Origin of the sequence: Variovorax sp. ZS18.2.2, from assembly GCF_024701975.1 — a bacterium.
Classification (GTDB): Bacteria; Pseudomonadota; Gammaproteobacteria; order Burkholderiales; family Burkholderiaceae_C; genus Variovorax.
In genome coordinates this window covers 57004-111874 of sequence record NZ_JANLNM010000005.1, presented here as the reverse complement: position 1 = coordinate 111874, position 54871 = coordinate 57004, and the positions used below count along the sequence as shown (strand labels likewise).

General features: G+C 62.9%; 60 protein-coding genes and 1 pseudogene (2 of these 61 running past the window's edge). 31 read left to right on the top strand and 30 right to left on the bottom strand.

The window, feature by feature from the left end; genetic code table 11:
* The 5 genes from NU688_RS19875 to NU688_RS19855 all read right to left on the bottom strand — a co-directional run.
* On the bottom strand, positions 1-1070 hold the 5' portion of the coding sequence (locus tag NU688_RS19875; RefSeq protein WP_257862526.1) for an efflux RND transporter periplasmic adaptor subunit. 148 nt of this gene lie to the left of the window's left edge; the window shows 1070 of its 1218 coding nt (coding positions 1-1070); it begins with the start codon at positions 1068-1070; its stop codon lies beyond the left edge, outside the window.
* Positions 1067-2386, bottom strand: a complete 1320-nt coding sequence (locus NU688_RS19870; RefSeq protein ID WP_257862525.1) for a TolC family protein — start codon at positions 2384-2386, stop codon at positions 1067-1069. The genes NU688_RS19875 and NU688_RS19870 overlap by 4 nt, the downstream gene beginning before the upstream one ends.
* 89 nt (positions 2387-2475) lie before the next feature.
* Positions 2476-2829, bottom strand: coding sequence for a hypothetical protein (locus tag NU688_RS19865; RefSeq protein WP_257862524.1), 354 nt, complete (start codon positions 2827-2829; stop codon positions 2476-2478).
* Positions 2830-2920: 91 nt separating this feature from the next.
* Positions 2921-3220: a zinc ribbon domain-containing protein gene (locus tag NU688_RS19860; RefSeq protein ID WP_257862523.1), complete on the bottom strand. Its 300-nt coding sequence runs from the start codon at positions 3218-3220 to the stop codon at positions 2921-2923.
* Positions 3221-3283: 63 nt separating this feature from the next.
* The gene (locus NU688_RS19855; protein ID WP_257862522.1) at positions 3284-4996 is read right to left on the bottom strand and encodes a phosphoethanolamine transferase; all 1713 of its coding nucleotides are present in this window, start codon (positions 4994-4996) and stop codon (positions 3284-3286) included.
* A gap of 215 nt (positions 4997-5211) precedes the next feature.
* Between NU688_RS19855 and NU688_RS19850 the strand changes: the two genes are divergently transcribed.
* Positions 5212-5895, top strand: coding sequence for a heavy metal response regulator transcription factor (locus NU688_RS19850; protein WP_257862521.1), 684 nt, complete (start codon positions 5212-5214; stop codon positions 5893-5895).
* Positions 5892-7220, top strand: coding sequence for a heavy metal sensor histidine kinase (locus tag NU688_RS19845; protein WP_257862520.1), 1329 nt, complete (start codon positions 5892-5894; stop codon positions 7218-7220). The genes NU688_RS19850 and NU688_RS19845 overlap by 4 nt, the downstream gene beginning before the upstream one ends.
* 198 nt (positions 7221-7418) lie before the next feature.
* Here NU688_RS19845 and NU688_RS19840 read toward each other — a convergent pair whose 3' ends face one another.
* Entirely contained in the window at positions 7419-7790 is a 372-nt protein-coding gene (locus NU688_RS19840; protein ID WP_257862519.1) for a GAF domain-containing protein, read from the bottom strand.
* A 79-nt stretch (positions 7791-7869) separates the two neighbouring features.
* Between NU688_RS19840 and NU688_RS19835 the strand changes: the two genes are divergently transcribed.
* The 3 genes from NU688_RS19835 (at position 7870) to NU688_RS19825 (ending at position 10281) form a co-directional block, all read left to right on the top strand.
* Positions 7870-8265, top strand: a complete 396-nt coding sequence (locus NU688_RS19835; RefSeq protein WP_257862518.1) for a transposase — start codon at positions 7870-7872, stop codon at positions 8263-8265.
* The gene (tnpB, locus tag NU688_RS19830) at positions 8262-8600 is read left to right on the top strand and encodes an IS66 family insertion sequence element accessory protein TnpB (RefSeq protein ID WP_257862517.1); all 339 of its coding nucleotides are present in this window, start codon (positions 8262-8264) and stop codon (positions 8598-8600) included. Before NU688_RS19835 ends, tnpB begins: the two co-directional genes overlap by 4 nt.
* A gap of 76 nt (positions 8601-8676) precedes the next feature.
* Positions 8677-10281 (top strand): IS66 family transposase, encoded by a 1605-nt coding sequence (locus NU688_RS19825; protein WP_257862516.1) that lies wholly within the window; start codon positions 8677-8679, stop codon positions 10279-10281.
* A 9-nt stretch (positions 10282-10290) separates the two neighbouring features.
* Here the strand turns inward: NU688_RS19825 and NU688_RS19820 are convergent, their stop codons facing one another.
* The 3 genes from NU688_RS19820 to NU688_RS19810 are packed head-to-tail and all read right to left on the bottom strand — an operon-like array spanning position 10291 to position 13456.
* Complete coding sequence (locus NU688_RS19820) at positions 10291-11292, bottom strand: site-specific integrase (RefSeq protein WP_257862515.1); 1002 nt, start codon at positions 11290-11292, stop codon at positions 10291-10293.
* Positions 11289-12215 (bottom strand): tyrosine-type recombinase/integrase, encoded by a 927-nt coding sequence (locus NU688_RS19815; RefSeq protein WP_257862514.1) that lies wholly within the window; start codon positions 12213-12215, stop codon positions 11289-11291. Before NU688_RS19815 ends, NU688_RS19820 begins: the two co-directional genes overlap by 4 nt.
* Positions 12212-13456, bottom strand: a complete 1245-nt coding sequence (locus tag NU688_RS19810) for a site-specific integrase (protein WP_257862513.1) — start codon at positions 13454-13456, stop codon at positions 12212-12214. Before NU688_RS19810 ends, NU688_RS19815 begins: the two co-directional genes overlap by 4 nt.
* A gap of 118 nt (positions 13457-13574) precedes the next feature.
* On the opposite strand from NU688_RS19810, the pseudogene NU688_RS19805 reads away from it, so the two are divergent.
* Positions 13575-13694 (top strand): annotated as a pseudogene (locus NU688_RS19805) (transposase domain-containing protein); the annotation flags it as partial.
* A gap of 505 nt (positions 13695-14199) precedes the next feature.
* Here NU688_RS19805 and NU688_RS19800 read toward each other — a convergent pair.
* From NU688_RS19800 to NU688_RS19775, 6 genes are all read right to left on the bottom strand, one after another.
* Complete coding sequence (locus NU688_RS19800) at positions 14200-14565, bottom strand: DUF4148 domain-containing protein (RefSeq protein WP_257862512.1); 366 nt, start codon at positions 14563-14565, stop codon at positions 14200-14202.
* 276 nt (positions 14566-14841) lie between these two features.
* On the bottom strand, positions 14842-15267 hold the full coding sequence (locus NU688_RS19795) for a hypothetical protein (protein WP_257862511.1): 426 nt from the start codon (positions 15265-15267) through the stop codon (positions 14842-14844).
* Between the two features lie 117 nt (positions 15268-15384).
* The gene (locus NU688_RS19790; RefSeq protein ID WP_257862510.1) at positions 15385-15804 is read right to left on the bottom strand and encodes a hypothetical protein; all 420 of its coding nucleotides are present in this window, start codon (positions 15802-15804) and stop codon (positions 15385-15387) included.
* 66 nt (positions 15805-15870) lie between these two features.
* Positions 15871-19119, bottom strand: coding sequence for a CusA/CzcA family heavy metal efflux RND transporter (locus NU688_RS19785; RefSeq protein WP_257862509.1), 3249 nt, complete (start codon positions 19117-19119; stop codon positions 15871-15873).
* A gap of 12 nt (positions 19120-19131) precedes the next feature.
* Complete coding sequence (locus tag NU688_RS19780; RefSeq protein WP_257862508.1) at positions 19132-20727, bottom strand: efflux RND transporter periplasmic adaptor subunit; 1596 nt, start codon at positions 20725-20727, stop codon at positions 19132-19134.
* Positions 20728-20736: 9 nt separating this feature from the next.
* Complete coding sequence (locus NU688_RS19775) at positions 20737-22026, bottom strand: TolC family protein (protein ID WP_257862507.1); 1290 nt, start codon at positions 22024-22026, stop codon at positions 20737-20739.
* Positions 22027-22102: 76 nt separating this feature from the next.
* Here NU688_RS19775 and NU688_RS19770 point away from each other — a divergent pair, with 76 nt between their 5' ends.
* Both NU688_RS19770 and NU688_RS19765 read left to right on the top strand, forming a co-directional pair.
* Entirely contained in the window at positions 22103-22618 is a 516-nt protein-coding gene (locus NU688_RS19770; protein ID WP_257862506.1) for a hypothetical protein, read from the top strand.
* Between the two features lie 682 nt (positions 22619-23300).
* Positions 23301-23762 carry an MgtC/SapB family protein gene (locus NU688_RS19765; protein ID WP_257862505.1) on the top strand — a complete coding sequence of 154 codons (462 nt, stop codon included), beginning with the start codon at positions 23301-23303 and terminating at the stop codon, positions 23760-23762.
* Between the two features lie 14 nt (positions 23763-23776).
* On the opposite strand, the gene NU688_RS19760 is transcribed toward NU688_RS19765, so the two are convergent.
* Both NU688_RS19760 and NU688_RS19755 read right to left on the bottom strand, forming a co-directional pair.
* A complete protein-coding gene (locus NU688_RS19760; RefSeq protein ID WP_257862504.1) occupies positions 23777-24832 on the bottom strand; it encodes a DMT family transporter in 1056 nt (351 codons plus the stop codon).
* A 7-nt stretch (positions 24833-24839) separates the two neighbouring features.
* Complete coding sequence (locus NU688_RS19755; RefSeq protein WP_257862503.1) at positions 24840-25088, bottom strand: hypothetical protein; 249 nt, start codon at positions 25086-25088, stop codon at positions 24840-24842.
* Between NU688_RS19755 and NU688_RS19750 the strand changes: the two genes are divergently transcribed.
* Positions 25087-25287, top strand: a complete 201-nt coding sequence (locus NU688_RS19750; RefSeq protein ID WP_257862502.1) for a hypothetical protein — start codon at positions 25087-25089, stop codon at positions 25285-25287. The genes NU688_RS19755 and NU688_RS19750 overlap by 2 nt on opposite strands.
* A 24-nt stretch (positions 25288-25311) precedes the next feature.
* Here the strand turns inward: NU688_RS19750 and NU688_RS19745 are convergent, their stop codons facing one another.
* A complete protein-coding gene (locus NU688_RS19745; RefSeq protein ID WP_257862501.1) occupies positions 25312-26250 on the bottom strand; it encodes a LysR substrate-binding domain-containing protein in 939 nt (312 codons plus the stop codon).
* 96 nt (positions 26251-26346) lie between these two features.
* On the opposite strand from NU688_RS19745, the gene NU688_RS19740 reads away from it, so the two are divergent.
* From NU688_RS19740 to NU688_RS19710, 7 genes are all read left to right on the top strand, one after another.
* A complete protein-coding gene (locus NU688_RS19740; RefSeq protein ID WP_257862499.1) occupies positions 26347-26799 on the top strand; it encodes a hypothetical protein in 453 nt (150 codons plus the stop codon).
* A gap of 33 nt (positions 26800-26832) precedes the next feature.
* A complete protein-coding gene (gene metC / locus NU688_RS19735; protein ID WP_257862498.1) occupies positions 26833-28002 on the top strand; it encodes a cystathionine beta-lyase in 1170 nt (389 codons plus the stop codon).
* Positions 28003-28024: 22 nt separating this feature from the next.
* Complete coding sequence (locus NU688_RS19730) at positions 28025-28951, top strand: transporter substrate-binding domain-containing protein (protein WP_257862497.1); 927 nt, start codon at positions 28025-28027, stop codon at positions 28949-28951.
* 57 nt (positions 28952-29008) lie between these two features.
* The gene (locus tag NU688_RS19725; RefSeq protein WP_257862496.1) at positions 29009-29746 is read left to right on the top strand and encodes an amino acid ABC transporter permease; all 738 of its coding nucleotides are present in this window, start codon (positions 29009-29011) and stop codon (positions 29744-29746) included.
* Positions 29746-30435 carry an amino acid ABC transporter permease gene (locus NU688_RS19720; RefSeq protein WP_257862495.1) on the top strand — a complete coding sequence of 230 codons (690 nt, stop codon included), beginning with the start codon at positions 29746-29748 and terminating at the stop codon, positions 30433-30435. Before NU688_RS19725 ends, NU688_RS19720 begins: the two co-directional genes overlap by 1 nt.
* A 9-nt stretch (positions 30436-30444) precedes the next feature.
* Entirely contained in the window at positions 30445-31179 is a 735-nt protein-coding gene (locus NU688_RS19715) for an amino acid ABC transporter ATP-binding protein (RefSeq protein ID WP_257862494.1), read from the top strand.
* Positions 31180-31241: 62 nt separating this feature from the next.
* The gene (locus tag NU688_RS19710) at positions 31242-31742 is read left to right on the top strand and encodes a cupredoxin family protein (protein ID WP_257862493.1); all 501 of its coding nucleotides are present in this window, start codon (positions 31242-31244) and stop codon (positions 31740-31742) included.
* A gap of 39 nt (positions 31743-31781) precedes the next feature.
* On the opposite strand, the gene NU688_RS19705 is transcribed toward NU688_RS19710, so the two are convergent.
* From NU688_RS19705 to NU688_RS19695, 3 genes are all read right to left on the bottom strand, one after another.
* Positions 31782-32084: a hypothetical protein gene (locus NU688_RS19705; protein ID WP_257862492.1), complete on the bottom strand. Its 303-nt coding sequence runs from the start codon at positions 32082-32084 to the stop codon at positions 31782-31784.
* A 111-nt stretch (positions 32085-32195) separates the two neighbouring features.
* Positions 32196-33239 (bottom strand): beta family protein, encoded by a 1044-nt coding sequence (locus tag NU688_RS19700; RefSeq protein ID WP_257862491.1) that lies wholly within the window; start codon positions 33237-33239, stop codon positions 32196-32198.
* 144 nt (positions 33240-33383) lie between these two features.
* Positions 33384-34028 carry a sce7726 family protein gene (locus NU688_RS19695; RefSeq protein ID WP_257862490.1) on the bottom strand — a complete coding sequence of 215 codons (645 nt, stop codon included), beginning with the start codon at positions 34026-34028 and terminating at the stop codon, positions 33384-33386.
* A 403-nt stretch (positions 34029-34431) separates the two neighbouring features.
* Here NU688_RS19695 and NU688_RS19690 point away from each other — a divergent pair, with 403 nt between their 5' ends.
* Positions 34432-35454 carry an ImmA/IrrE family metallo-endopeptidase gene (locus tag NU688_RS19690; protein WP_257862489.1) on the top strand — a complete coding sequence of 341 codons (1023 nt, stop codon included), beginning with the start codon at positions 34432-34434 and terminating at the stop codon, positions 35452-35454.
* A gap of 3 nt (positions 35455-35457) precedes the next feature.
* The gene (locus NU688_RS19685) at positions 35458-36084 is read left to right on the top strand and encodes a hypothetical protein (protein ID WP_257862488.1); all 627 of its coding nucleotides are present in this window, start codon (positions 35458-35460) and stop codon (positions 36082-36084) included.
* Here the strand turns inward: NU688_RS19685 and NU688_RS19680 are convergent, their stop codons facing one another.
* The 6 genes from NU688_RS19680 to NU688_RS19655 all read right to left on the bottom strand — a co-directional run bounded on the left by NU688_RS19680 (position 36085) and on the right by NU688_RS19655 (position 41935).
* Positions 36085-36525, bottom strand: a complete 441-nt coding sequence (locus NU688_RS19680; RefSeq protein WP_257862487.1) for a DNA-binding transcriptional regulator — start codon at positions 36523-36525, stop codon at positions 36085-36087.
* Positions 36526-36640: 115 nt separating this feature from the next.
* Positions 36641-37474: a metallophosphoesterase gene (locus NU688_RS19675; protein WP_257862486.1), complete on the bottom strand. Its 834-nt coding sequence runs from the start codon at positions 37472-37474 to the stop codon at positions 36641-36643.
* The gene (locus NU688_RS19670; RefSeq protein ID WP_257862485.1) at positions 37471-37923 is read right to left on the bottom strand and encodes an HAD domain-containing protein; all 453 of its coding nucleotides are present in this window, start codon (positions 37921-37923) and stop codon (positions 37471-37473) included. Before NU688_RS19670 ends, NU688_RS19675 begins: the two co-directional genes overlap by 4 nt.
* A gap of 91 nt (positions 37924-38014) precedes the next feature.
* Entirely contained in the window at positions 38015-39055 is a 1041-nt protein-coding gene (locus NU688_RS19665; protein ID WP_257862484.1) for a metallophosphoesterase, read from the bottom strand.
* Entirely contained in the window at positions 39052-40443 is a 1392-nt protein-coding gene (locus tag NU688_RS19660) for an AAA family ATPase (protein WP_257862483.1), read from the bottom strand. Before NU688_RS19660 ends, NU688_RS19665 begins: the two co-directional genes overlap by 4 nt.
* A 616-nt stretch (positions 40444-41059) precedes the next feature.
* Positions 41060-41935 carry an alpha/beta fold hydrolase gene (locus tag NU688_RS19655; protein ID WP_257862482.1) on the bottom strand — a complete coding sequence of 292 codons (876 nt, stop codon included), beginning with the start codon at positions 41933-41935 and terminating at the stop codon, positions 41060-41062.
* A gap of 223 nt (positions 41936-42158) precedes the next feature.
* Here NU688_RS19655 and pqqA point away from each other — a divergent pair, with 223 nt between their 5' ends.
* The 6 genes from pqqA to NU688_RS19630 are packed head-to-tail and all read left to right on the top strand — an operon-like array spanning position 42159 to position 46336.
* On the top strand, positions 42159-42233 hold the full coding sequence (gene pqqA, locus NU688_RS34065; RefSeq protein WP_080898329.1) for a pyrroloquinoline quinone precursor peptide PqqA: 75 nt from the start codon (positions 42159-42161) through the stop codon (positions 42231-42233).
* A gap of 52 nt (positions 42234-42285) precedes the next feature.
* On the top strand, positions 42286-43206 hold the full coding sequence (gene pqqB, locus NU688_RS19650) for a pyrroloquinoline quinone biosynthesis protein PqqB (protein WP_257862481.1): 921 nt from the start codon (positions 42286-42288) through the stop codon (positions 43204-43206).
* A 4-nt stretch (positions 43207-43210) separates the two neighbouring features.
* On the top strand, positions 43211-43945 hold the full coding sequence (pqqC, locus tag NU688_RS19645; protein WP_257862480.1) for a pyrroloquinoline-quinone synthase PqqC: 735 nt from the start codon (positions 43211-43213) through the stop codon (positions 43943-43945).
* Positions 43942-44214 (top strand): pyrroloquinoline quinone biosynthesis peptide chaperone PqqD, encoded by a 273-nt coding sequence (gene pqqD, locus NU688_RS19640; protein WP_257862479.1) that lies wholly within the window; start codon positions 43942-43944, stop codon positions 44212-44214. Before pqqC ends, pqqD begins: the two co-directional genes overlap by 4 nt.
* Entirely contained in the window at positions 44192-45358 is a 1167-nt protein-coding gene (gene pqqE / locus NU688_RS19635) for a pyrroloquinoline quinone biosynthesis protein PqqE (protein ID WP_257862478.1), read from the top strand. Before pqqD ends, pqqE begins: the two co-directional genes overlap by 23 nt.
* A gap of 12 nt (positions 45359-45370) precedes the next feature.
* Entirely contained in the window at positions 45371-46336 is a 966-nt protein-coding gene (locus NU688_RS19630) for an alpha/beta fold hydrolase (RefSeq protein WP_257862477.1), read from the top strand.
* A 4-nt stretch (positions 46337-46340) separates the two neighbouring features.
* Here the strand turns inward: NU688_RS19630 and NU688_RS19625 are convergent, their stop codons facing one another.
* Positions 46341-47138: a fumarylacetoacetate hydrolase family protein gene (locus tag NU688_RS19625; protein WP_257862476.1), complete on the bottom strand. Its 798-nt coding sequence runs from the start codon at positions 47136-47138 to the stop codon at positions 46341-46343.
* 189 nt (positions 47139-47327) lie between these two features.
* On the opposite strand from NU688_RS19625, the gene NU688_RS19620 reads away from it, so the two are divergent.
* The 5 genes from NU688_RS19620 (at position 47328) to NU688_RS19600 (ending at position 50940) form a co-directional block, all read left to right on the top strand.
* Positions 47328-48218 carry an AraC family transcriptional regulator gene (locus NU688_RS19620; protein ID WP_257862830.1) on the top strand — a complete coding sequence of 297 codons (891 nt, stop codon included), beginning with the start codon at positions 47328-47330 and terminating at the stop codon, positions 48216-48218.
* 42 nt (positions 48219-48260) lie between these two features.
* Positions 48261-48863, top strand: coding sequence for a DUF2569 family protein (locus tag NU688_RS19615; RefSeq protein WP_257862475.1), 603 nt, complete (start codon positions 48261-48263; stop codon positions 48861-48863).
* Between the two features lie 334 nt (positions 48864-49197).
* Positions 49198-49770, top strand: a complete 573-nt coding sequence (locus NU688_RS19610) for a thioredoxin family protein (RefSeq protein ID WP_257862474.1) — start codon at positions 49198-49200, stop codon at positions 49768-49770.
* Position 49771: 1 nt separating this feature from the next.
* Positions 49772-49900 (top strand): hypothetical protein, encoded by a 129-nt coding sequence (locus NU688_RS19605; RefSeq protein WP_257862473.1) that lies wholly within the window; start codon positions 49772-49774, stop codon positions 49898-49900.
* A 20-nt stretch (positions 49901-49920) separates the two neighbouring features.
* Complete coding sequence (locus NU688_RS19600) at positions 49921-50940, top strand: alpha/beta fold hydrolase (protein WP_374684664.1); 1020 nt, start codon at positions 49921-49923, stop codon at positions 50938-50940.
* An 89-nt stretch (positions 50941-51029) separates the two neighbouring features.
* On the opposite strand, the gene NU688_RS19595 is transcribed toward NU688_RS19600, so the two are convergent.
* Both NU688_RS19595 and NU688_RS19590 read right to left on the bottom strand, forming a co-directional pair.
* Positions 51030-51770, bottom strand: coding sequence for a response regulator (locus NU688_RS19595; protein WP_257862472.1), 741 nt, complete (start codon positions 51768-51770; stop codon positions 51030-51032).
* Positions 51771-51908: 138 nt separating this feature from the next.
* A complete protein-coding gene (locus NU688_RS19590) occupies positions 51909-53243 on the bottom strand; it encodes an epoxide hydrolase family protein (RefSeq protein WP_257862471.1) in 1335 nt (444 codons plus the stop codon).
* 369 nt (positions 53244-53612) lie between these two features.
* Between NU688_RS19590 and NU688_RS19585 the strand changes: the two genes are divergently transcribed.
* Together NU688_RS19585 and NU688_RS19580 are read left to right on the top strand one after the other, a co-directional pair.
* The gene (locus tag NU688_RS19585) at positions 53613-54029 is read left to right on the top strand and encodes an organic hydroperoxide resistance protein (RefSeq protein WP_093441934.1); all 417 of its coding nucleotides are present in this window, start codon (positions 53613-53615) and stop codon (positions 54027-54029) included.
* A gap of 113 nt (positions 54030-54142) precedes the next feature.
* Positions 54143-54871, top strand: partial view of an ATP-binding protein gene (locus NU688_RS19580; RefSeq protein WP_257862470.1) — the 5' portion only. It continues 645 nt past the right edge of the window; 729 of the gene's 1374 nt are visible here — the first part of the coding sequence; its start codon is at positions 54143-54145; its stop codon lies beyond the right edge, outside the window.

Genomic DNA, 54871 nt, shown 5'->3' with positions numbered 1-54871 from the left:
TAAGCGCCGTTTTCAAAGACGAAAACGTTGGGCTGGCCCTGCATGAGCACGATGGCCTGGTCCGGCACCGTCAGCACGTCCGTCTTCGGGGCCGACTTCGGCGAGGGGCTTTCAATGGTGGCGGTCGCGAACATCTCAGGCTTGAGGCGACCCTCACCGTTCTTCACCTCGATGCGCGCCGGAATCGAACGCGTCTCCTTGTCGAGGATGCTTGCAACGTAGGTCACTCGTCCTTCGAAACGCTCGTCCGGATAGGCACCGACGGTGACGGTCGCTTTCGCCCCGACGCGGACTTTCGCCAACTGGGCCTCGGCCAGGTTGGCCTCGATCCACAGCGTCGACAGGTCCGCGACGACGAACAAGGCATCGCTGGGCCCGGCCAAGCCGCCCACAACGGCCTTTTTCTCGATGATCGTGCCGGCCAACGGCGAAGTCAGCGGGAACACGGAGGCCACGCCTGCGCTCTGGCCCGATGGGACGCCCAGCAGCCGAAGGTGGTCCTCTGCGGCGCGGAGCGTCGCGCTTGCCTTTTCATGCTCCGCTTTGGCCCGCAGGTAGTCCTTCTGCGGAATGATCTCTTCTGCCTGCAAGGCAGTGGCGCGCTTGTAGTCCGCGTCAGCCACTCGCTGAGCAGACCGTGCCTGGCTCAACGCAGACGAAGCCTCGCCGACAGCCAAACTGTCCAGGGTCGCAAGCGACTGACCGGTTCGAACATTGTCACCAAGGCTTGCCGCTACGGTGGCAACGCGACCTTCGACGCGAGGCGCAATCCTGGCAATGCGATCCTGGTTCGCGCGAATCGTCGCTGTCACCGTGACGGTATCGGCCAGAGCCTGCGCCTTAAGTTCCTCCAGGACGATGCCGGCGCGATCCGCTTCCTCCTTCGAGAGCTTGAGGCCTTCTTTCTCGGCAGCCTTCTCTTCGGCAGCGGGCTTCTCGGCCGAACCGTTGCTGCCTCCGCAACCGGAAAGTGCGATCACTGCAAAGGCCGCGCAGATCGCTGCGGCAAGCTTGGTCAGAGCGGAACGTTCGGTACTGCGCTGATCGACCAGGGTGGAATTGAATTTCATGGCGTGACTCCTTCAGGAGGCCAGCCGGCGGCTAGCTCCAGTGCAAGACGGGTGGATTGATAGTCGATGAGCGCGTCGATCAGATCGCGGCGTGCGTCGAGGGCTTGCCTGTTCACCACGATCAACTCGAGAAGACCGATCTGGCCGGCGCGCTGGGACTTGACCGAAAGCTGCTGGTTATCGAGCAGCGCCGGAAGCACACGCTCCTGGAGCCTGGTGACACGATCCCTCAGGCTCTCCAGCTTGGCCCAGAGCGCTTGCACCTGCGCTTGCGCGTCTCGAACGCCCGCACTGCGCGAGTTCTCGGCTTGGGTGAGCGCGCTGCTTGCCTGTCCGATGCCGGCGGCATTGCGTTTGAACAATGGCAATGGCACTGAGACCGAAACGGTTGTGAGACGTTCGCGAGCACCGGATGCACCTTCACGTCCCACGCCGACGCCGACGGTGAGATCGGGATATCGGCTGGCGCTCTCCAACTTCAGCTTGGCCCGTGCCGACTCCTCCCGTGCACGCAGCGCCTGGAGGCGCGGCTGGTTATCGACCTGAGACAGCAGGGACTCGAGGCTGTAAGCCGCGGTTGCCGTGGGGCGGAGCTCGCCGCTCGCCTGTGGCAGGCTTTCCGCGCGGAGTTGAAGCTTCGTTGCCAGATCAGCGCGAGCGTCGAGCAATTGTTCCTTCGCGACGGCCAGTTGGTTGCGGGCACGCTCGGCCTCGACCGTGGCCACGTTGGAATCCAGCTTGGTGTCTTCACCGGCGATACGCCGCTTTTGCACAGCTGCCGCGGTGCTCTCGAAGAGGCCCAGCGCCTGCTCTTCGAGCTCGGTGCGTTGCTGCAAGGCGAGGACGCGGTAGTACAGCTGCGCCACCTCGACGCGAACCTGTCTGCGTGTCTCGGCGATCTCTTCCTGCAGGGCCGTCAGCGCCGCATCGGCAGCTTCGCGGCGAAAGCCTCGCTGGCCTGCAATCTCGAACGTCTGTTGAACGCTGCTCGACCACTCGCGACGCCGTTCAGACGACGCCCCCTCCTGGGGGACAGTCCGGCGGATGCCATCGAAAGAAACGACTGGATTGTTATAGAGGAACGCGTTGGCGTCGGTGCGCGAACCTTCCGCCGAAGCGAGTTCGGCCCGCTTGGCTCTCAAAGCCGGATTGGATTCTTCAGCCAGACGCCAGACTTCCGTCAGGCTCAATCCCTGTAGGACCGGCCGGGGTTGTGCTGGTTGCGCAGCTTGGGCGGTGGATTTCGCGACTTGCGCGAGGCTGGGCCATGCGGCCAAAGCCAATGCACTGGCAATGACCAGCGTCTTGATTCGCATCGAATTCTCCTAGCGTTGAAAAACAACCAAAGGCGAGATTCGGCGAGCTGTCGTCGTGTGAAAAGGAAAAGAAGGAACGAGCTCGCCGATCAGAGGGCGAGCGTTCGTGCTGGGCGTTCAAGCCCTATGGGGATTGGGGAACGATAGGTAGGCAGGCTGAGCGCTGGTGGCCATCCTCCGACAGGGGCCAGAAAATGAAGAGACAGAACCGGAGCGATGTAGGCAACGCTGGCATGACAACCGATGCAGTCGTCGCTGTCGGCGATCGTCTTCAACTTCAGGTCTTTGCTCTTTTCACCCGAAGATGCGTTGGCTTGGTGCTCGTGGTGACCAAAATGCGCGGCACCAGTGCCAGCCTCATGCCTGCAGTAACCCGTGGCCGCACCCCACGCGAACTGCAGCGGCAGGATCGCGAGAAGCATGGCTAAGAGAAACGTACGCATGATGGCAAGTGTATCGATGGCGCGAGATTTTTTCGATGGGCTTGTGTGTGAAACTCAGGCCAGGGACCGGGTGATCTCGCGCTATCGCGGCTTACGTCGCCGCCTGGCCGCACTTCGCGCAGAAGCGCGCTCCGGGCACCAAGGCGGTAGAGCAGCCAGAGCAGACCCGTGCAGCTGCAGGAGCGGCGCCGCACTGTGCGCAAAAATTCGCGCCAGGAAGGAACGGAGCCCCGCACGACCGGCAAGGCTGCCCGCCGCGCGCATCGGCTCCTCCATACGGATAACCACTCTCCCGCCCACCGTGATGCCCAGAACGGCTCGACTGACCATGCCCACGTCGGCCGTGGTCACCGTTTGCCAGGTTTCGAAAGATTTCGCTGAAGAAGCTCATGATGATTCCTTGGAGGGCAGGAGCGCCCATTGCTGTGGAATGAAGTGATTGGAAACCATGAAGTCACTTCAAGGTCAAGCGCAGCGGTGCATTTCCGCATGCACGGGATGCTCGCGCGATCGCCAACACGTCCAGATCGGCTCGGTACGCTGCGGTGGCAACGCCGAAAAACCCAAGCAAGGTTGAAAACAAGTTGTCGTGGGAATATTCCTGCCCTGCAACCGAGGCAAGGCACGAGATCGGCAATTTCAGGCGCTCCTGTGTCCGGGCCGGTAGCCAGGCGAGCATGGGAACGTGCGTTTGCTCGCTGGGCGCAAGCATCGGCGGCAGCCCGTGCAGATAGATGTTTCGCTCGCCAAGGCTTTCACCATGGTCCGAGATGTAGAGAACCGCGATGTCCATCGCGGGGGCGCGAGCGCGCGCTACATCCACGATTCGAGCGATGTTCTGGCTGGTGTACTCGATCGTGTTGTCATAGGTGTTGACGAGCGCCTGCCGGTCGCAAGACTGGATCCGATTCGTATCGCACGTCGGCTGGAATTTGCCAGGTGCTGGATACCGCCGGTAGTAGGCTGGCCCGTGACTGCCCATCTGGTGCAGAACGATTGCCGTGTCCTGCTTCACTTCATTCAGGCGCTCCTCCAGCGACCGGGCAAGGATTTCGTCCTGGCACGCATCCTCACCGCAAAGGCCGTCAATGCCTGACGTCGGCATCTGCTGGGTCGGCACTCGCGCGCAGACCCCCTTGCAACCGGAGTTGTTGTCGAGCCATTGCACCGAAACGCCTGTCCGCAGCAAGACGTCGAGTGCGTTCTCGCGCTCACGCGCCTTCCGCACAGAGAAATCCTCGGCCCCCAGCCCGGAGAACATGCAAGGCAACGATGTCGCGGTGTCAGTTCCACACGAAACGACATTTTGAAAGTACAGGATGTCGCGGTTGGCGAGGGCCGCATTCGTCTCGCGCGCATAGCCGCCCAGGGAAAAGTTCGCCGCTCGTGCGGTTTCACCCACGATCAGGACAAGCACCAGCGGGCGCGCTGAGAGGGACGGGGTACGCCGCGCGTCCGGTGCGATTCGAAGAATCGCCCCGGATGTAACGTCTTCGCCTTTGAGGTAGCCGTAAACCGCATTGATGTAGTTGGTAGGCACGAGTTGGAAACGGAGTTCACGGTGGTTGCGGAACGTGGATGCCAGCGTCCCATACGAAGTGGCAAGCAAGGCGCTGGCGACGCCGGCCGCCATTGCCCCCAGCAGCGCCGTGTGGATCGTCGATCGCTTCCATTCGGCTCTGCGAATGCCGACGAACCACAGCAATGCCGCGGGCAAGATGCCCCGCCAGAACACATCAACGAACGCGGGGAGCGAGAGCAGCTCGCGGACCTCGCGCGTGTCTGTTTCGACCATGTTCCGGACCAAGCCCTTGTCGAAGAGCACTCCCCATGCATCAAGGTAGTGCGAGACGCTGGCCGACACGATCAACAGGAAACACAGCAAGACGACGCCAACCCTGCCGGTGACGAACGGTCGCAGGAGCACAGCGAACAACAGCGCCAGAAAAATCCCGAGCCCGACGGTCGAAGCCAAGGCGGCGGCACTCCAGCTGTCCTGCGCAGAAGCGAAAGTCTTCCAGAAACTGAAATTGTCTACAGCAACAATCCAGCTTGCGGTACCCAAGCATGCCCAGGTTGCGGAGAGCGCCTTGTTCGTTCCCCGCGAGGGGGCAAGTGGGCTGCCTTCGGCGTCGAAAGGCAGCCGAAGGGGTTTGTGATCTGGCATGGTCTGGAGTCATTCACGCCGAACAAGGGCGGCGGCTGCCACCTCACCAGTCGCGTGGGAGGACTCTAGAAATCATGCCGAACAAAATCCGAACTGGAACATTACAAACATGTAATGCCGCGCTCCGCGTGGGTGCGAGCGATAGGCAGGCGGAGGAAAATCGCAGATGACCGAAATGTAATCACCCCCCGTAATCGCGAAGTTACGATCAAGGAATGCACTTGCTAGTAATCGAAGACGAAGTGAAGTTGGGAGACTACCTGCGCAAGGGCCTGGTGGAGAGCGGCTTCAACGTCGACCTGTCACGCGATGGTTCCGAGGGGCTGGGCATGGCGCTGACAGGCAACTACGATGCGATCGTCCTGGATGTGATGCTGCCAGGCATCGACGGCTTCAAGATCCTCGAAGCGATCCGCAAGTCTTCTTCCATTCCCGTGTTGATGCTGACCGCACGGGACGATGTGGTCGATCGCGTCAAGGGTTTGGAAAGTGGTGCAGATGACTATCTCGCAAAGCCCTTCGCTTTTTCCGAATTGCAGGCGCGCATCCGAGCGCTTCTGCGTCGCGGAACGCTGCAGGAAACGACGCGCTACGCGCTCGCGGACCTTCAGCTGGATCTCACCACGCGCAAGGCGACACGGGGTTCGAAGCGCCTGGAGCTGACGGCCAAGGAATTTGCCCTGCTTTCGCTTCTGCTGCGCCGGCAAGGTCAGATCCTTCCTCGAGCCATCCTGGCTGACCAGGTCTGGGGAATGAACTTCGACAGCGAGACGAACGTGGTCGAAGTGGCTGTGAGGCGGCTTCGGATGAAGATCGATGATCCTTTCGACGTGAAGCTGCTCCATACGGTACGAGGCATGGGGTACGTACTGGAGCTGCGAGACGCGGACTCGGCGTGAAAGAAAACTCCATCCAGACATCGCTGTCTCGCTGGTTCGCGATACAGACGTTGATTGGCTTGAGCTTCGTGTGCGTAGCCGTGTATGCCGCAACACGATGGAGCTTTCAGCTCAAGCAATCGGAAGAGTTCGTGAGGTATATCGAACTTGTGCAGCATGTGGTCGAAGAGACCAGCAATCCTCCCGATCTCAACGCCTTGCGCCACAAGCTGGGTGACTACTTCCTTTCGCACCCGGATGCAGCTGCAGCGGTGTGGGTTGGCGAGGCGCAGGTTTACCTGTCGCCGGGTCCGGCCGCCAAGGGCAACTGGGTCACGCAGGACCGCATGCTGGAGGGACTCGCAATCGATGGCAAGCCGATCAAGTTGCAACTGACACTCGATGTCTCCAAGGATGACTTGTTGCTGCGCCGGCTCGCATGGACTCTCTTTCTGGCAACCACACTGGGGTCTTTGCTGGTGGCATTCACGGGATCCTTGGTGGTTCGCCGCGGACTGAAGCAGCTCAAGCTGCTCGCGGCCAAAACCGCGGAAGCAGGACCGGAGAACGCCGGCATTCGCATTGACGCCTCGAAGTACGCAAGCGAACTCCAGCCATGGGTGGGCCAATTCAATGCCTTGCTCGAGCGCGTTGAGGGTGCGTACGAGCAACTCGAGTCATTCAACGCCGATGTCGCGCATGAACTCCGGACGCCCCTGGCAAACATGATTGCCCAAGCGGAAGTCGAACTGAGCCAGGCGCGATCCGTCGCCGCCCTTCAGGACGCGTTGAGTTCCCAACTGGAAGAGGCACACCGCCTTTCGGGCATCGTGACTGACATGCTTTTCCTGTCCAAAGCGGATCGCGGTGCGCGTGCAAGACGGACCGGGCCTGTGAGCATAGCCGAGCAGGTTGCTGCCGTGGCCGAATTCCATGAAGCCGAGCTGGAGGCCGCCGACCTCTCTTTGAAGATCGATGGGGACGCCAATCTCCTCGTAGACGTCGGCCTGCTTCGGCGCGCTGTCTCCAACCTGGTCAGCAACGCGATCCGATACGCCACGCCGCAAAGCCTTATTCGTGTGGCAATCGAGCAAGAGGCGAACGCGGTCAAGCTCTTCGTGGACAACCGCGGAGAGCCGATCGACCCATCCGCGCTGCCGCACCTGTTTGAGCGCTTTTACCGTGCGGATCGATCGCGCTCTGGCTCCTCCAGCCACCACGGGCTGGGTCTGACGATCGTGTCGGCCATCGCACGTATGCACGGCGGTTCAACATTCGCTTCTTCGGCCGGCGGAGTGACACGCATCGGGCTCGTGCTGGGCCGGCCCGAGTCGAGCGGAGACTGAGCCAGAAAAGAATACTTGAGGCCGCACAGCGTCTCTCTAGCCGCGCATCAAATCTGCGCCAACTTCGCCGGGCACAGGTCCAGGATCACTAGGCCCTGACCGAGATCGGCTGGCCGTGTCGAAGACCTCCTGCCACATCGCTGGCAGCAAAGTTGATCTCCGAGTTTGCCGTCACGGCGAGTTCGCCGGACGTTCGCATTAGACGGGCGGCTCTAGAGGCTCTGCGATCAGAACGCCGGCCCGTGCAGGCGGGACGAAATCCGGCAAGCTGCTCCCAGCCTGCGTTAGCAGGTCAAACTCGCTATCGCTGATGGAGTGACCGACCAGATCGAAGTGACACAGCGTGCCCATAAGTTCAGCACCACCGCCCATCATCGGCACGCCGTGATAGCAGATAACGATGCCTTGGTGCGGGTTGCCGTTGAGCCTGGGATCCAGCGCGGAGTTGTTGGTCTGGAAGAGCCCCTCGCGCAGCACGAATTGGCAGAAGCTGGTGTTCAGCGGAACGACCTCAAGAAAATCAGTTCTGATTTGTCCGTGCTTGTCATGCAGCAGCACGTTTCGCAGCATGGTAAGCGGCTAGGCGTCCCACCTTGAACGGAGGGGGCGACTAAACGATGCTGTCCGGTTAACTTCTAACTGGACGCTTATGGATGTGAACCCCAAGTCGCGGCGCAGGCATACCGCCGAGTTCAAGGCACAGGTCGTGGCCGCGTGCGCTGAGCCCGGCGTCAGTGTCGCCGCGGTTGCTCGAGCCTTCGGTCTAAACGACAACCTCGTTCACGACTGGCGCCGCGGTCGCAGTGGCGCAGGCAAACCGGCCGCTACCTCACTGCAGGAGTCATCGGCCGAGTTCATTGCGCTGTCGCTGCCCTCGCCACCAGCGGCATCTGTGGCGTCGACGCCGGCTCCTTCGCGCGCGCCGGCAGCCTCTGCCGAGGCGATCCGGCTGGAGTTCAAGCGTGGAGCTATCGGCGTGAGTGTGACGTGGCCAGTCTGCGCCGCTGCGGACTGCGCGGCGTGGTTGCGGGAGGTGCTGCGATGATCCGCATCGACGCGCTGTGGCTGTGCACGAAGCCGGTGGACATGCGCAGTGGTGCCGAGCGCCTTCTCGCGCACGTGGTGCACGCGCTGGGAAGCGCGAACGCCCACCACGGCTACGTGTTCGCCAATGCGCGTGCCACGCGCATCAAGATGCTTGTGCATGACGGCTTCGGCGTGTGGTGCGCCGCGCGCCGGCTGAACATCGGGCGCTTTGCCTGGCCACGCGAGATCGATGCGGCGAAGCCGATCTCTCTGACGCAGGCGCAGTTCGATGCGCTGGTGGTCGGGCTGCCCTGGCAGCGCCTGCCAGAGATGAGCGCGATCACAAGGCTGTAAACAAAGTGGGTGAGGTGGTGCGTTGACAGCGCATCTCCCAGTGGCGGCACCTCGCCGCCGCATGCATGATTCACGGATGCAAGCACTGCGCGATCTCAAGGATGAAGACCTCCAAGGTCTAACGCCTGAGATCGTCGCCGCGCTGGCCCGGCAGATGCTCCAACGCATCCGCCAGCAGGACAGCGAGATCCAGTTCAAGGACGCCAAGATCGAGAAGATTACCTTCCAGCTCGCGCAGCTGAAGGCCTGGAGGTTCGGTGCGAAGACCGAGGCGATGAACGCCGAGCAGCGGCGCCTGTTCGAGGAGACGCTGGCCGAGGACGAAGCCAGCCTGCAGGCGCAGCTGGAGCAAGCCAAGGGCGAGTCGTCGACACCGCCGGCGACCACGGGCGACAACAACGATAGCAAGCGCAAGCCCCGCCGTCGGCCATTGCCCGAGCACCTGCGCCGCGAGGAGCACCACCACGAGCCCGAGAACACCGATTGCCCGAGCCCGGATTGCGGCCGGCCGATGGTGCGCGTGGGCGAGGACGTGAGCGAACGACTGGACGTCATTCCGGCGGAGTTCTTCGTTCAGCGCCACATCTACGGCAAGTGGGCCTGCCGCTGCTGCCAGTGCCTGGTGCAGGAGGCGGCCGCGCCACAGATCATCGACGGCGGCATGCCGTCGGCCGGCCTGGTCGCGCACACGATGATCAGTCACTTCGTGGACCACCTGCCGTACTACCGGATGGAATTCATCAACGCGCGCTCGGACGTGCACACGCCGCGCTCCACGCTGGCGAGTTGGTCCGGGCGAGGTGGTGCGGCGCTCATGCCGCTGTACGACGCGCACAAGCGCTTCGTGCTCTCGGCGCCGATTCTGCACGCCGACGAGACGCCGGTGGCCATGCTGGATCCGGGCGCCGGCAAAACAAAGCGGGCCTACGTCTGGGCCTATGCGCGCGGCGCCTTCGATGCGGTGCCGGGGGTCATTTACGACTTCTGTGTCGGGCGGGGTGCGCAGTACCCCGTTGCCTTCCTCGGCCCAGAAGATGATGGACGCGGCGCATCAGCGTGGCGCGGCACGCTGGTGCGCGATGAATACGCAGCCTATGACAAGGTGCTGATCGCCCAGCCCGGACGCATCCCTGCGGGGTGTCTTGCGCACGCGAGGAGGAAGTTCGATGAGTTGCTGCGCGACGGCGGCAAGAGCGCGGTCGCGCAGGAGGCGCTGCTGCGCATCGCGCAGATCTATCGCCTCGAGCGCGAGCTGGCTGCCTTGACGTGCGAGGAACGACTGGCCAGCAGGCAAAGTAACGCGAAGCCGCTGTGGGATGACCTGCATGAGTGGTTGCGGCTGGAGCGAAGCCGCGTGCCGGACGGCAGCGCCACGGCCAAGGCTCTGAACTACAGTCTCAACGCCTGGGCGGCGTTGACGCAAAACCTGCTTGATGGCGACGTGAACGTCGACAACAACCATTGCGAGAATCAGATCCGTCCTTGGGCCCTTGGCAGAAAGGCATGGCTCTTCTGCGGCAGCGAATTGGCCGGCCAACGTGCCGCCGTCGTCATGAGCTTGGTGCAGTCAGCCCTATGCCGCGCGCGGCATAGTGTCGACTATGCCGACCGCCGAACTATGCCGAGCGGCCTCGCTTCTCCCCGGATTCACTGTAGGCTGCGGTCGATCCAATCGGCATAGTTTGACCGCTCACAGCGCCTCGAGAAAGGCGAGCACGTGATCGTCAGGACGAAATCGAAGTCGCTTGTGCTGCTTGTACGGCTCGAGCTTCGCGAGAGCTGCCTCTTTGAGGCCGAGGTGGGCATGAAGGTAGGTCTGCGTGGTCTCGATCGATTCATGGCCGAGCCACAACGCGATCACCGAACTGTCGACTCCCGCCTGTAGGAGTTCCATTGCAGCGCTGTGCCTCAGGACGTGCGGTGACACCCGCTTGGTTGCCAGCGATGGACATGTCTTGCTGGCGACGCCCACATGTTTAGCCAGCAACGATTGAACGCTGTCCGGGCTGAGATGACCGCCATGCAAGCTGGGAAATAAGGCCCTGGCATCGCGTCGCGCGGGTTCGTTGAGCCACGCCTGAAGCGCGATCCGGGCGCATCTTGCCAATGGGGTGCATCGCTCCTTGCGGCCCTTGCCCACACACCGCACATGCGCACCGGTACCGAGATGAATGGCTTCTCTTCTCAAGCCGATCAGTTCGGAGAGGCGCAAGCCGGTCTGGGTCGCGAGCAGCAGCAATGTGTGATCGCGCCGGCCGATCCACGTCGTCCGATCGGGCGCAGCGAGGACGGCTTCGATCTCGGTGCGCGTCAGGAAATCCACCTGACGTTTGTCATGTCGCTTGCTCGGTATCGCGAGCACGCGCTGGATGAGGGCGCTGTGAGCCGGCTCTTCGAAGGACACAAACCGGAAGAAGGATCGGACGGCGGTCAGGCGCAGGTTGCGTGTCGTGGCGCTGGTGCCGCGCTCCATCTCGAGATCGGTCAGGAACGCGCCGATGAAAGGCGCGTCCAGTTCATCGAGGGTCAAGGCGGACGGCGCCTTGCGAAGCTTCGCCATCGCGAACTTCAACAGCAACCTGAACGTATCCCTATAGGACGCGATCGTATGGACGCTCACGTCTTGCTGACGGACAAGCCGCTCGGTAAAAAAGCGTTCGACCAGTGAGGCGACGTTGCAACCGGGCTTCATGGTTGAGTCTCCCACCGTCGATCGAGACGCCGCGCCGCCTCTTGCATCAGTTCCGGGAACGCCGAGAGGTACCAATAGGTGTCGCGCACGCAGGTGTGGCCAAGATAGGTGGAAAGCGAAGGAAGTTTCTTCTCGACATCGATGCCTTCGCGATACCACCCCAACAGCGTGCAGATAGCGAATCGGTGCCGGAAGTCATGCACGCGCGGTCCCGCATGATCGCCAGGACGCCGCAGACCGATCTCACGCGACAAGCACCAGAAGACGCGGTGGACGTACTGATGCAGCAGTGGTCCACCGCGCTCCGCAACGAAGAAGCGTGGGGTGCGGCGCGTTGGCAGATGGGTGTCTCGCCGTTGCGCGTAATCTCGTAGCGCTGCGCTCGTCGTTGGATGCAGGGGTACGAGCCGTGACTTCCCAAACTTGGTCAATCGAATCGTCAGCACGCCGGCGTCCAGGTCAACGTCGTCACATTCAAGGCTGATCGCCTCGGACAGACGCATGCCCGTCACTGCGATCAGTCCGAACAGGCAGTGGTAGGTCCAGCGGCGAAGTGCACCTGTTGGCGGCAAGGACAGTGCGGCTGCCAGCAACGCGCTGACCTCTTCATCGCTATAGACGTAGGGCTTGGCACGCTTCAGGCCTGGCAGGAGGCCGACCGGAGGCACTTCCGTCTTTGGATCGAAGCTTGCGATATGTCGCGCAAATCCGCGAACATCCGTCAGCCGCAATGCCCAGGACGCATGCCGACCGGCAGGTAACGTCGCCCACTCCATCGCGAGCTTCGTGGTGATGGTCGCGGCCTTGCACTTGTCCATGAAGGAGACGAAGTCGGCGAGCCGTCGTGTCTGATGCTGATACTTGAATCCAAAGCCCTTGCGCATGTTCAGGTACCGCTGGAGTGCCGAATGTAGATCCGTCATTGCGCACCTCCCGGCCACGGCAGGCTCAACGTGCGGAGCGCTTCGATGTCAACCTTTGCGTAGATCCGAGTGGTGTCGTGGCTCTTGTGCCGCAGCACATGGCCGATCTCCGACAAGGTGGCGCCGGCGCGCAAGAGCTCCGTGGCCAGGCTGTGCCGGAAGATATGAGCGCCTTGGTGGGCGTAGCCCTGGATGCCGGCGCGCTCGAGCGCGGTCTTGGCGATCATCGTGATTGCGCTTGCGGACGCAAATCCGGTGTGGGGCGCAAGGCTGCGGAGAAATAGCTGACGACAGGAGGACTTGGGTCGGCCTTCCTGTAGGTAGGCAACGATCGCTGCGCCGACGTCTGATGCGATCGGCATCCTGGCGCGCTGTCGGCCCTTGGCACGAACAAGCATCTCACCGGCTCTCCAGTCGATGTCATCCAAAGTGAGTGTTGCGACCTCATCGGCCCGCAAGCCGAGCCTGGAAAGCATCATCAAAATGGCGAAGTCACGTCGTCCCACCGCCGATGCCCGGTCGCAACCATCCAGGGCCTTCTGAACCTGTGCCGCGGAGAGATAGGTCGGAAGGCCCACGAGGTTCCAGTGCCTGATCGAGGGCACGCAGCCGGCCAATGCGTGCGGGTTCAATCCCGTGTGATGAAGGTATCGGAGAAACGCGCGCAGCGACCAGCACATCAACTGGGCGGACTTCGGGCTCCAATCCTGGGCGTGGCACTCGACATAGCGAATCACCTCATCCTGCTTGATCTTGCCGAGATCGCTGGCGCCAGCGGGGCAGACTTCAGACAGGAACCTTCGGATCGCAGGCTGATGGTGCGCGATCGTCTTCGCTGTCAAACCGCGTTCAATACGCAGATAGTCGCCAAATCCCGCGAAGACCTGCTCTTGCAGAGTCTTTGTTGAGACGGGCGCCTGCGCGATTGCGCCAGCGGCGCGCAGGGTCGAAAGCCACCGCTTCAACGCGGCCCGGTCGTCGAGATGGATGGTCTGCTTCGCTCCATGGTGTCGCAGGTAGCGCTCCACCATCGGTTCATTGAGTTTGCTCAGTTTGACTCGATGGATTGCCATCCAAGCCAAGAGATTGCCGACCACATTGAGGGAGCGCCAAGTGCCGGGTCTGGCGAGCCCGATCTCGACGAGGCGCGCCGCATACAGCTCGATAAGACGCCCATGGGTACCGCTTCTCAGGCGCCGGAACAGCCGGCTCCTGCTCAAATACTCTTCCGTATTCGTCATCGAAGTCTCCGTTGTTGAGGACGGAGGCAGGATGAACTATGCCGAACCGATCACACGCGGCCTACAGTGAATCCGGGGAGAAGCGAGGCCGCTCGGCATAGTTCGGCGGTCGGCATAGTCGGCCAAGCTCCACGGACATGATCCATGGGCCTACCTCAAGGACGTGCTCGAGCGTCTGCCGACGCATCTGAACAGCCGAATCGATGAGTTGCTACCGCACAAGTGGCGTCCTGCCTGACCTGAGCCAGCCCGCCCATATCCGACATCGCGTTCGGCCGTCAACGTGGGACGGCTGGCCGCTTACGCAGCATGTCACCCTCAATCCTGTACACGGCGGTGTAGCGGTGAGCAACCCCTTCGTTCAGATACCCCAGTGACGCTTTCGCTCCTCGCGCTTTGAGCACGGAGTTGAATGCAGAAATGTTGCGTGGCTGGTTCATCGCAGGCAATTTGGCTGGATCCCTCGCTTGGAAAGCGTTCAAAGTATCAGCAACGTACGCCCACAGATGTTCGGTAGCGCACAGACGGAACCGCATGACGCCTCTTTACGGAAGCGGCGCTGGCCTCAGGCTGTTTATCGCTTGTTAAAGCTTAGAGGTGCATCAGGGAACGCTGACGGTCGTGATGTGCCGAGCACACATTACTTCACCGGACGCTCACGGAATACTCCGCCAAACCAACGGGGTGTTGACGGTTCGTCGGCGCGAAACAGGACGGCGCTCAGAAGAGAGCGCCTACGCCTTTCACTTCGGGTTGTTCAGCACCGGCGGCCAAGGTGCACCGCGGCTCACCGAGTTCCATGCGGGATGCTTCATCGCTGCGTCGAGCTCAGCGACGACTTGCTCGCGGGTTTTGGGTTCGCCCGTCTTCGCAACGGGCCACGGCGCGCCGCGGCTAGCAGCATTCCAGGCAGGTTGCTTCATTGCCGAGCTCAGGTCCGAGTCGATGTCTGCTCGGCTCCGCTTGGAGGCATGGTCCGGATGATAGGTCGCCCCGGCTTCGTTGGGTGCGGGGTGATAGGCGCCCGCGGCGGATGCGCTTACGGCTGAAAAAGCTGCAGCGACGACGGCTGCTGCGGTCGCGGCGGAACGAAAAGTGCGAATCGACATTAGGGTCTCCTTGTTGTATTCCGCCCCGAAGAGTCCGGGGCGCTCAACGACTCTAGAAAGCCTTTCGAACACTTGGCCTGCAACCGGATTACAAATGCGTCATCGAAATGTCATAAACAACAAGAACACCATCTGGGTGGACCAGCGTGGTGTTCTGATTTTTCTACCTCGCGAATACCGAGGTTAGGTGTCGGCGATTGCGCCTGAGGGCTATGTCTTGTCGGCTCGTGTTCGGTTGCCGGCAAACATGCTGCAATGGGCAAATTCCCCTCCGGATCAGCGCGTGACGGCATTTCCGTCAACTGGCGTCAGCGAAGCACTGGCCGCGTCACTCGAGCCGCGAAGCTGAGCATATGCGCGGCTTGCCTTGGCGTAGGCCGGATGGTTGCCGCTTGCATATGCGTCGCTGTAGCTGAGAGCGCCCAGGCCGGATCGGATCCAGTTCATCGTGTCGGCTTGCACCGCCGCGCGGGTCTTTTGCTGGACTTGTACGACGGCCTGCGGATTGCCCTCCGGGTAGCCGAGCGTAGGTGCGGCGGCCATCCAGGCGCGCGTCTCTGCGGCCACTGCGGGGCTGGAGACGTTGGAAGTTTGCGCAACAGGGCGCGGGTCACCTTCTGCATAGTTGCCGGCGAAAGCTGGAACCGCCGCGGCAGCGAGAAGCAAGGAGGCGAGGGGCAGTCGAAGCGAGGAGATTTGCATGAGGAAGTCCTTGGATTGGTAGGTTCATACGCAGCCGTTCTCGACTGCGTGAATGAACTTTAAAAAACCAGTCCGCCAGGCTTCTAACTGCGGGATTACAGTTTGGTTATCAGCTTTTCACTTGAGGCTGAAGCGGATGGGCTGGGGTGCTTGGCCCTTCAGGGAAACGTTGGCGACCACCTTGGTTCCCGCGCCCACGGCGAAAGTGCCTTTGGCCTGGAGAGAGTCCGCAGCCGGCACCAGCGCGGCTTCCTCCTTCTTTCCCGCCGACAGCAAGGTCACCTTGGCGGTAGCGCCTGCGAGATCCACTGGTTTTCCGTGGTCAGACACGTACAGGGAAATCAGGTCGGGCCGAGCAACGAGCTCGTAGCTCACATCCTTTGCGACAGTCACGATGCCGCCATGCGCGGGCTTGGCCTCATCCTTATGGGCTGCTGCCCCCTTGCCTTCGTGTTCGTGCCCTTTGTGATCGTCGGCAGCGAATGCGCCGCTCGAAATGCCCAGCGTCGCGGCTGCGATGAATGTTGCGAGTTTCATGATGGCTCTCTGGTATGAATGGCGCCCCCGTTGAACGGCCGTGCGGGGGCAATCACGGCACTGACCCTAGGCGGCTGGCTGTGGAGGGATCTCATGCTCCAAAGCAGCTTGCTTCTGAGCCTCGTTGAACACCGCCTCCTCCTCGTCTCGACCATGGGCCAGTCGATAGAGCACTGGCAGCACCAACAACGTCAGTGCCGTTGAGGAAAGAATCCCACCGATCACCACTGTCGCGAGCGGCTGCTGCACCTCGGCCCCTGTGCCTGTCGCGATCGCCATCGGCACAAAGCCCAAAGATGCGACGAGCGCGGTCATGAGCACTGGGCGAAGGCGGGTGAGCGCACCCTCGTGAATGGCGTGGTCCAACGACGCGCCCCCTTCGCGAAGGTTCCGGATGAAGGAAATCATCACCAGGCCGTTGAGAACGGCGACCCCCGACAGCGCGATGAACCCGACGGCCGCGGTAATCGACAACGGGATGTCACGCAGCCACAGCGCCAGAATGCCGCCGGTGAGCGCAAACGGAATGCCGGTAAATACGATCAACCCGTCTTTCATGTTGCCGAACATGGCGAACAGCAGCGTGAAGACCAGCAGCAGCGCGACAGGCACCACGATCTGCAGACGCTTGGTGGCAGACTGAAGGTTCTCGAACTGGCCGCCCCACGTGGTCCAGTAACCGGTTGGGATCTTCACCTGCGAATCGAGTGCTCCCGTCGCTTCACTGACGAAGGACCCGAGATCGCGGCCGCGTACGTTGGCGCTGACGACGATGCGACGTTTCCCATCCTCCCGGCTCACCTGGTTCGGGCCCGGCGCCAGTTCCAGTGTGGCGACCTCGCTCAACGGAATGAAGTTCACGCGGGCAGCGTTTGCTCCAGCGCCGGCAACGGACGTTGCCCCGACGACGTCGGCCGCGGCCGCGCTGGCGGGCAGCGCGATGGGAAGGCGCTTGATCGCCTCGAGGTCGCCTCTCACGTTGTCCGGCAGCCTGACAACAATGTCGAAGCGCCTATCCCCCTCGAAGAGGGTGCCTGCATTGCGACCGCCGATTGCAGTGGCGATGGTGTCCTGGACATCCGCGATGTTCAGCCCATAGCGCGTGGCCTTGTCTCGATCGATGTTGACCGTCAGCATCGGCAGACCTGTTGTCTGCTCCACGTTGACTTCGGCTGAACCAGGGATCGATTTCAGAACACCTTCGATCTCTCGCGCCGTTTTGTTCAGTACATCCATGTCGTCGCCGAAGACTTTCACGGCAACGTCGGCCCGCACGCCCGAGACCAGTTCATTGAAACGCAACTGGATAGGCTGCGAGAACTCGTAGTTGTTGCCCGGGATCTTCGCGACTTCCTTCTGCACCCCCTGAAGAACCTCTTGACGCGTGCGCCTGGGCTCCGGCCATTGATCCACCGGCTTAAGCATCACATACGCATCCGAGATGTTCGGCGGCATGGGGTCGGAGGCGATCTCCGCAGTGCCTGTTCGCGCAAAGATTCGATCGATCTCCGGAAATTTCTCCTTGAGCGTGCGTTCCAGCTGCTGCTGCATTTGAACCGACTGACTCAGGCTCGTTCCAGGGATGCGCAACGCCTGCACGGCAAAGTCACCCTCGTTCAAGTTCGGGATGAACTCGCTGCCCAGTCGGGTTGCCAGCAAGCCGGCGAGGACCACTGCAATGCCGGCCACCGTGAGAACCACCGCCTTGGCCTCGAGCACGCGTACCAGCATCGGCTCATACGCTTTCTTGGCCCAGCCCATCAGGCGGTTTTCCTTCTCCGAAACTTTCTTGCCGATGAACAATGCAACGGCCGCGGGAATGAATGTGACTGACAGAATCATCGCGCCGAGCAAGGCGATCACAACGGTGAGGGCCATCGGATGGAACATCTTCCCTTCCACGCCAGTGAGCGCGAAGATGGGCAGATAGACGATCATGATGATCAGTTGCCCGAAGAGCAGCGCGCGGCGAGCCTCCTGAGAAGCGGCGAAGACTTCGTGGAAGCGTTCCTTGCGGGTCAGTGGTCTCCCGTGCCTGTGCTGAGCATGAGCCAACCTGCGCACGCAGTTCTCCACGATCACGACCGCACCGTCGATGATGATGCCGAAGTCGAGCGCGCCCAGACTCATCAAGTTGGCGCTGACCTTCTGATTGACCATGCCGGTGAAGGTGAACAGCATCGACAGCGGAATCACCATCGCCGTGATCACTGCGGCACGCATGTTCCCCAGGAACAGGAAGAGCACCACGATCACGAGCACCGCGCCTTCGAGCAGGTTCTTTTTGACCGTGGCGATCGCCTTGTCGACGAGCACGGTCCGGTCGTAGACGGTGATAGCTTCGACGCCTTCAGGAAGCGTTCGGTTGATGTCCGCCATCTTTTTCGCGACAGCCTGCGAAACGATGCGGCTGTTTTCGCCGATCAGCATGAAAACAGTGCCCAGCACGACCTCACGACCGTTGTCGGTCGCAGCACCTGTGCGCAGTTCCTTCCCGATCCCGACCTCCGCGACGTCACGCACGCGCACCGGCGTGCTTCCGTTGCTCGAAAGAATGATGTTGCGCAGATCCTCCACGCCTCGCGCCTGGCCAGGCGCACGGATGAGGTACTGCTCGCCGCGACGTTCGATGTAGCCTGCGCCAACGTTTGTGTTGTTGCGCTCCAGAGCCTTGACCACGTCCGCCATCGACAGCCCATGCGCGGACAGCTTCTCTGGAAGAGGGGCGATCTGATACTGCTTCTCGTAGCCGCCGATGGAATTGATTTCCGTGACCCCGGCCACGTTGCGCAGCTGCGGCTTGATGATCCAGTCCTGAATTTCTCTCAGGTCCGTCGAGGTGTACGGGGTACCATCGGGCTTCTTTGCTCCGTCCTTCGCTTCCACCGTCCAAAGATAGATTTCGCCGAGACCCGTGGAGATGGGACCGACCTGCGGATGGACGCCTTCAGGCATCTCGCCGCTTGCAGATTGGAGACGTTCGTTGACGAGCTGGCGCGCAAAGTAGACGTCAGTTCCGTCCTTGAAGATCACGGTGACTTGCGAGAGACCATAGCGCGACAACGAGCGTGTCTGAAGCAGCCCAGGCAGGCCCGCCATGACAGTCTCGATCGGGAAGGTCACGCGCTGTTCCGTCTCCAGCGGTGAATAGCCAGGAGCACTGGTATTGATCTGAACCTGGACGTTGGTAATGTCCGGGACAGCGTCAATCGGCAGCTTTTGATAGCTGTATACGCCAAGGCCTGCCATGGCCACCACAGCCAGCAGAACCAGCCATCGTTGTTCGATGGCGAAGCGAATGATGCGTTCAAACATGCGTGTTCCGCCTCAATGCGTATGGGTCGCAGAGCCCTTGCCCTGCTCGGATTTCACAACGAAGCTGCCCGCGGCAGCGTACGTCGCGCCCGCCTTCAGGCCGCTGACGATTTCCACACGCTTGCCATCCGTCCGGCCGATCTGCACGGGCTGCGGCACGAATCCGCCAGGGACCTTGAGAAAGACGACAGGTTTGTCCTCGACGGTCTGCAGAGCAGAGGAAGCAACCGTCACGGGCGAGATGACTTCGTTGGCGAGTACTTCAACACTGACGAAGAGACCCGGTCGCCAGGCACCTTGCGGGTTGGGCAACACCACGCGAGCACGTGCAGTACGGGTCTGTTCGCCGATCAGAGAGCCGACGTAAGCGACGGTGCCGTTGGTCGTTGCATCGAAGGCGCCTGATCGCACGACGACACGCTCACCCACGCGCACCTGCTGGAGGTCGCGTGCTGGAACGTTCATCTCGGCCCACACATTGGACAAGTCGGAGATGGTGAACACGCTCGCGTCTTCCTTGACCGATTCACCCAGGGCGATGTGCTTCTCCACGACCATGCCGTCGAAGGGTGCGCGTAGCTCGAAGCGCCCCAGAGAACTGCTGCTGGTTGAGGCGCCGACAGTCAGCAGCTTTTGCGTCGCATTGGCCACGCTGATCTCTGCTTCACGAAGCGCTTGCTGGGCCTGGAGGACATCCTGCTCTGGCGAAATCTTCTGTTCCCAGAGCGACTTTTCGCGATCGTAGGTGGTCTTGGCGAGCTCGCGCCGCCGCTGGGCAGCCTGAAGTTCAGAACGGGTCTCGGATATCGCGGCACTGGAAACGACCGCCAGTACCTGCCCCTTCTTGACCCGTTCCCCGAGGTTCGCACTGACGCTGTCCACGACGCCGGCGACCCGCGGGACGATGTGCGCAGTGCGGTCCTCATTGAAGCGGATCTCGCCCGGGAACTGGAGTCCACTGCGAATCGATTCCGGTGTGCTGGTATCGAGCGTGATGCTCGATGCCTTGATCTGGGCGTCGGTCATGTTGACCTTGCCCTCTTGCTGATTGAACGTGAACAGGTACGGTTCTTTCGGCGTCTGCACGGCGATCGTGGCTTCGAAGATATGAGGCTCCGCCACCGTCTGCTGACTCGTCAGAACGCCTGCGACCGGCGCCAGCTTGACTTCTTGTTGGTCGCCGTTCGGGCGATTCAACGTAACCGTTACCTCGGCGTCGGTCGGCGCGATCGGCTTTTCCTTGTCATAGAGCCATGCCTTGAACCTTGGCTCGCCGTTCTCCTCGGCCAGCTTCAGCTCGATGCTGAAGTCGCCTTCCGTGAAACGCTGTCCGCCGTTGGGGCCTTTGGGTGCGGATTCCTCTTCGTGTCCGCCCTCTTCGGATTTGCCGTGCCCGTGGCCATCGTCCTCGGCGCTCTTGCCGTGACCGTGCCCATCCTCGCCTTTGGCCGTTTCCTCGGCATGGCCACCGCCCTCGACCGCTTTCTTGGATGAGCCGCCGCGCAATATGAGCGCACCTGCGGCCGCACCGACGATGAGGAGAAAAATGATGATGAAAAGCTGCTTGCGCCCGGGCTTTCCGAGCGTCGACTGCCAAGAGTTGGCCATGATCGGTCCTTAAGGATTGGAGACGGGGGAGCCGCTTGCAGCGGCGGGGCCGCCAAGCAGGCGGTCCAGATCAGTGATGGAGCGATGCAGTTCGTAGAGCGACCTCAGGTACTGCGAACGTGCCTGCAGCAAAGTACGCTGCGCGTCGAGGGCATCCAGGTAGCTGAACTTGCCCAGTTCGAAACCTTTGGCGGCTGCGTCAAATGCAGTCTGTGCACCCGGCAGGATGTCCGACTGGAGTGCCTCGACCTCGGCCAGGGTGGTGACGTATCGCTGGCGCGCGCCGCCTACGTCGGCACGCAGCCTGAGTTCGAGCGCACGAGCATCCTCTTCCGCCTTGTCCTGACGTCGAAGCGCCTCCGTGATGTTTCCCCGATTGGTGTCGAAGATGGGCAATGGCACAGAGATGCCCACGACCGCCTGGCTGCGCCCGACTTCCCTTGAACGCATCGTTCCTGCATTCAGGGTGATGTCCGGAATGCGCTTGGCCTTCTCGAGTTCCGAGAGAGCGCCGTATCGCTTTACTTCCAGACGTGCCTGCCGCATGGAGGGCGCGTTCGTGATCCGATCCTCGATGGTCTCCTGGGTCTGCGGCTTGGGAATCTGCAGCGCATTGCCGTCGACCGCGTCAAACACCGCAGTCGGTCCCGTCAACGCACGAAGCTGATAGAGGTTTGTTTGCAACTCACCACGCGCCTGGACCAATTCCAGTCGGACATTGGCTTCCGCGACTTTCGCTTTCGTCTCCTCGACCGGAGATACCTTGCCAGCAGTGACGCGCTTGCCTGCTGTCTCACTGCCGGTTCGCGCAAGTTCGAGCGATGCTTGCGCCAGTCGCACACGGTCCTGCGAGATCAGGGTGGCGAAGAATGCCGCCGTCACATTCGCCCGGATGTCTGCGTACTTTGTCTCGAGCTGTACGCGCGCGACATCGATGGCACGCTCTGCCGCCTCGATACGTGCGCCCCGCTTGCCGCCAAGCTCGAACGGCTGGCTCAGCAGTACTGTGGTCGTGCGTGTGTCGCGCCGCACATCTTCAACCTCGACGCTCAGCGTGGGATTCTGGAAGACACCGGCCTGGACGCGCGCACCCTCCATCGCTTCGACCTCGCGTCGAGAAGAAGCGATTTCGGGATTTCCATCAAGGGCGATCTGGATCGCGGCCGCCAAGGTAAGGGGCGGAGAAGTTGGAACAACAGGCAAAGGAGCCTGATTCGGCACAGGGGGCGTACCCGAGCTGCTGCCTTGAGCGAGCGCACTGCTGCCCGCGAATGCCGAAAGCGCGAGCGCGAACGGCACGATAAACCTGCACATCGAATTCTCCAGTCAAAGGAACGAGACAAGGGAATCCGGCGCGATCGTCAGAACATCGTTTGTGAGCGAAAAAGTAAGACAGATGCGCGCCGGGTCAACCGGCGCGCATCCATTTCGGGCGATCGATGTCTTCGTCGACCCTGAAGTTGTAGGGCTTGGAGGTTGCTCCTACAAAAGCGCATCCTTGGGGACCCACGAAAGACCTGTCCAAGGCCGCTCCAAACTGAGCTACACCAGTCTGGCAGTAGCTGCAGTCGTCGTGTTCAAGGAATATGGGCTTGTCCGCCAGATCGGCTTCTTGTTGCACGAGGTCCAAGGCGTCAGCCTGATGCTGATGGACATGGTGCCCGATATGAAACGAAGTTGGCTTGGTCTCGTGCTCGCAATAGGTCGCGACCGCCGCCCAGGTGAACTGGGTTGGCAGCAAAAGCATCAAGACGACAAGCAAGCAGCGGACCATCGAGGAATTTTATCTATGCGATATGAAGTCGCACATGACTCAAGATCACTCATGACCAGGAGCGTGCAGTGCGCCAATGGAGGGCGAAGGGATATGAAGGGCAAACCGCATTCGTGACTGCGATCCTATGAGCTATTTTGCCAAGAACGTGAACTTCAAGATTACATTGCTGTAATCTGACCCACCACCCCTGGCGGCGCGGCGGTGGCGTGTATGTGCTGCAAGTCGACGTCGACCGCGCGACAGGCCGGGACCAGCGATCTCCAGAAACTCCGTAAGCCAAGCAGTGATGCTCATCAGGGGGGTACGTCTGCCGCCGAGTGTATCGACATCCAACGGCAGCGACGCTGGACTGCGCAGGCGCGGTCGGATTTGCACGTCCGCGCTCCTCAGCGGCATGAAATGCTCGCTGGCTCCGTCGGGCGCCCCGGCGCGGGGCCTTGCGGCATGCTTGCCATCCCTGTTCAATGCGAAACCCTTTGCGACCTCGCACCATGAGGGGTCCGTTGAGGCAGGACGCCGCGGCGACCTGTATGCACACCGCTTCGAGGCCCGTGAACCAAGCGAGATAAGCCATCGGACCTGAACCCGCGCATTGAGCGGACGCATTCAGTGCGCCGGCAAGATTTCGACGCACGGCCCTGCAGTGAGCCCTGCGGTGAGACGCCTGCGCCTCGGCAACCGTGGTCAGATTACACATCTGTAATGCGGCAGTTCGTCGATTGTCGATGCGCATTGCTAGGATGGCGGAGCACCGGCCGGCAGTCCCCCCGGAAATACAGAAAACAAGAACACCGACATGACAAGCTCAATTTGGGGAGTATGGGGAGACGTGACGAATCACATCGTACGCATGGCCTTGGCTTTCATCTTCACCCTGCCCATTGCATGGAATCGCGAGCACGGCTCGAACAGTGCCGGGTTGCGTACGTTTCCGATCGTGGCAATGGCGAGCTGTGGGTTCGTACTGCTCGCGATTGAAGTTCTCGGCGAACATTCAGTAGGCCAAGCCCGAATCCTTGAGGGCGTGATCACCGGCATCGGCTTCATCGGCGGTGGCGCAATCCTCAAATCAGGCACGAGTACCCATGGCACCGCCACTGCGGCAAGCATCCTCAATACCGGAGTGGTGGGCGCCGCAGTAGGATTCGGGTACTACGACATCGGTTTTGTACTTGCCCTGGCTAACTTCCTTGTCCTGTTCGCACTCAGCAGGTTCAAGCCGCTGGGTAAGGGAGATGCGGATGGCTCGGAGCAGTAGGAGCTAGCGCCGGCTTAGTGGATGTGTCGATGGTGAGAGTCAGGGACGTGCGCGTGAGCATGGCGAATTAGCTCATGGACATGAGAGTGGCTATGTGAGCCCACGGGGAGTACATCGTGGGTATGGTCGTGGTGGCCGTCATCATGACGATGTGCGTGCTCGTGCTCCATCCGCTCGTGTGCATGCTCGTGGCCATGCGATTCCACTAAGTGCAGTGCCACGCCAAGCATCATGAAGATGCCGCCGACCGCCATTGCCCACGTGCCGCTTCGATCACCAAGCGCGATGGCAAAAGCTGCGCCGATGAACGGTGCAAAGGCAAAAACCGAGCCAGTCCGAGCTGCACCGAAGGCGCGCTGCGCGAGCAGGTAGAAGCGAAGGCTTAAGCCATAGCCACTCGCTCCGACCGCGAACAGGACCATTGCGGCGGTCAATGCAGGTGGACGCTCTCCGAACAGCCAAGCCAGCAAGGCCGTCGCCGCGGCACCCATCGCGGCCTTGCCTAACACGACCTGACCCGGATCACGCTCGGCCAAGGCCCGCGAGAGTGTGTTGTCCATACCCCAGGCAGCAGTCGCGACGAGCACGGCAAGCATTCCCCAGAGTTGCGTCCCGCCCCCGCGACCTTGATCCAGAACCAACGCCACGCCGCCGGCTAACAAGCACAGCATAGCCAGCCATACGCGTCGCTCCATGGTCTCCTGATAGAGCAGTCGCGCCAACAGCGCCGTGAACAGTGCCTCCAACGTCAGCATCAGCGAAGCGCTGGTGCCGCTTGTGTGCTGAAGTCCCCAGGCAAGACCAACCGGACCAAGTATCGCGCCGAAAGCTGCCATCAGCGAAAGCCTCGGTAGATCAGCGCGCACCATTCGCGCTTCGCGCTCCACTCGCTGGCGGGAAGCAAAACCAACGGCAGCCGCGCCCGCGTAGAGCAGCGCAGCGGTCGTGAGGGCACCCAATCCCTTCCCGAAGTGCTGGACAAGTGGTGTGCTGATCCCGAAGAGGGCGGCGGCGAGTAGGGCGAGCAGGCCGCCTCTCACCGCTGGGAGAGAAAGTTGTCGAGCAGTCATGGCCGAGTCACTCGATCGTCAAACGGACCGTCGCTGTCTTGCGCTCTTCGGTCACTGCGGCAATCACCTTGGCGCCCTTGCCGAGCGTGTACCCGTGGCCTCCAGCGTGTCGCCATCGGTCAGCCTCAGCCCAGAACTTTTCGGCGCCGTTGAGGACGGGCAGCTTGCCGCTCATCTGCTTAACGTCGTAATCGTCATCGTGGTCCACCACGTGGATGGCCGCCCTATCGGCCGCCACAACGGATTCGACGGACATGTCGTTCGCTGCCTGCACCACGCCGGCATGGCGGGCCGGCGCAGCTTCTTGGGCAAAGGCTGGTGAGGTGGCGATAGCCGACGCGAAGAGAAGCAAGGCAGTGCAAAGGCTTGAGCGTTTGAATCTTCATGATGATCTGGTTTCCTATGTTCATTTTGCAGCGCGCTTCGATACCAGCTCCATTCCTGCACAAACATGAATGCCGTAATCGACGGTTTGGCAGTCAACCTTTGGCGCGGGGTTTAAGAAGATTCGCGAGGGCCTTCTGGTCTTCGGCCAACTGGATGCGCATGAGCTGAAGCACTCGCAGGGCGAGGCCGGACAGCGGCTGCCCAGGGGGAAGCACCAACACCCCCGCGAAAGAGACTTCCAGGGACAGCGGACGGATGGCCAAACCGCGTTGGGCGTATTCCATGGCGGTGACCGGGTTGACGAAGCCGATGCCCATTCCGCTCAAGGCCATTTCGCACACGCTCGCCGCGTAGGGCGTCTCGACCAGCACGCTCAACCCGACGTTGCACTCCGCCAAGGCCCGCTCCAGACGCCGCCGGGATGCATCTTCGGGGTTGAGCGCCAGGAATGGCTCTTCCGCAAGCTGATGCGGCTGGATGGTTCTCGCCTTGGTCAGGCGGTGCTTCGCATGCATCACCACCACACCCGGAAAGCGCGCGAACTCGGAATGCTCCAGGCCTGTCGTCGGCATCTCATCGGCCATCAGCCCGAAGTCGACCTGCCGCCCCAGGACGGCCTCGTGCACCTCCCGCGAGCTGAGCACCTGCAGCGAAATTTGCGGCCGGGCGTCGCTGTCGCGGCGCTCGGCCACCAGCCGCGACAGAACCCGAGGGACGAAGGTCAGGCCAAAGGCCGGGTAGACCGCCATGCGCAGCGTGTTGACGCCGAAACGCTTGAGGCTGCGCATGCGGTGCTCGATGCTGCTCAGGCCCACGAAGACTCGTTCGACCTCGACCAACAAGGCTTGCGCTTCGGGCGTCGGATGCAGACGGCCTCGCAATCGGCGAAACAGAGGGAATCCCGCCGATTCCTCGAGTCTGCGCAACGACTGGCTGATGGCGGGCTGCGTGACGCCCAGGAGCGCCGCCGCCTTGCTCGCAGAGCCTACGGACATCACGGAACGGAAAACCTCGATCTCTCGGAGCAACATATAACAACCGCTTATGGAGAAAGAATTTCGAGTGCGATTCAGATTATCCCCATCGTCCTAGAGTTGGCGTCTTCAGCCACCTTCCGGAGAAGCGACATGAAACTTCAAACAGTTCTTGCAGTGACCGTCCTGGCATGTGCCGCACCTGCGTGGGCGCACGATTTTTCCGGCGACATCGCCAAATTCCAGACCATCGCCGCCACCAAGAAACCGGACAGCCAGCAAGCGCTTGCAGCGAAGCTTGCGCTGGAGCGCGCGCAGGGCGAGATGGAGCAGTCGGATGTGAAGATGGTGTTGCGCATCCGCTCGATGACCAACGCAGGCCTGCGCGCCATCGGCGAACAACCGGCCTTTCTCACCAGCGAGTACAAGCGCCTGGAGGCTGCACTGGCCAACCCCAAGACCAACGACCCGGCCAAGATCGCCGCGGCCAAGGAAACCTTCGCCCGCCTGTCGGTGGAGATGAAGGTCTACACCGATCTCGAGAACATGGCCGTCGATCAGATGAAGCAAGCGCTGCAGCTCATCGAATCCGCACCCGCCAACTGATCGCACTTCCAACGAACAGCTCCGTCTTCTATCGTGAACTCTCCCATTTCCAATCTCGACGCCTCTCCTCGGGGCGCATTCGCCAGCCTGGCCCCCCCGGTGTGGCGTGCCTCCACCGTCGTCTTCGATTCGCTCGACGATTTCGTGAATCGCCGCACCCGTCTGCCGGATGGTTTCAGCTATGGCACGACTGGCACGCCGACGCAGCGCGCCTTGGAGACACGCATCGCCGAACTGGATGGCGCCGCACATTGCGTCGTCTTTCCCTCCGGGCAGGCGGCGATCTGCAGTGCGCTCCTGGCGTTGCTCAAGAAGGGTGATCACCTGCTGATGACCGACGCCGCCTACGGCCTGGCCAAGTCCTTCGCCGTCGAGCGGCTGCAGGCGCTCGGCATCGAGGTCGAGTTCTATCCGCCGCGGATCGGCGCGGGCATCGGCTCCCTGGTGCGCCCCAACACGCGCCTCATCTGGCTGGAGTCTCCCGGCACGGTGACGATGGAAGTGGAAGACGTGCCGGCCATCACCGCCGTGGCGCGTGAGCGCGGCGTGCTCACGGCCATCGACAACACCTGGGCCAGTCCGTTGGGATTCGCGGCCTTGGCACATGGCGTCGACCTGTGCATTCACGCCTGCACCAAGTACATGGGGGGTCATTCGGACGTGTTGATGGGCAGCATCGCGACCAATGACGAAGGCCTGTACAAGTCCTTGCGCGGCCTGCAGTCGCAGATGGGACTGGCCGTGAGCCCGGAGGACTGCTTCCTGGTTGCACGAGGCCTCGACACGATGCAGGTGCGCATGGAGCGCCAGGCCACCAGCGCACAGTTGATCGCCGAGCGACTCGCTACGCACCCTCTGGTGCGCCGGATGCTCTTTCCGGCGCTGCCCGGCGCGCCGGACCATGTGCTCTGGGCGCGTGACTTCAAGCAGTCCGGCTGCGTGATGTCGATGCAGCTTGTGGATGGACCCTACGACGCCTACCGGGCACTGTTCGGGCACCTGAAGCTGTTCTCGATCGGCGCGAGCTGGGGCGGCGTGCGCAGCATCGCGGCCTTCTATCCGGCGGAAGAGCTGGCCAAACGAAACTTCTGTGATGTTCAAGGCCCGGTCATCCGCCTGTCGATCGGCCTGGATGATCCCCAAGCGCTGCTTGATGAACTGCATGGCGCCTTGAGCGCCTGCGAAACGAGTTTCAACCTTTGATTCACGATACCTGGAGCACGCGATGACCCTCAAGCCGACCATTCACACTGCGCTGATCCGCCCCTTCCTCGCTGTTGTCGGCCTCGCGCTGTGCGCCAGTGTCGCCGCGCAAACCGCGCAGCCGCTGGATGGCACGCTCAAGAAGATCAAGGACACCGGGACGATCACGGTGGCCACGCGTGGCGCTTCCATCCCGTTCAACTACCTGGACGACAACAACAAGCAGGCGGGCTTTGCCTGGGAGATTGCGCAACGCGTGGTCGACCAGGTCAAGAAGGAGCTCAAGCTTGCGAAGTTGGAGGTCAAGACCCTGGAAGTCACGCCGCAGACGCGCATTCCGCTGGTGGCCAACCAGACCGTCGACCTGGAGTGCAGCTCGACGACGAACAACGCGGAGCGCCAGAACCAGGTGTCGTTCTCGACGACGTTCTTCGTCGTTGGCGCGCGGCTTCTGGTGCGCAAGAACTCCGGCATCAAGCACTGGTCCGACCTGGTCGGCAAGAACGTCGTGGTCAGTGCAGGCACCACCGCGGAGCGCATGCTGCGGCAGCTCAACGAGAAGAACAAGTGGGGCATCAACATCATCCTGGCCAAGGACATCAACGAGAACTTCTTGACCGTGGAGACGGGACGCGCCGTAGCGGCAACGCAGGACGACATCATTCTCTTCAGCAACATCGCCCGCGCCAGGAACCCCGCAGACTGGGAGGTAGTCGGTGTGCCGCAGCAGAAGGAAGCCTACGGCTGCATGCTGCGAAAGGGGGACGTGGCTTTCAAGAAGCTGGTCGACGGCGTGATCACCGGGATGATGCGCTCCGGCGAGTTTGCCTCGCTGTACGAGAAGTACTTCCTCAAGCCCATTGCCGTAAAGGGCAGCGTGACGGTCAACTTCCCAATGTCGCCCGACATGCAAGAGCTCCTGCGTCATCCGAACGACCAGCCGCTGTAAGGCGACGACGTCACACGTTCGACGACCTTCTCACGAACCGTCTAAATAGTTTTCGCGATGCACTACAGCTGGGACTGGCTGATCTTCTTCAAACCCTCGGTCACGGGTGAGGGCCTGTACGGCTTGATGCTGCTGCGCGGATTGCTGTGGACAGTGGCGCTGTCCTTGCTGGCCTGGACGCTGGCGCTGGGCCTCGGCCTGATCGCCGGCGTTGCACGGACCCTGCCCCATCGGGCCGCGCGCTACCTGTCCACGGTGTACATCCACTGTTTTCGCAATACGCCGTTGCTCGTGCAACTGTTTCTCTGGTACTTCGTCGTGCCGGAACTGCTACCCCTCGAATGGGGCAATGCGCTCAAGCAGATGAACCCGACCACGAACCAGTTCTTGACCGTGCTGGTGGGCCTCACCCTCTACACGGCTGCGAAGGCGGCCGAGCAGGTGCGTGCGGGCATCGAGTCGGTGCCGCGCAGCCAGAAGCAGGCAGCCATGGCGCTCGGCCTGGGGACCGCAGCGGCCTACCGGCATGTGATCCTGCCGCAGGCCCTTCGCATCGTCATCCCACCGCTGACCTCGGACTTCCTGAACGTGTTCAAGAACTCGGCCGTCGCGCTCACGATCGGACTCATGGAGCTGACCGGGCAGACGCGCCAGCTCAGTGAATTCAGTGCCCATCCGTTCGAGGCCTTCATTGCGGCGACGCTCATCTACATGGTGATCACTTACGGCGTGATCGTGCTGATGCGCCATATCGAACGCCGGGCACGGGTGCCCGGATTGCTGGGAACCGCGTGATGGGCTACGACTTCGACTGGGTATCCCTGCAGCGCGCCTGGCCCTACCTGCTGCAGGGCCTGCAGATGACTGCCTTCCTTGTAGTGGCCGCCATGGCGGCCGGTATCGGTCTTGGAACCCTGCTGGCGATCACCCGAATCTTCGCGCCACGGCCGGTGGCGGCCCTCGTGGCGGGGTATGTGAACCTGTTCCGCTCGATCCCGCTGATCCTCACGATCCTGTGGATCTATTTCCTGATGCCGGTGGTGCTGCGCAGCGTGACCGGGGACCCCAACCTCAGCGTCGGTCCGATCTATGCCGCACTCGTGGCGTTCGTGCTCGCGGAGTCCGCCTACTACTGCGAGATCATCCGCGCTGGCATCGGCAGCGTGCGCGCAGGCCAGATGCAGGCGGCGCAATCCTTGGGGATGTCGCCGTGGCAGGCCATGCGGCATGTGATCCTGCCGCAGGCGTTTCGCAACATGACGCCCTCGCTCATCAACCAGACCATCGCCCTGCTCAAGGACACGTCGCTGGTCTACGTGATCAGCCTGAACGACTTCCTCGGGGCAGCCAGCAAGGTGGGACAACGTGACGGGCGCGTGGTCGAGGTCTACATCCTGGTCGCCGTCGTCTACCTGGTGCTGTGCACAGCAGGCGCCTGGTGGGTCACCTGGCTGCAGCGGCGCAAGGCCGCAGCGGCGATCTGAATGAACGCAATGATCGAAATCAACGACGTCTCCAAGTGGTATGGCCAGTTCGCGGTGCTCACGGATTGCAGCACCCATGTTCGCGAGGGCGAAGTGGTCGTGGTCTGCGGCCCCTCCGGCTCCGGCAAATCCACGCTCATCAAGACGGTCAACGCACTGGAGCCCGTTCAACGCGGCAGCATCACGGTCAATGGCATCCAGGTCTGCGATCCCAAGACCGATCTACCGAAGCTGCGCTCTCGGGTCGGCATGGTGTTCCAGCACTTCGAGCTCTTTCCCCATCTGAGCGTGACAGAGAACCTCGTGCTGGCGCAAGTTCAGGTGCTCAAGCGCTCGCGTGCAGAAGCGGTCGCGCGTGGACTGCGCATGCTCGATCGCGTGGGCTTGTCGATCCACAAGGACAAGTTCCCAGGCCAGCTCTCCGGTGGCCAGCAACAGCGCGTCGCCATAGCGCGGGCGCTGTCGATGGACCCGATCGTCATGCTGTTCGACGAGCCGACCTCGGCGCTCGACCCAGAGATGGTGGGCGAGGTGCTCGATGTCATGGTGAAGCTCGCGCGCGAAGGCATGACGATGATGGTGGTGACCCACGAGATGGGGTTTGCCCGGCAGGTCAGCGACCGGGTGATCTTCATGGACCAAGGGCGCATCGTTGAGGACTGCTCGTGCGAAGAGTTCTTCGGGCGTCCCGAGAGCCGGGCACCGCGCGCGCAAGACTTCCTCTCCAAGATCCTCGCGCACTGAGAGTCGAAGAACCATCGAGAACCCTTTCCAGACGTGCCCAACCACCCCCCAAAAGGATTCACATGAAATCGATCAAGACATTGGTGCTCGCCAGCACCCTGGCGTTTTCGGGCCTGGCCCTTGCACACGGCGATGAGGACCACAGCGCGCCGAGCGGACCGACACGCAAGGAACAAAAGAGTTGGGGCATCGCAGGCGACGCGAGCGCGGCCAAGCGAACGCTGGAATTCAAGATGAGTGACGGCATGCGCTTCACACCTGATCGCATCCAGGTCAAGCAGGGCGAGACCGTCCGGTTGTCCATTCGCAATGAAGGACAGGTCATGCACGAGTTCGTGATCGGCACGAAGAAGGAGCTCGACGAACATGCCGCGCTCATGATGAAGTTCCCGGGCATGGAGCATTCCGAGCCCTATATGGCGCATGTCGCTCCTGGCAAGACCGGCGAGATCGTCTGGACCTTCAACCGGGCGGGCGAATTTGATTTCGCCTGTCTCATCGCGGGACACTACCAAGCCGGCATGGTCGGCAAGGTCAAGGTCGCGGCCGCCACAGGATCTTGAGGGCGACGCGGGTGGACATGCCGTCGCGAGAGGCCGTCACTACCGCGGATAGCTGGGTCTGAGAGTGGGAAAGTTTTCAACGATCCACGCCGTGACCTTGGTTCTTCCTTGAACATTCGACGGCAACTTTTCATGCACGATCCATTCGATGATGAGCCGTGTTGCCTTGGACAGATCGGCCTTCTCCGGTCCGACAAACGAGTTGAGGTAGTCAAGGACTTCGTAACCTTCCTTGCGGCTCAACCGATCCGAATCTGCCTTGACCTTGGTCGGATCGTCTCCGGGAACGGCCGTCCAGCTGTAGTCCGTGTAGTGCAAGTCGGCTTTTGCAAGTTGGGGCATGTTGTTCCTTGAGGGTTGGTATCGCAGGGGTGAGGATGCACGTCGGGCTGCAGAGTGCGTGCGCGAGTGCTGCATGAGGAAAAAGAAGGCGACCGGATCAGTACCGCTGTCTCATATGGCCGACGATGTGAACACCAGGTGGTGACTCGCGGCATCGCGCCGCCAACTGGTCGGGTTGCCATTGCCGAGCACGCCGACGGACGCTTTGTCGTAGCAATCGTCGCCGAAGCTGAACGCGGCACCTGAATACACGGGATCGCCTTTGAGCAGGATGCAAAGGTTCTTGTATTGATCCTGCTTCCCCTTCTTGAAGCCGCCAGCCTTGAACAAGCGCCAGAAGCCGTCGCTGGCATAGCGGATGGCCACTGACGGATTCATCATGGTGGGGTCGATGTCTGGCGCAGGGGCCGGGTTGCTCACGGTGTAGTCGCTGAACAGCACCTTTGCGTATGCAGGTTTGGCAACCACCGCCTTCCAAGCTTTCCATTCAACGCGCTCGATGTCGTGGAGACCTTGCTTGCGGCCCACGAGGTTCAGCGGGAATGAGCCACCGGCGAGCGTGGTGCTGCTGCACCCGGCGGCAAGCGCCTCGTCAAGATAAGGCTGTACGGCCGCGATGCACGCCGCGGGGGCGACACCCACGATCGAGAACTGATCGACGAGCAGATGAAGTCTCGACTTGGCGATACCCGCGCCGACCACGACTTTGACAAAATCCTTAACCTGGTCGGAGGTCACGCCGTGTGTCTGGATCCGGAGCACGAAGACCTCGAAGGCCTTGGTGAGATCCGGTAGGTCTGCCGGACGCGCAACCATCGCCTCCGTGATGACCGGGATGATCTGACGACCGGTCAGCGCCGACAGCCGCTTGCAGATCGAGGTGAGCACCTGGGTCTGTTTTGCGTAGGTGGGCATGAAGTACCGAATGTCGATCGCGATTGGCGTGCCCTCCGGAATCGATTTGGCCATTTGCCCTCCAATCTTGGTGATGTAAGGCACCAGCGTTTCGGAGAGGGTCCCCTTCTTGGGGTCGATGGGAAGAATTTCGATCAACGGGACCATCCCATCCCATTGAGCGCCCGTGAGCTTGCTCAAGGCGATTCGTTCCCCCTGCTTCCATTTCAGGATGGGCAGGTATTTCCATATCGCAGGCATTGGTCCCTCCAGACTCTTTGTGCCTAGAGGGTACGTCACGGTTGCTTACACTGGATTACGGGATTTCCCCGGATACATCAATGCCGCAGTTTCCACGCGCGGACGGGCACAGTGTTTTGCCAGCCTTGGCGCACGCGCTATGGCTTATGCCAAGCAGTTCAGAGCGAAGGCGACGGCATCCGAAGTGCCAGCTGATGCGAGCGAAGTCGACGGCAAGAAACCCGACTGTCGTTTGCGGAGCAAACTGGTGACGGCTTCGCGCAACGTGCGCATGCTCAGTTCCCGCGCGAGCATTTCTTGCAATTCGAACTTCGTGGCCCGCTTGGGAGGCAGCTCGCCCCTGTGCGACGCCAGCGTTTCGATGCATTCGGCGCGCCACAACAGCATGGCCATACTCAGGCGGTCCTGCACCGGATTGGCCTTCGGCTTGCGCAGCACGCGCAGCGCGAGCGTGCCATCCGTACGGCGCAGGGCTGACCAGACTCCCCACCACGCGGGCATCAAGGCCAGACTGGCCTCGGAATAGACCGGCCCCGTGACCAGGGTCACTCGGTCGAAGACGCGGTTGTAGGCATGAATCTGGTTGTGCAGACGCGAGAACGAGTCGAGATCGCTCTTCAGCTCGAAAGCGCTGAGCTGTGTATCCACCAGCGCCAAGTCCACTCGCGCCTCCCCACCTTCGATCCCGAGCTCTTCGAAGAGCCTCCCACCCGACTTGGCGGCGTCTGCGAGCAGTCGCGAGCGCACCGCTTGGCGCAACTCGCTTTCGGTGATGGACGGAGTGCTCATTTTATGCATTATATAATGCAGTTATGCCAAGAACAGCAAAACCCACCACCTTGGAAGCTGTCCGGGCCCGAGAAGCGCTACGGCTGTACCTGAAGCGACAGAGTATCTCTGTGAATGCACTTGCTCAGGCTGCTGGTGTAGGCCAACCCACAGTGAGCCGATTTTTGAGTGGACGGACCAAGTCCGTGACGGCAGCCATACGGCCGCTGTTGGATTATGCAAATATTGATTTTGAAAATGGCATAACAGAGATAGACAGCGTGCTCGATAATCCCCGTGTGCGAGGGGCGCTTGAGCGTGTCTGGGACGGACGGCCGGAGACGGCCGACTTGCTCGCCCGATTGATCGAGGCGTTAGGGCCCGTCCTGAAAAGTGCACCATTGACGGCAACCAGGAACATGCAGTGACCCATCCGGATGCCAAGACCATCTACCAAGCCGTGTCGGCGATCGGCCTGACGCGCGCGCAAGTGCGTCGGCTTCTGCCTGACTGGTGGGATCCCGCACTGGAGAAGGAACGCGGCGGTGCGGCGGAGTTGGCGATGCACGTGAGCAGGCGGCTGAGCGTCGAGCTTCAGCCGCTGCTGTCGGGGCAGATCGTTCCCAAAGGTGCCATGGCCAGCGTTGCCTACAAGCACTCGGTCAACATTGAGGCGTCTTCACTCTCGGCCGCAAGCTTCATTGCGTCATCTCTTGCGCAGGCAGTGCTGGCCGCCTTGCCGATCCCGTACGTTCCGCTGCCTCCAAATCCAGGTGAGTTGCGCGCACTGGCCATGCGCGATCGCGCCGGTCAGTTCGGTTTCAGTGCCCTTCTGGACCTGTGCTGGGCCCACGGAATCCCGGTCATTCCCTTGCCACACCTGCCTGTGGGCGTGCGCAAGATGGATGGGGCCGCGCTGCAGTTGGGCGGACGTCCGGCCATCGTGATCGCCAAGAAGAAGTCGTCTAGGGCTTGGCTGAGCTTTATCTTGGCGCATGAGATCGGACACATCGCGCTGGGGCATCTGCGTCCAGGATCTTCCATCATCGATGTCTCGCTTCAGGAGACGAGCACGTACGCAACCGAGCTGTCGACAGACGGCCAGGAAGCAGAGGCGGACAACTTCGCACTCCAGACGCTGGGCGGCGACGAGGTGACGGCGCATGTGACCAAATGGCCCGTTCTGGCCGCGCCTGTGGACATCGCGGTACTCGCCCGCGGTGCTGCCAGCGCTGTGGGGATTGAAGCGGGACACTTCGTTCTGAGATATGCCTTTCTCACAAAGCGTTGGCCCACTGCGCTGACGGCGTTGAACTTCCTCAGTGAAGACCTGGATCCAGAGGGGGCGCTGCTGCAGCAGTTGCGCTCGCACCTGGATCTCAGCCGCGTCGCCGACGACCTGCAAGACCTCGTGTCGCAGATCACCGGCTGGGATGGAGCGAACTGAGGCGTGCGTCTGCTGATTGACGTCGACGCGCTGTGCAAGCTGGCGCACTGGGGGCTTCTCGAGGAGATCCCGTCGTTGATGGGTATCCCGCTGCAAGAGTGCACGACGCTCGCCTCGTCGAAATACCGGGCCATCAAGGCAAAGAGCAAGCTCGACGGGCGGGTGTTCCACGCGGTCGAGGCGGCCGACCGCGTGCTCGAAGCCATCGCCTTGATGCAGGCGCCGATCGAGCCTGCGAGTCAAAGCCTAGGGGATTTCGAAAACGTGTTGGGCATCGACGCTGGCGAGGCGGTGCTGCTCGCATCGCTCGTGGCAGCGCCGGATACACGGCTGCTGACGGGAGACAAGCGGGCGCTGCGGGCACTCGCAGCGCTACCGCCTGAAGCACGTGAACCGTTTCATGGCCGAGTGATCTGCGTGGAACGAATCATCGAGGCAGGACTGAACCAGTGGGGATTGGACGTGCTTCGATCCAAGGTGTGTCCTTGGAAGAAGATCGACGTTGCCGTGAACATCATCATGGGGAGCCGCTGCGACGCAGGGGAGGCTTCGGTCCGGGAGGCACTCGCCTCTTACATCGGCGAGCTGACTTCGCTGTGCGATCCCTCGTTGATCTGCGAGATGCTCTGACTACCGCGTGGTCAGGCGCTCTGCAATTTCGCGAGCGCCGAGATCTCGCACTGCCGCAAGATTTTCGAGTTGTGCCGCCCGCGGACGTGCCTTGCCTTGTTCCCAGTGATAGATCGTCTGCCCGGAAACGCCGATCAGTTGTCCATAGCTTGCCGCGGAGAGCCCGAGCTTTGCGCGGTGTGCGGTCAACCTGCTTGCGCTGAATCGGCGCTTCGTGCCTGCTGCCGCGTCATTGTCCGAATCAACTGCGGTGCTGGGGCGCTTCGCACCCTTCGCAACACGACGCAGTTCCTTCTCGAGTGAATTCACTTGGCGACGTAGCTCTGCAATCGATGAGCGATGGGCGACGGATGCCTTCTTGAGGGTTTCTATCTCAGCGCGCACTTCTTTGCGAGCAACGCGGGAGATTTCGGCTTTGAGGATCGAGGCGATGTTTGGCATGGACGCATTGTGCCGCGCTGAACAAAGCGGTCATTCACGTCGATGCGCTGGCCGCACATTTCAAACGGATCTGCGACGTTCGGTCTCAAGGCGTGTGAGGAGTTATATGAGCTGCTTAAGTGGCGGAAGGATTCACGTCGATGACCAGGCCCGGATCGAATGCCTTATTTTCGATCCTGCCGCTCCAGTTCACATAACCGCGCGGATTGCACACGAATCGGCAAGCGCGGACTCGGTAGTCGAACTGCTGATGCGTGTGACCGTGGACCCAGAGCACGGGCATATCAAAGAATGCATCCGGAAGCTCGGTGACGAAGGCACCTGAGGCCCAGTCATCGGCGTAGCGCTGCGCGAGTGAACCGCGATGGGGAGCATGGTGCGTCACAACCACCGTCGGTCCAGCGAACGGTTCCGAGAGTCTGTCGCGCAGCCAGGCACGCTGCGCCTGATGGATCCGAAGCGTGTCGGCCGCCTGGAGCTTTCTTCCCTGCTTGTCGCGCCAGGTATCTGGCTCTGCCGACTCGTCCGCTGTGCGGATCAGCGCGTAGTCGTTCAGCAGATTGGTCGCCATCTTCATGGCCCGCCCGACATCGCTGATCGGACCTTCAGGCGTCTCGATGGCGAGTTCGAAGTCGGTCCACAGTGTCGCGCCCAGAAAGCGCACACCGTCGATCACCAACTCGTCACCATCGAGCAGATGGACATTGCTGCCTTCGGCTTCGCGGCGCGCTTCGGCCAATGTCGTGTCCAAGCGTCCATCGAAGTACTCATGGTTGCCGAGCAGGTAGACCACGGGCTTGCCGCGAAAGCGATTCGCCGCCCATTGAACGGCGCGCTTGGCCGGCGAATGGATGTCGCCGGCGAGGATGACGACATCGAATTCGAGATCAGGCACCGGCTCGAAGGGTGCGAACTCGAGGTGAAGGTCGGAGAGGACCAGAACTTTCATTGGCATGCCCCTTCAAAGCGAGCACGAAGCTCGGCACTGGCCCTGTCGTCGAAGCCGGTGAACGAGCCGCACACCACCAGATGGTCCTTGCATTGATCGAACTGCCAATAGGCATCGTCGAGTGCGACCCAGGGCTCGTCGACCACATCGTGGATCTGGAGCCAGGCGAGGATTTCTCCTTCGCGATTCCTGTACGGCGGCTGAAGGCCAAAGCCCGAAGGAGGGATAACTCCAGCGATGCGAGTCCGGATGTCGCTGGAGAACGGCTTCAGCAGCGTCTTGTTGAGCAGGTGCTCACGCCAGGACGAACTGATCACGATCTTCACGAAAGGAAACTCGCGCAGCAGGGCCTCTAGGCGCGGCAGGAAGCAGAAGTCGACGCCGCCGTCGTAGATGCGGTCCTCCCCTTCGGGGTGGAGCACGCCGTCGAAGTCGAGGAACAGGATCACTTCGGACCTCCCAACCCACGCCAATTCAGCGGCCGCGTCAGGTGCGAGCCCATGCCAACGCCGAAGGCGCGGAACGGCGCCGCCGCGGTCCTCATACGACACCGCCGTGTTGAATGGCGTTGAGCATCGATCGCACCTTGTCAGAGCCGCCCTCGGCAGCGAACGCTGCCGGCGTTCGGCCATCGAGCAATTCGTGTGGTTTATCCAGCCAGGCCTGGGCCGACACGCCGAACACCTGGGCTGCAAGAGCCTGCAATTCTTGTGAAAGGCGGGCCGTCTCCGGCCGCACCAAGGTCATGATCTCAATAATCAATCCAGGGTCGAAGCTCTTGTTCTCGAACTCCCTCCGCCGGTTCAAGTGGTAGCCGCGCGGATTGCACACCACGCGGCACTTACCAACTTGATAGTCGAAGCTCTCGTGGATATGGCCATGCACCCAGATCGCGGGCACATCGAAGAATGAGGACGGCAGTTCGCTCACAAAGGAACCGGACAACCAGTTGGTCTGGTAGTGCGGCGCGAGTGACCCTCGGTGTGGTGCGTGATGGGTCACCACCACCGTCGGTCCACCGAAGGGCTCAGCCAGCCTGTCCGCTAGCCAAGCGCGGTCACGTTGGTGTAGCGCTAACGTGTCTTTGGGCGTTAGCCGGCGCCTACTCGGCTTGACGTGCTGCGTGGTCTGATTGGCCGCCTCTGGTGTCTCAGCCCACCGGATCGATGAGTAGTCGTTGAGTTGGAGTTTGGCCACTTTCATGGCGCGCTCGATGTCAACGACGGGGCCGGGCTTGGCCTGGATGGGCAGTTCAAAATCGGTCCACAACGTGCACCCCAGAAACCGGACGCCGTCGATCGCGGTTTCGCCGGGAGCCAGAAGGTGAATGTTGCACGCGTTCGCGGTCAGCGCCATTTCCTTCTGCGTGGTTTGCAGCACTCCCCCGAAAAATTCGTGGTTTCCCGGCACGAAGACGATCGGAACAGTCTCCCCGAAGTTGTCTAGTCGTCGAGCCCAACGCATGGCCTTGGAAGCAGGCACGGAGATGTCGCCGGCAAGGATGACGACGTCATAGTCGACCTTCGGGACGTTGAAAGTGCCGAACTCGAGGTGCAGATCGGAATAGACAAGCAGCTTCATGATGGATCCCTGACAAGAACAAAGGCGAAGGAGTCGCCCGGGTCGTCATCTCGCGGCGGCGACTTCCCTGCGGACGGCATGACCGTCGGCAAGGCTTCGTTTAGATCGGCGTCCTCGATGTGCCAGCGTCCGGCCAGGGCGGCGGCGCCGAGGACGCGTTCAACCGTCATGCGGATCTGGCGCGGCGTGAGCCAGGCCAGCCGGCAGACCTGCAGGTTCGTCAGCGGCCGGAAGCGTGATCGGATGCCTTTGGCGGGAACCATGCGCTTCAACGTCGCTGCGTAGATACTTTGGGCCAGAACCAAACGGCCGTCGATGTCTGGTGGCACGATGGTGAATTCGACAAAACGCGAACGAACCGGCGCGGGAATGCGTCGTGGGTCGTTCGCCGTGGCGATGTACCAGACATAGGAGGCATCGAACTCGAACTGGACGCTCAGATCCTTGATCCGTGATGCAGTGACGGGCTCGAGCAACGTGAGCAACGAATCGATTGGCTGGTAACCGCTCCCGCCCCTCTTTCCCTTGTCGAGTTCGTCAAGCAGGATGATCGGATTGGCGTGTTCACCCAGGACGATCAGTTCGAACAGGGCGCCGACGGACGTGTTGGCCCAGTGCCGGTCAGAGCCACGCAGGCCCGAACTCGTCTCGGCGTTGTCAAAGGCCTCGCGTTGGACCACCGTGCCAAGGCTTTCGGACAGGCGCAGGGCAAAGTGCGACTTCCCGACACCAGGGTCACCGAGCAGCAGGATGGGTGGAGGATGCAACGGTGCACCGGCGAGTTCGGCCAGTGCCAGGCGCTGGGCGATGAACTGGGCCACAGGCGCAAAGTTGGGCATCTCCTGAGCGAGTGCAGTCAGTTCGTCGCGCCAGCCGTGAGGCGATTTGATGCGGCGCCAGGAACCTCTTTCCATCGCTTTAGCCAGGAGCGCCCGATCGCGCTTGACGAGCTGTCTGTCGGGCGAACTCGGCGTGGACTCCAGGTTCCTGAAATGCGCAAGTGCAGCCTTCCAGTCGAAGACGGGGACGGTGTGCTTGCGCTTCGGCGGCTGTTTGGTCAGCACCATGGCGTCGGGTTCGGTGGACTTGCTTACATTCCGAACGATAGACGGCGGAGTCGGCGCCTTGGCGCTAGCTGTCGTGGACTCGAGAGCGCGCTGGGCCTGGAGATCGCGGATACGTTGCTCCCGCTCTTGTCCCTCCCGGATTCGGCGCTCCAATTCCTCCCGCTCGATGGCGTGCAGGACGGCTTCTGGCACCGCCAGCTTGAAGTTGCGCGGATCGGCAGCGGACTGATGATGCTGCCGGGTATAGAGGCGATAGCCGGCAGGCAGAGAGGCCGGCGGCGGATTAGCGGGATGCTCTTCGTGGGGCGTTGCACTGGACATGATGGGCTCCAAACTGGTGGTGGAGCCTGCGGCGTTGCGCCGCGATTCAGTGCAGGCGCTTCAGAGGCCGAGAGGCTCTAGGATCACGAGGTTTGTCGGGGTGAGCGAACGCGAGTGGCGGGCTATTCGCGTGGAGCGGCCGACCGCCGATATGCATACGGCTATTCCACCGCGCGATGAGCAGGTGCAGCAAATCGCAAGGCGATTTCGGGCGGGGTTGCGATGGCTAAACATGATGAAGTCCTGAAAGATGCCATCACAGTACTTATCGAGTGCATCTAAGTCAACCGATGTCGTCGCGATTAGATGCCAATGGTCGTTGCAGCACTGCAAAAAGCGCTATCTCGTTTATGCCAACTTATGGAGGCAATTTGGGTGATCGTGCCAACTTATGAGTTGCGAACGTCTTGGCAGCCTCGGAAGGGATATGAAAACCCTGTTCGGAGCCACGTGTGGGCGATCAAATTACGCCAACTTATGCCGACGCAGCGAGCATATTTATGGGTTAGACGGCATCAAAAGAGCACTGCGAAGCCAAAAAGCCCTAAGCAAATCAACTGCTTAGGGCTTTTTGCATTCTGGCCGGCTACAGGCGTTGGCGCGGAAGTGTCCTTCGTCACCCGGGCGGCACATGCACCCGCCCCAGAAAATCGCGTATCAGCGCTGCCACTTCATCCAGGTGTGTCTCCAGCAGCCAGTGCCCGCCGTCCAGCAGATGGAACTCGGCATTCGGCAGGTCCCGAAGATAGGCACGGCCCGATTTCTCCGGCATGTAGTGATCCTGCGGCCCCCAGACGATCAGCGTCGGCGGGCGGTGCTCGGCGAGGTACTGGCGGTGCTGCGGAAACCAGGCACGGTTCTCCTTCAGCCCCGCGATCAGGCTGACGGCGATCTCCTTGCGCTTTGGCGTGACCAGCGACCAGTGCAGCTTCCACAGATCCGGGGGAATGCGCTCGGCAAGCTCGGGTCTCACTGCGTTGAGGAATTCCTCCTCGAACACTTCTTTGGTGATCGCCTCGGCCAGCTTCGCGCGCATCTGCGCCATGGGCAGTGCCCAGGTGTTTTCGATCTCCGTGTACTTCGGCCCGAGGGCATCTTCGTAGGGGATGTCGCCGTTCTGGATGATGAGCGCCACCACGCGCTCGGGCGCCTTGATGGCCAGGCGCGCGCCGATCGGCGATCCGAAGTCGTGCAGGTACAGGGCGAAGCGCTCAAGGCCGAGCGTCTTCACGAAGCGATCGAGAAAATCCGCATAGCCATCGAAGCTGTAGTCGAAGTGGTTCGGCGTCGCGCTGTAGCCCGCGCCGGGATAGTCCGGCGCGACCAGCCGCCAGCGGTCGGCCAGGCGCGGCATGAGGTCACGAAATTCGTACGACGAGCACGGGTAGCCGTGCGGCAGCAGCACGACGGGGGCGTCGGCCGGGCCGGCCTCGCGGTAGAAGGTTTCGACATCGCCAACCTGGATGCGGCGGTGTCGCACGTGGGTGTCCATGGGTCATTTCCTTCCTGTTGATTCGCTTCGCAGCAGCTTAAAAAATCTTCTGACTGCATCGTGGGTCGGCCTGCGCGCGTGGGTGTCGTAGGCCGATGCCGAAAGAACTCGCGCAGCGGGCAGCGCCCCGATCGCCCAGGAGAAGAAACATGTCCCGTGTCCTACGGAGCAGACCGTCGTATATTGGTACCGTCCCTCAACCCCAACCTGAAGGAGCAATGCGATGAAATGGTGCAAGCCTGAGTTCGAAGAGTTGCGTTTCGGCTTCGAGATCACGATGTACATCTCCGCTCGCTGAGAGCGGACCACAACGGCACCGGCTACCACCGGTGCCGTTTTTTCTTGTGCCTATGAAGATATTGGTTCTGGGTTCGGGGGCGGGCGGAGGTTTCCCGCAATGGAATTGCAACTGCCGCCTGTGCGCTGGCCAGCGCACAGGCGAGGTGCGGGCAAGCCCTCGCACCCAAAGCTCCATCGCGGTGTCCGCCAACGGCGCCGACTGGGTGCTGCTCAATGCATCGCCCGACATCGGCGCGCAGTTGCGCGCGTCGAAAGCGCTGCAGCCGCGCCACGGCGTGCGCCACTCGCCGATCCAGGCGGTGGTGCTGATGGACTCGCAGATCGATCACGTCGCAGGCCTTCTGAGCCTGCGCGAAGGCCCGCGGCTGCAGCTTTACTGCACGCCCGAGTCCTACGAAGACCTCACCGGCAGCCTGCCGTTGCTGAACGCGCTCGACAAATACTGCGGCGTGACCTGGCACCCCATGCCGCTCGAGCCCGGCGGCGGCGCGTGGCACGAGATCGCCGGCCTGCGCCTGCAAGCGGTGCCGGTTCCTGGCAAGGCGCCGCCGTATTCGCCGCGCCGGCAGACCGAGGCACGCAGCGACAACGCGGCTGTGCTCATCGATGACCCGTCCACCGGCAGGCGCGTGCTCTACGCGCCGGGCCTCGCGCAGGTCGGCGATGCCGAGCGCAAGAGCCTCGACGCCTGCGACTGCGTGCTGGTCGACGGCACCTTCTGGACCGAAGACGAGATGCTCACCGCAGGCCTGGGCACCAAGCGCGCGGCCGACATGGGCCACCTGCCGCAATGCGACGGACCGCATGGCCCGGGCATGCTGAAAGCGCTCGACGCCTGCGCTGCAAAACGCAAGGTGCTCATCCACATCAACAACAGCAATCCCATCCTCGACGAAGACGGCGCGGAGCGCGCAGAGATTACTCGCCGTGGCATCGAGGTCGCCTTCGACGGCATGGAACTGGAGATCTGAACAAGTGACGCAGCAGCAAAGCCCATGGTCCCCGCAGGATTTCGAATCGAACCTGCGCGCCATGGAGACCAGGTACCACAGCCACCATCCGTTCAACCGCCGCCTCAACGCGGGTGAGCTGCAGCCCTTCCAGGTGCGCGGCTGGGTCGCGAACCGCTTTTACTACCAGTGCCGCATTCCGGTGAAGGACGCGGCCGTCCTCTCGAACTGCGACGACCGCGCGACGCGCCGGCGCTGGGTGGTGCGCATGCTCGACCACGACGGGCATGACGGCCACGAAGGCGCCAACGCCGGCGGCATCGAGATCTGGACTCGCCTGGGCATCGCCACCGGCCTGCAGCGCGACACGCTCGAATCGCATGCGCTGGTGCTGCCCGGCGTGCGCTTCGCCGTCGATGCCTACGTCAACTTCGCGCGCACCGCGCCGTGGCAGGAGGCGGTGATCTCCTCGCTCACCGAGATGTTCGCGCCGCGCATCCACAAGGACCGGCTCGCGGGCTGGCCCACGCACTACCCGTGGATCGACACCTCGGGCCTCGATTACTTCCGCACCCGCATCCCGCTGGCCGACCGCGACGTCGAGCACGGCCTGGAGGTTGCGATGCAGTGGTGCACCACGCGCGAGCGGCAGGAACGCGCATTGCAGATCCTGGGCTTCAAGCTCGACATCCTCTGGGCCATGCTCGATGCCATCGAGCGCGCCTACCCCGACGATCTTGCGAAAGAGCAGCAGCCATGACCACGCAATGGACCGACAGCGCGCAACCGTCGCTCGGCACGATGTACCGGCTGCAATGGGAAGACGCGCAGCAATGCCATGTGCTGCTGTTCCCCGAGGGCATGATCAAGCTCAACGGACCGGCGGCGGAAATCCTCAAGCGCTGCGATGGCAAGACCTCCGTGGCCGCGCTCGTCGCCGATCTGGAGACTACCTTCGGCGAAGCCGACCTGCGGGCCGACGTGATCGAGTTCCTGGAGCAGGCCCATGGACGCCACTGGATCCGGTGAACTGCGCAGCGTCGCCGCGAAGCCGCCGCTGTGGCTGCTCGCGGAGTTGACGTACCGCTGTCCGCTGCATTGCGCCTTCTGCTCGAACCCGGTGGACTACACCAGGTACAACAACGAGCTCACTACAGACGAATGGATCCGCGTGTTCCGCGAAGCACGTGCGATGGGCGCGGTGCAGCTGGGTTTTTCGGGCGGCGAACCGCTGGTGCGCGACGACCTCACGGAGCTCGTCGCGGCGGCGCACGAACTGGGCTTCTATACCAACCTCATCACCTCGGGCGTCGGCCTCACGCCGCAGCGCGCCGAGGCGCTGAAGAAAGCCGGACTCGACCACATCCAGCTGTCGTTCCAGGACTCGAGCCGCGAGCTCAACGACTTCCTGAGTTCGACCAAGACCTTCGACCTCAAGCAGCGCGTGGCCCGCACGATCAAGGACCTCGGCTACCCCATGGTGCTGAACTGCGTGATGCACCGCTACAACCTGCCGCATGTGGGCCGCATCATCGAGATGGCCGAGTCGATGGAGGCGGACTTCCTCGAGCTCGCCAACGTGCAGTACTACGGCTGGGCGTGGCGCAACCGCGAGATGCTGATGCCCACGCGCGCGGCGCTGGCCACCGCCGAAGCCGTGGTCGACGAACACCGGCCGCGCCTCGATGGCCGCATGAAGATCCTCTGGGTCGTGCCCGATTACGCCGAGGGCAAGCCCAAGCCCTGCATGGCCGGCTGGGCCAGCGTGTTCCTGGTGGTCGCGCCCGATGGCGTGGCCCTGCCGTGCCACAGCGCGCGCATGCTGCCGGGGCTCGACTTCCCGAGCGTGCGCGAGCACTCCATCCGCGAGATCTGGCAGGAGAGCCCGGCGTTCGGCGCCTACCGCGGCACCGGCTGGATGAGCAGCACCTGCCAAAGCTGCGAAGACAAGGAGAAGGACCACGGCGGCTGCCGCTGCCAGGCGTTTCTGCTCACCGGCGATGCCACCGCCACGGACCCGGTCTGTCCGAAGAGCCCGCAGCATGCGGAGGTCGAAGCGATGGTTGCTGCGGCGGTGGATCCGCGCGAGGTCAGCGCGCCGATCCGTTTCGTGCCGGGCGCGCGGCGTGCAGGCGAACTCGTCTTCCGTACCGACGCCAATGCGCGAGGCTGAGCCGACTCGCACATGACGATCACCCATCGCCTGCCGTCGAGCGGCGGGCATGTCCTGCATGTCGAGGAGCACGGCAATCCGCGCGGGCTGCCTGCATTGGTGCTTCACGGCGGGCCTGGCTCAGGGAGTTCGCCGCTGTTGCGCAGCGGCTTCGATCCAACGCGCTACCGAATCATCTGCCCCGACCAGCGCGGCGCGGGCCGCAGCACGCCCGCAGGGTCGATCGCGCACAACACGCTCGCCGATCTGCTCGATGACTTGCGGCTGCTTCGCGCGCATCTGAAGGTCGACCGGTGGTTGGTGGTCGGCGGATCGTGGGGCGCCACGCTGGCACTCCTGCACGCGCTGGATCAGCCTTCCGCCGTCGCAGGGCTCCTGCTGCGCAACGTGTTCCTGGCCCGCACTTCAGACATCCACGATTTCTTCGCGGAGGCGGCGCGGCACGGCGGCCCCGAATGGCGTGTGCTGTGGAACGAAGCGCGGCGCCGGCAATGCCCGATCACGATGGTGCTCGCGGACATCTTCACGCACGGAACGTGGGAGCGGCAGCGCGATGTTGCGCTGTGCTGGTCCGAGTGGGAGCAGCGGATGTCGTCGGGCGCGTCAGGTGCAAGTGCCGCACTGCCGGGCGACGGCGCCGCACTGCAGCGGCTGGTGTCGCGCTACCGCGTGCAGAGCCACTACCTGCGCCACGAATGCTGGCTCGCCGCGCCCACGCTGCTGCAGCGATGCGCCGCGCTGCCCGTGGTCCCCACGCTCATCGTGCAGGGAACGCGCGATGCCCTCTGCCCACCGCAAGGTGCGCAAGCACTCGCGCAGGTCTTGCGGGGCCGGGCCGCCCTGCAATGGGCGCAGGGAGCGGGGCACAACCCCACGCATCCCGCCCTCGCCGCAGCGATGAAGCAGGCGTTGCGCAACTACGCGGACACGCAGGCCTTCGACCACCACCTCGCGGTGGATGCGCCAATGCGGAAGTGATCGATCAGACGATCCGTACCGACAGGTTCGGCAACCCGTCGATGTGGATCTCGATCAGGTCGCCGCGCACCACCGGCCCCACGTTCTCGGGCGTGCCCGAATAGATGATGTCGCCGGGCATCAGCTCGAAGGCCTGCGACAGGCGGCTGATCTGCTCCGAGACCGACCAGATCATGTACTTGAGCGTGGCGTTCTGTTTGGTCTCGCCGTTCACCTTGAGCCAGATCGCGCCGTCCGCGAAATGGCCTACCCTCGCCACCGGATGGATCGGCCCGATGGGCGCCGAGTGGTCGAAGCTCTTGCCGATTTCCCACGGCTTCTTCTGGTCGCCCATCTCGCGCTGCAGGTCGCGGCGTGTCATGTCCAGGCCGAGCGAGTAGCCGTACACATGGTCGAGCGCACTGCTCGCCGGAATGTTCTTGCCGCCCTTGGCGAGCGCAACGACCAACTCCACTTCGTAGTGGTAGTTTTTTGTCAGCGAGGGGTAGGGATGGTCGGCCACCTTGCCGGGCGTCACGACCTGGATCGCATCGGCCGGCTTCTGAAAGAAGAAGGGCGGCTCGCGCGTCGGGTCCGAGCCCATCTCGCGCGCATGGGCGGCGTAGTTGCGGCCGATGCAATAGATGCGACGCACCGGGAACACCTGCTCGCTGCCGACGATCGGCACGGTCGATACCGCGACGTCGAAGGGCGTGGGCGCCGTGCGCGCGGCGCCCGCGGGCAGCGCGCAGCCGGCGATGGCGCCCGTGGCCATGGCGGCCGAACCGGCCAGGAGGCCGCGACGTGATGATGCGTTGGACATGTTCTGTGTCTCCTTCTGGGTTGTGTCGTCTGAAAGCGAGTGATCGATTCTGGGATCGCGCACGGCCGCCGCGCCGCACGCATCTACGCAAAAACAGGACGCAAGCAACACGCCCCCGAAACCATCGCCCCGACCCCTCGTTACCATCGCGCCATGACGGCTCCCCAGTCCAGCTCCCGCCTCTACGGCATGCAGGAGCGCGCGAACCATCTCGACTTCGACATCCGCTTCGAAGGCGCGCGCGACGTGCTCGCGCGACCGCACCGACACGAGTACTTCCAGATCCAGGTGAGCATCGAGGGCGGCGGGCAGCAACTCATCGGCGGTGCGGTGCGGCCGTTTCGCGCGGGGCACCTGAGCTTCGTGCTGCCGTACCGCGTGCATGTGGTGCCGCATCCCGTCGGCGCGCGCTACGCCATCGTGAATTTCGACCAGGGCTTTCTTTGGCCGGAGCTGGCCGTCGAGCCGCTCGACCTCGAAGAAGTGTCCGTCGCACGGCATCCCGAACTCGCGCCGTTCCTGTTCCAGGAGTACGTCGACTTCTCTTTCGACGAAGCGGATTTCACGCGCATCCTGCGTTGGCTCGACGAACTCTCCGCGCTCAATCGGGAGCGCGGCTTCGCCACGGCGGGCGCGCTCCGCGGCATCCTGCTGCAGCTCATCGCGCTGGCTTGCCAGCGGCACGAGGCGGCGTTGATCGAGCAGGCCGCGCGCCACAGCGGCCGCAGTTCGCGGCGCGACGCACTGCAGCGTGTGATGCGCTACGTGCGCGAGCACCTCGGCGAAGAGATGTCGCTCAACGACGCTGCCGCTGCCGCGATGCTCTCGCCCAACTACCTCGCACACCTGCTCAAGAAGCAGACCGACCGCACCTTCACCGAACTCGTCACCGAGCGGCGGCTGGAGCGCGCAAAGGAACTGCTGCTGACCTCCAGCATCCGCATCGGCGACATCGCGCTGCAATGCGGCTTCAGCGATGCCGACTATTTCAGCCGGCGCTTCCGCCAGCAGATCGGTGTCACGCCGCGGCAGTTCCGGCAGGGCGCGAGCGTGCCGGCTGCCACCTCTTCATCGCCTTGACGTCGGCCTTGCCCTTGCCCGATCGTTACGCAGGAAAACACAGTGACCTTCACCGCCATTCTTCTCTCGCTCTTTCCGCTGCTCGGCCCCGTGCTCGCGCTGCTTCTGGCCGCCGCCATCGGCTGGACGCTCCGGCTTCGCCGAACCCGGCCCGCGCGCGGCGGGGTGGGAGGTTGGCTCGCGTTGCTGATCGGCTGCCTGTTCGCCGGGCCGTTTTTCGATCTGGTTGCATGGCTGCTCGTGCTCGGCGTCAACAGGCCCGGCCCCGAAAGCGACGCGGGCGCGAACTACACGACCCTCTGGTCCCTGGGCATCGGCAGTGCTTTGCTGGTTTGGGGACTTTGCGCGTGGGCGGGCTGGGGTCTTTGGAAGACGCGGACCGTGGCGGTCGTGCGCCGCGCCGTGATCGTCCTGTGGGTGAGCGGCCCGGTGCTGTTCGTGCTGGCGGGCATCGTGCTGCCCCTTGCGCTGCTCGGCGGAATGACGAGCGCCGGCGAACTGGTGGGGCCTGCAGTCACGCTCGGCCTCCACGTTGCCGCTGCACTGGCGTGGACCCTCTACCTGCGGTTCTCGCAACGCGTTGGCCGGACCTATGGCGCCGCGGCACCGCAGATGTTGCAGGCGGCGCCGATGCCGCCGGTGTGAAGCGACAAGGCCGAGTTCATGCGTGGCCATGCCATCCCGCAGTCGACTCCTGAGGAGCCGATGACCAAGCCAGGTCCTCGCGATGGGCCGTGACGAAACACGGGTGCGCCGGCTGGCGTCCGACCTCGGCGACTTCCTGGCGCAGCTGATCGACAGGCGTCGGGAGGACGAGGCCGCGCAGGGGTGAAATCCGCCGCGTTGTGAAACGTAGTGTGTTCGGTTTCAAGGCCGACACAGAGGCATACGCAATGTGTGCCCGAGGGGTGGGGTACGGCGAACAATCCGCTCGTTCTTTCGCCAACCACCCTCCCACTTCCGTGTCCAGGACATCACCATGCGCATCCGATCCAATGTAGTTCTCGCCGTTGCGGCGGTCGCGGCCTCGGTCGCCGTTCTCACCTTTGCCGCACCGCCGCCCGGCGGCGACGTTCCCGCCAGCGCCGCGCAGCGGGCGCCCGAATTTCAGAACATCGACAAGTGGCTCAATTCCGAGCCGCTGAAGCTGCAGGAACTGCGCGGCAAGGTCGTGCTCGTCGACTTCTGGACCTACACCTGCATCAACTGTCTCAACCACCTGCCCTACGTCAAGGCGTGGAACGAGAAGTACAAGGACCAGGGCCTCGTCGTCGTGGGCGTGCACACGCCGGAGTTCGCCTACGAGAAGTCGACCAGGAACGTGCAGGACGCGATCAAGCGCCTGCAGATCCAGCACGCCGTGGCGCAGGACAACAGCTACGGCACCTGGAAGGCCTTCAACAACCAGTACTGGCCCGCGGTCTACCTGATCGACAAGCAGGGAAAGATCGTCTATTCGCACTTCGGCGAAGGCAGCTACGGCACGACCGAGAAAAAAATCCAGGCGCTCCTCGCCGAGCCGTCGCCGGCCGCTGCTGCTGTCGGAGGCTGAGATGAAGAAGCTCTGGTTCGCACTCATCTTCTTCGCGGGCGGCTTCGCGCACGAAGTCCGCAACCCGGTGAGTTGCCAATGCATCACGGCCCGCGAGTTCGCGGGTCCTCGCAAACACGCCCGCACATGACGCGGGAAGAAGGTTCATCCATGTTCAAAGAGATCCAGCACAACCGCCGCGGCTTCCTGGCCACGGCCGCCGCCGGTGTGGTCGCGGCGCAGTTCGCGTCGATGAGTTCGGCTCATGCGGGCGCTGCTTTCCAGCTCGGGCCCGTCCGGCAGGTCAAGGCCGGCGTGCTCGATGTCGGCTACTTCGAAGCGGGGCCTGCTGACGGGCCACCGGTGCTGCTGCTGCACGGCTTTCCGTACTCGGTCGACAGCTTCGTCGAGGTCGCACCGATACTTGCCGCTCGCGGTGCGCGCGTGATCGTTCCCTATCTGCGCGGCCATGGGCCGACGCGCTTCATCGACAACGCCACGCCGCGCTCCGGCCAGCAGGCCGCCATCGGCGTCGATGTCGTCGCGTTGATGGATGCGCTGAAGCTCGACCGCGCGGTGCTTGCCGGCTACGACTGGGGCGGCCGCGCAGCCTGCGTCGCCGCGGCTTTGTGGCCCGAGCGCGTTTCAGGCCTCGTGTCCGTCAACAGCTACCTGATCCAGGACATCGCCAAGGCGAGCCTGCCGGTCGCGCCGTCGGTCGAATCGGGCATCTGGTACCAGCACTACTTCCTGAGCGAACGCGGCCGCGCCGGACTCGTTGCCAACCGCCGCGAGATCGCGCGGACCATCTGGCTGCGCAACTCACCGAACTGGCGCTTCGACGAGGCCACGCTGGCCCGTCACGTTGCCGCGTTCGACAACCCGGACTACGTCGACGTGGTGATCCATTCGTACCGCCACCGCCTGGGCGCGGCGGACGGCTACGCGGCGTATGCGGAAGTCGAACGCCGGCTCGCGGCGCTGCCGGCGATCACGGTGCCGACCATCACGCTCGACGGCGGGGCCGATGGCGTGGTGCCGGCCACCGATGGCAAGTCGACCGCGGCGAAGTTCACCGGCCCGCGTTCGCACCGCGTGGTCGAGAACGCCGGGCACAACCTGCCCGAAGAAGCACCGAAGGAATTCGCCGAAGCGACGTGGGAACTGCTCTCGGCGCGCCGCGCCGGATGAGGCTGCAGCGGGGCGACGCTCAGAAGGTGTGAATGAATCCGGCGTGCCTGAGCGGGATGAGCGGGCATGGCGGGTTCGTTCGCACCTTCTCAGTCCCGCGCTTCGACCGTCGAAGCGAAGACATAGCCTTCGCTTCGCACCGTCTTGATGTAGCGCGGCTCCCGCGCATCGTCGCGCAGACGCTGGCGCAGGCGGCTCACCAGCAAATCGATCGAGCGCTCGAAGAGCTCCGCTTCACGGCCCTGCGTGAGGCTCAGCAGCTGGTCGCGGCTCAGCACCTTCTGCGGATGGTCGAGGAACACGCGCAGCAGGCGGTACTCGGCGCCGCTCAGCGCCACCATCGTGCCGCTGTCGTCCAGCAGGTGGCGCGCCACCGTGTCCACATGCCAGTCGCCAAAGGCCAGCTTCTGCGAGGGCTCGACCGCGCCCATGTTCGGCGGCAGCATGCGCGTGCGCCGCATCACGGAGCGGATGCGCGCGAGCAGTTCGCGCGCCGAGAAAGGCTTGGCCAGGTAGTCGTCGGCGCCCATCTCCAGGCCCAGGATGCGGTCGGCCTCTTCGCTGCGCGCGGTGAGCATCAGGATCGGCGTGGCCTTGTACTTGCCGGTGCGCAGGTCGCGGCACAGCGTGAGGCCGTCTTCGCCCGGCAGCATCAGGTCCAGGATGATGAGGTCGAAGGGCCCCGACTCCTCCAGTGCCGCGCGCATGTGCCGGCCGGTGGGCACCGCCACCACGCGCAGGCCGTTCTTGACCAGGTAGGTCGTGAGCAGTTCGCGGATTTCCCGGTCGTCGTCGACGATGAGGATGTGGTCGGAGGTCTTGGGAGTCATGGCTGTGTATGGGGTGTGAAGTGCGCCGCAGCCGCAATGTATCCCGCCTGCCGCGAATGGGCAGGGGGTTTGTATTCGCAAGTATCTGGAGGCGGAGGTCGCGACACTATGTTTCGCGACCTCCGCCTCGTCATGCCGCTAGCGCAGCGACCTGAACGCCGCCCGGATCTCGACCGCGAACAGCTCGGGCTGCTCCCACGCTGCGAAGTGGCCGCCCTTGTCCACCTCGTTGAAATAGATCAGGTTGCGGTAGGCCCGCTCGGTCCAGCTCTTGGGCGCGCGGTAGATCTCGCCGGGGAACACCGTCACCGCCGCGGGGATCGAGATATCGACCGCGTTGAAGTTGTTGGCGTTGTTCTCCCAGTAGAGCTGTGCGCCCGAGGTCGCGGTCTTCGTCACCCAGTAGAGCGTGATGTCGTCGAGCATCTCGTCGCGGGTGAACGCCTTGTCGGCATCGCCGCCGCTGTAGGTCCACTCGTTGAACTTGTCGTAGAAGAAGGCGGCCAGTCCGGTGGGCGAATCTTCCAGCGCATAGCCCAGGGTCTGCGGGCGCGTCACCATCATGGCCGCGTAGCCGCCGCCCTTGGTGTACAGATACTTGAGCGATTCGAACGCGGCCTTTTCCTTCTCCGAGAGGCCGGCTGGCGCGGGGTCGCCGTTGTTGAGCGCCTTCGCCACGTCCGGCGGCACCGTCGCGGGCATGTTCACATGGATGCCCAGCAGCCCCTGCGGCGCCTGGCGTGCCATCTTGTCGGCCACCACCGAACCCCAGTCGCCGCCCTGCGACACGTAGCGCGTGTAGCCCAGGCGCTTCATCAGCACGTCCCAGGCGGTCGCGATGCGGTCGGCGCCCCAGCCGGTGCTTTGCGGCTTGCCCGAGAAACCGTAGCCGGGCATCGAGGGCAGCACGAGGTGGAAGGCGTCTTCTGCGCGGCCACCGTGCGCCGTCGGATCGGTGAGCGGGCCGATGACCTTCAGGAGCTCCATCACCGAGCCTGGCCAGCCGTGCGTGATGACCAGCGGCATCGCGTTCGCATGGCGCGAGCGCACGTGCACGAACTGGATGTCGAGCCCGTCGATCTCGGTGATGAACTGCGGCAGGGCGTTGAGCCGTTTTTCCACCTTGCGCCAGTCGTAGCCCGTGCCCCAGTAGCGCACCAGCGGCTGCAGCTTCTCGAGCCGCACACCTTGCGTCTGGTCATTGACCGTCTCGCGGTCGGGCCAGCGCGTGGCCTGGATGCGGCGGCGCAGGTCGACCAGCACGGCCTCGGGCACATGGATGCGGAAGGGGCGGATCGACGTGTCGCCGGTCGGTGCGCGGGGCTTCGTCGTGGCGGGAACATCGGCGGCGGCCGCGGCGCCCGAACCCTGCGCGAAAGCCGGGTTGGAGAGCAGGCCGAAACCTGCAGCACCCGCAACGGCGGTGGTGGCGAAGAAGTGGCGCCGCGTGGGCGCTGGAGACACAGAAGACATGGTGATCTTTCTTTCGTCGAGTGAGGGTGAAATGAAGAGGCCTTGCGGGCCGCCCGAATGAACGGACGGGCGCATCTTTGGCCGTGCTTCCCCTCTGCGATCCGAAGGCTGTATGCCCGTGTATCGACGCGAGAAATCCACACACTACGTTTCAACGGCGGTGTGTTTTCTTCGTCGAGAGGCACGTCTGCCGAACACCGGAAAGTGACCCGAAAGCAGCCGCACCCGCGCAACGCCGACGGACCGCAGTGAAACGTAGTGTGTGAGTTTTCGAGGCAGATACAGAGGCATACGCAATGTGTTCCGGCGAGGTCGGGCAGGTCCAACAATCCAGCCGTTCTTCAACGCAACCCCTCCAAAGGAACCACCATGACCTCCACCGAAAAGATCCTCTACACCGGCAAGACCCACACCACCGGCGGCCGCGACGGCGCATCGACCAGCAGCGACGGCCGCCTGGACGTCAAGCTCTCGTCCCCCGGCGGTCCGGGCACCGGCACCAACCCCGAGCAGCTCTTCGCCGCCGGCTGGTCTGCCTGCTTCATCGGCGCGATGGGCCTCGCAGCCGGCAAGCTCAAGATCAAGCTGCCCGCCGACCTGGCCGTGGACACCGAGGTGGACCTGGCCAACACCGACGGCGCCTACTTCCTCAAGGCCCGCCTGAACGTCAGCGTGCCCGGCATCGAGCGCGACGTCGTGCAGTCGCTGGTGGATGCGGCGCACCAGACCTGCCCGTACTCCAAGGCCACGCGCGGCAACATCGACGTCACGATCAACGTGGTCTGACCGGACGCACGACGGGGCCGAACGGGTAATGTTCCATGTCGCTTCTTGCTGCCGAACACACTGCGATACATGCGATGGGCTTTCCGGGCAGGCCGGGGTCTATAAACGAGGCCATGCCCACCCCACCCGCCAGCCCCGTCGTCGTGAATCCTTCTGCCGAGAAGGCCGGCAAGGCTGGCCGCTTGTGCCGCCTGGTGCCGCGATCGCTGTTCTCCCGTGTGACGTTGATCATCGTGGTGGGCCTGGCGATCGCCCAGTTGCTGACTTTCGCCGCCATCCGCTACGAGCGCGACATGGCGATGCGCGAGCTGATGATGATCGGCATCGAGCGCGACATCGCCAGCTCGGTCGCCATCCTCGACCGCCTGCCCGCAGCGGAACGCCCGAGCTGGCTCGAGAAGCTGGAGCGGCGCAACTACCGCTTCGTGCTGGGCGGCATGGCCGAGGGCGTGGCACCTCAATCGCTGCTGTCGCAGCAGTTCGCCGCCGCCATCGTCGATGCGATGCGCCCCTTCGAGATTGTCAAGGTCGGCGAGGTGCTGCAGCCGCCCGAAGGCCTGGAGATCCAGGTGCGCATGACCGATGGCTCCTCGGTGGTCGTGCACGCGCGCCGCGTGGGCATGCCGGTGTCGCGCTGGGTCATGTGGCTGCTGGCCATCCAGCTGCTGGTGCTGGCCGTCTGCGCCTGGTTTGCCGTGCGGCTGGTCACGCGGCCGCTGGCCGAGCTGGCCGCCGCGGCCGACGACCTGGGCCCCGACCTCAAGGCGCAGAAGCTCGCGGAAGAAGGCCCCACCGAGGTGGCGCACGCTGCGCGCGCCTTCAATGCGATGCAGCAGCGCATC

What these genes read in the sequence shown, in the direction of transcription:
- NU688_RS19755 (WP_257862503.1), bottom strand. Translation starts at nt 25,088, where the DNA reads ATGTCCGTCGAATCCGTTGTGGCGGCCGATAGGGCGGCCATCCACGTG.
- NU688_RS19795 (WP_257862511.1), bottom strand. Translation starts at nt 15,267, where the DNA reads ATGCAAATCTCCTCGCTTCGACTGCCCCTCGCCTCCTTGCTTCTCGCT.
- NU688_RS19820 (WP_257862515.1), bottom strand. Translation starts at nt 11,292, where the DNA reads ATGAAGCCCGGTTGCAACGTCGCCTCACTGGTCGAACGCTTTTTTACC.
- NU688_RS19710 (WP_257862493.1), top strand. Translation starts at nt 31,242, where the DNA reads ATGAAATCGATCAAGACATTGGTGCTCGCCAGCACCCTGGCGTTTTCG.
- NU688_RS19745 (WP_257862501.1), bottom strand. Translation starts at nt 26,250, where the DNA reads ATGTTGCTCCGAGAGATCGAGGTTTTCCGTTCCGTGATGTCCGTAGGC.
- NU688_RS19675 (WP_257862486.1), bottom strand. Translation starts at nt 37,474, where the DNA reads ATGAAAGTTCTGGTCCTCTCCGACCTTCACCTCGAGTTCGCACCCTTC.
- NU688_RS19760 (WP_257862504.1), bottom strand. Translation starts at nt 24,832, where the DNA reads ATGACTGCTCGACAACTTTCTCTCCCAGCGGTGAGAGGCGGCCTGCTC.
- NU688_RS19810 (WP_257862513.1), bottom strand. Translation starts at nt 13,456, where the DNA reads ATGACGAATACGGAAGAGTATTTGAGCAGGAGCCGGCTGTTCCGGCGC.
- NU688_RS19595 (WP_257862472.1), bottom strand. Translation starts at nt 51,770, where the DNA reads ATGACTCCCAAGACCTCCGACCACATCCTCATCGTCGACGACGACCGG.
- NU688_RS19625 (WP_257862476.1), bottom strand. Translation starts at nt 47,138, where the DNA reads ATGTCCAACGCATCATCACGTCGCGGCCTCCTGGCCGGTTCGGCCGCC.
- NU688_RS19610 (WP_257862474.1), top strand. Translation starts at nt 49,198, where the DNA reads ATGCGCATCCGATCCAATGTAGTTCTCGCCGTTGCGGCGGTCGCGGCC.
- NU688_RS19680 (WP_257862487.1), bottom strand. Translation starts at nt 36,525, where the DNA reads ATGCCAAACATCGCCTCGATCCTCAAAGCCGAAATCTCCCGCGTTGCT.
- NU688_RS19590 (WP_257862471.1), bottom strand. Translation starts at nt 53,243, where the DNA reads ATGTCTTCTGTGTCTCCAGCGCCCACGCGGCGCCACTTCTTCGCCACC.
- NU688_RS19655 (WP_257862482.1), bottom strand. Translation starts at nt 41,935, where the DNA reads ATGGACACCCACGTGCGACACCGCCGCATCCAGGTTGGCGATGTCGAA.
- NU688_RS19855 (WP_257862522.1), bottom strand. Translation starts at nt 4,996, where the DNA reads ATGCCAGATCACAAACCCCTTCGGCTGCCTTTCGACGCCGAAGGCAGC.
- NU688_RS19705 (WP_257862492.1), bottom strand. Translation starts at nt 32,084, where the DNA reads ATGCCCCAACTTGCAAAAGCCGACTTGCACTACACGGACTACAGCTGG.
- NU688_RS19695 (WP_257862490.1), bottom strand. Translation starts at nt 34,028, where the DNA reads ATGAGCACTCCGTCCATCACCGAAAGCGAGTTGCGCCAAGCGGTGCGC.
- NU688_RS19740 (WP_257862499.1), top strand. Translation starts at nt 26,347, where the DNA reads ATGAAACTTCAAACAGTTCTTGCAGTGACCGTCCTGGCATGTGCCGCA.
- NU688_RS19815 (WP_257862514.1), bottom strand. Translation starts at nt 12,215, where the DNA reads ATGACGGATCTACATTCGGCACTCCAGCGGTACCTGAACATGCGCAAG.
- NU688_RS19585 (WP_093441934.1), top strand. Translation starts at nt 53,613, where the DNA reads ATGACCTCCACCGAAAAGATCCTCTACACCGGCAAGACCCACACCACC.
- NU688_RS19730 (WP_257862497.1), top strand. Translation starts at nt 28,025, where the DNA reads ATGACCCTCAAGCCGACCATTCACACTGCGCTGATCCGCCCCTTCCTC.
- NU688_RS19720 (WP_257862495.1), top strand. Translation starts at nt 29,746, where the DNA reads ATGGGCTACGACTTCGACTGGGTATCCCTGCAGCGCGCCTGGCCCTAC.
- NU688_RS19800 (WP_257862512.1), bottom strand. Translation starts at nt 14,565, where the DNA reads ATGTCGATTCGCACTTTTCGTTCCGCCGCGACCGCAGCAGCCGTCGTC.
- NU688_RS19780 (WP_257862508.1), bottom strand. Translation starts at nt 20,727, where the DNA reads ATGGCCAACTCTTGGCAGTCGACGCTCGGAAAGCCCGGGCGCAAGCAG.
- NU688_RS19665 (WP_257862484.1), bottom strand. Translation starts at nt 39,055, where the DNA reads ATGAAGCTGCTTGTCTATTCCGATCTGCACCTCGAGTTCGGCACTTTC.
- NU688_RS19840 (WP_257862519.1), bottom strand. Translation starts at nt 7,790, where the DNA reads ATGCTGCGAAACGTGCTGCTGCATGACAAGCACGGACAAATCAGAACT.
- NU688_RS19785 (WP_257862509.1), bottom strand. Translation starts at nt 19,119, where the DNA reads ATGTTTGAACGCATCATTCGCTTCGCCATCGAACAACGATGGCTGGTT.
- NU688_RS19865 (WP_257862524.1), bottom strand. Translation starts at nt 2,829, where the DNA reads ATGCGTACGTTTCTCTTAGCCATGCTTCTCGCGATCCTGCCGCTGCAG.
- pqqD (WP_257862479.1), top strand. Translation starts at nt 43,942, where the DNA reads ATGACCACGCAATGGACCGACAGCGCGCAACCGTCGCTCGGCACGATG.
- pqqB (WP_257862481.1), top strand. Translation starts at nt 42,286, where the DNA reads ATGAAGATATTGGTTCTGGGTTCGGGGGCGGGCGGAGGTTTCCCGCAA.
- NU688_RS19715 (WP_257862494.1), top strand. Translation starts at nt 30,445, where the DNA reads ATGATCGAAATCAACGACGTCTCCAAGTGGTATGGCCAGTTCGCGGTG.
- NU688_RS19620 (WP_257862830.1), top strand. Translation starts at nt 47,328, where the DNA reads ATGCAGGAGCGCGCGAACCATCTCGACTTCGACATCCGCTTCGAAGGC.
- NU688_RS19605 (WP_257862473.1), top strand. Translation starts at nt 49,772, where the DNA reads ATGAAGAAGCTCTGGTTCGCACTCATCTTCTTCGCGGGCGGCTTCGCG.
- NU688_RS19870 (WP_257862525.1), bottom strand. Translation starts at nt 2,386, where the DNA reads ATGCGAATCAAGACGCTGGTCATTGCCAGTGCATTGGCTTTGGCCGCA.
- NU688_RS19765 (WP_257862505.1), top strand. Translation starts at nt 23,301, where the DNA reads ATGACAAGCTCAATTTGGGGAGTATGGGGAGACGTGACGAATCACATC.
- NU688_RS19790 (WP_257862510.1), bottom strand. Translation starts at nt 15,804, where the DNA reads ATGAAACTCGCAACATTCATCGCAGCCGCGACGCTGGGCATTTCGAGC.
- NU688_RS19750 (WP_257862502.1), top strand. Translation starts at nt 25,087, where the DNA reads ATGTCGTTCGCTGCCTGCACCACGCCGGCATGGCGGGCCGGCGCAGCT.
- NU688_RS19725 (WP_257862496.1), top strand. Translation starts at nt 29,009, where the DNA reads ATGCACTACAGCTGGGACTGGCTGATCTTCTTCAAACCCTCGGTCACG.
- NU688_RS19660 (WP_257862483.1), bottom strand. Translation starts at nt 40,443, where the DNA reads ATGTCCAGTGCAACGCCCCACGAAGAGCATCCCGCTAATCCGCCGCCG.
- NU688_RS19835 (WP_257862518.1), top strand. Translation starts at nt 7,870, where the DNA reads ATGGATGTGAACCCCAAGTCGCGGCGCAGGCATACCGCCGAGTTCAAG.
- NU688_RS19700 (WP_257862491.1), bottom strand. Translation starts at nt 33,239, where the DNA reads ATGCCTGCGATATGGAAATACCTGCCCATCCTGAAATGGAAGCAGGGG.
- NU688_RS19850 (WP_257862521.1), top strand. Translation starts at nt 5,212, where the DNA reads ATGCACTTGCTAGTAATCGAAGACGAAGTGAAGTTGGGAGACTACCTG.
- tnpB (WP_257862517.1), top strand. Translation starts at nt 8,262, where the DNA reads ATGATCCGCATCGACGCGCTGTGGCTGTGCACGAAGCCGGTGGACATG.
- NU688_RS19600 (WP_374684664.1), top strand. Translation starts at nt 49,921, where the DNA reads ATGTTCAAAGAGATCCAGCACAACCGCCGCGGCTTCCTGGCCACGGCC.
- pqqE (WP_257862478.1), top strand. Translation starts at nt 44,192, where the DNA reads ATGGACGCCACTGGATCCGGTGAACTGCGCAGCGTCGCCGCGAAGCCG.
- NU688_RS19825 (WP_257862516.1), top strand. Translation starts at nt 8,677, where the DNA reads ATGCAAGCACTGCGCGATCTCAAGGATGAAGACCTCCAAGGTCTAACG.
- NU688_RS19860 (WP_257862523.1), bottom strand. Translation starts at nt 3,220, where the DNA reads ATGAGCTTCTTCAGCGAAATCTTTCGAAACCTGGCAAACGGTGACCAC.
- NU688_RS19630 (WP_257862477.1), top strand. Translation starts at nt 45,371, where the DNA reads ATGACGATCACCCATCGCCTGCCGTCGAGCGGCGGGCATGTCCTGCAT.